This window comes from Psychrobacillus sp. Z16_25 (genome assembly GCF_056856695.1).
In genome coordinates this window covers 1-42,629 of sequence record NZ_JBXEOV010000020.1, presented here as the reverse complement: position 1 = coordinate 42,629, position 42,629 = coordinate 1, and the positions used below count along the sequence as shown (strand labels likewise).

General features: G+C 39.1%; 48 protein-coding genes and 1 pseudogene. 33 read left to right on the top strand and 16 right to left on the bottom strand.

The window, feature by feature from the left end; all coding sequences use genetic code 11:
- The first annotated feature begins 570 nt into the window (after positions 1-570).
- The 5 genes from AC1VU3_RS15580 (at position 571) to AC1VU3_RS15560 (ending at position 4,179) form a co-directional block, all read left to right on the top strand.
- The gene (locus AC1VU3_RS15580; protein ID WP_482983932.1) at positions 571-1,455 is read left to right on the top strand and encodes a helix-turn-helix transcriptional regulator; all 885 of its coding nucleotides are present in this window, start codon (positions 571-573) and stop codon (positions 1,453-1,455) included.
- A 97-nt stretch (positions 1,456-1,552) separates the two neighbouring features.
- The gene (locus AC1VU3_RS15575) at positions 1,553-1,930 is read left to right on the top strand and encodes a GntR family transcriptional regulator (RefSeq protein ID WP_482983933.1); all 378 of its coding nucleotides are present in this window, start codon (positions 1,553-1,555) and stop codon (positions 1,928-1,930) included.
- On the top strand, positions 1,930-2,817 hold the full coding sequence (locus AC1VU3_RS15570; RefSeq protein WP_482983931.1) for an ABC transporter ATP-binding protein: 888 nt from the start codon (positions 1,930-1,932) through the stop codon (positions 2,815-2,817). The genes AC1VU3_RS15575 and AC1VU3_RS15570 overlap by 1 nt, the downstream gene beginning before the upstream one ends.
- On the top strand, positions 2,798-3,514 hold the full coding sequence (locus tag AC1VU3_RS15565) for a hypothetical protein (protein WP_482983930.1): 717 nt from the start codon (positions 2,798-2,800) through the stop codon (positions 3,512-3,514). The genes AC1VU3_RS15570 and AC1VU3_RS15565 overlap by 20 nt, the downstream gene beginning before the upstream one ends.
- Positions 3,511-4,179 carry a hypothetical protein gene (locus AC1VU3_RS15560; RefSeq protein ID WP_482983929.1) on the top strand — a complete coding sequence of 223 codons (669 nt, stop codon included), beginning with the start codon at positions 3,511-3,513 and terminating at the stop codon, positions 4,177-4,179. Before AC1VU3_RS15565 ends, AC1VU3_RS15560 begins: the two co-directional genes overlap by 4 nt.
- Before the next feature lie 22 nt (positions 4,180-4,201).
- Here the strand turns inward: AC1VU3_RS15560 and AC1VU3_RS15555 are convergent, their stop codons facing one another.
- Entirely contained in the window at positions 4,202-4,429 is a 228-nt protein-coding gene (locus tag AC1VU3_RS15555) for a hypothetical protein (protein WP_482983928.1), read from the bottom strand.
- Positions 4,430-4,467: 38 nt separating this feature from the next.
- On the opposite strand from AC1VU3_RS15555, the gene AC1VU3_RS15550 reads away from it, so the two are divergent.
- Positions 4,468-5,445: a GNAT family N-acetyltransferase gene (locus AC1VU3_RS15550; RefSeq protein ID WP_482983927.1), complete on the top strand. Its 978-nt coding sequence runs from the start codon at positions 4,468-4,470 to the stop codon at positions 5,443-5,445.
- A gap of 21 nt (positions 5,446-5,466) precedes the next feature.
- Here the strand turns inward: AC1VU3_RS15550 and AC1VU3_RS15545 are convergent, their stop codons facing one another.
- On the bottom strand, positions 5,467-6,480 hold the full coding sequence (locus AC1VU3_RS15545) for a PQQ-dependent sugar dehydrogenase (RefSeq protein WP_482983926.1): 1,014 nt from the start codon (positions 6,478-6,480) through the stop codon (positions 5,467-5,469).
- Between the two features lie 159 nt (positions 6,481-6,639).
- Between AC1VU3_RS15545 and AC1VU3_RS15540 the strand changes: the two genes are divergently transcribed.
- Together AC1VU3_RS15540 and AC1VU3_RS15535 are read left to right on the top strand one after the other, a co-directional pair.
- Positions 6,640-7,374, top strand: coding sequence for a sulfite exporter TauE/SafE family protein (locus AC1VU3_RS15540; protein WP_480390618.1), 735 nt, complete (start codon positions 6,640-6,642; stop codon positions 7,372-7,374).
- A gap of 14 nt (positions 7,375-7,388) precedes the next feature.
- A complete protein-coding gene (locus AC1VU3_RS15535) occupies positions 7,389-8,339 on the top strand; it encodes a D-2-hydroxyacid dehydrogenase family protein (protein ID WP_480390619.1) in 951 nt (316 codons plus the stop codon).
- 141 nt (positions 8,340-8,480) lie between these two features.
- On the opposite strand, the gene AC1VU3_RS15530 is transcribed toward AC1VU3_RS15535, so the two are convergent.
- Entirely contained in the window at positions 8,481-10,628 is a 2,148-nt protein-coding gene (locus tag AC1VU3_RS15530; protein WP_480390620.1) for a M28 family peptidase, read from the bottom strand.
- Between the two features lie 123 nt (positions 10,629-10,751).
- Here AC1VU3_RS15530 and AC1VU3_RS15525 point away from each other — a divergent pair, with 123 nt between their 5' ends.
- Positions 10,752-11,366 (top strand): PH domain-containing protein, encoded by a 615-nt coding sequence (locus AC1VU3_RS15525; RefSeq protein ID WP_480390621.1) that lies wholly within the window; start codon positions 10,752-10,754, stop codon positions 11,364-11,366.
- Between the two features lie 132 nt (positions 11,367-11,498).
- Complete coding sequence (locus AC1VU3_RS15520; protein WP_482983925.1) at positions 11,499-12,317, top strand: VanW family protein; 819 nt, start codon at positions 11,499-11,501, stop codon at positions 12,315-12,317.
- A 12-nt stretch (positions 12,318-12,329) separates the two neighbouring features.
- Here AC1VU3_RS15520 and AC1VU3_RS15515 read toward each other — a convergent pair whose 3' ends face one another.
- Genes AC1VU3_RS15515 through AC1VU3_RS15505 form a run of 3 tightly spaced genes read right to left on the bottom strand, consistent with a single transcriptional unit; the run spans position 12,330 to position 13,650 of the window.
- Positions 12,330-12,770 carry a small multi-drug export protein gene (locus AC1VU3_RS15515; protein ID WP_480390623.1) on the bottom strand — a complete coding sequence of 147 codons (441 nt, stop codon included), beginning with the start codon at positions 12,768-12,770 and terminating at the stop codon, positions 12,330-12,332.
- Positions 12,767-13,195: a DUF3021 domain-containing protein gene (locus tag AC1VU3_RS15510; protein ID WP_480390624.1), complete on the bottom strand. Its 429-nt coding sequence runs from the start codon at positions 13,193-13,195 to the stop codon at positions 12,767-12,769. Before AC1VU3_RS15510 ends, AC1VU3_RS15515 begins: the two co-directional genes overlap by 4 nt.
- Before the next feature lie 2 nt (positions 13,196-13,197).
- On the bottom strand, positions 13,198-13,650 hold the full coding sequence (locus AC1VU3_RS15505; protein ID WP_482983924.1) for a LytTR family DNA-binding domain-containing protein: 453 nt from the start codon (positions 13,648-13,650) through the stop codon (positions 13,198-13,200).
- Positions 13,651-13,883: 233 nt separating this feature from the next.
- On the opposite strand from AC1VU3_RS15505, the gene AC1VU3_RS15500 reads away from it, so the two are divergent.
- The 7 genes from AC1VU3_RS15500 (at position 13,884) to AC1VU3_RS15470 (ending at position 22,355) form a co-directional block, all read left to right on the top strand.
- Complete coding sequence (locus AC1VU3_RS15500) at positions 13,884-14,813, top strand: AEC family transporter (protein WP_482983923.1); 930 nt, start codon at positions 13,884-13,886, stop codon at positions 14,811-14,813.
- A complete protein-coding gene (locus AC1VU3_RS15495) occupies positions 14,814-16,433 on the top strand; it encodes an ATP-binding protein (protein WP_480390627.1) in 1,620 nt (539 codons plus the stop codon).
- Positions 16,417-17,100 carry a response regulator gene (locus AC1VU3_RS15490; RefSeq protein ID WP_480390628.1) on the top strand — a complete coding sequence of 228 codons (684 nt, stop codon included), beginning with the start codon at positions 16,417-16,419 and terminating at the stop codon, positions 17,098-17,100. Before AC1VU3_RS15495 ends, AC1VU3_RS15490 begins: the two co-directional genes overlap by 17 nt.
- Positions 17,101-17,966: 866 nt before the next feature.
- Positions 17,967-18,965: a Bug family tripartite tricarboxylate transporter substrate binding protein gene (locus AC1VU3_RS15485; RefSeq protein ID WP_480390629.1), complete on the top strand. Its 999-nt coding sequence runs from the start codon at positions 17,967-17,969 to the stop codon at positions 18,963-18,965.
- Between the two features lie 53 nt (positions 18,966-19,018).
- On the top strand, positions 19,019-19,465 hold the full coding sequence (locus AC1VU3_RS15480; RefSeq protein ID WP_480390630.1) for a tripartite tricarboxylate transporter TctB family protein: 447 nt from the start codon (positions 19,019-19,021) through the stop codon (positions 19,463-19,465).
- Between the two features lie 19 nt (positions 19,466-19,484).
- The gene (locus AC1VU3_RS15475; protein WP_480390631.1) at positions 19,485-21,011 is read left to right on the top strand and encodes a tripartite tricarboxylate transporter permease; all 1,527 of its coding nucleotides are present in this window, start codon (positions 19,485-19,487) and stop codon (positions 21,009-21,011) included.
- Positions 21,012-21,551: 540 nt separating this feature from the next.
- Complete coding sequence (locus AC1VU3_RS15470; RefSeq protein ID WP_482983922.1) at positions 21,552-22,355, top strand: MBL fold metallo-hydrolase; 804 nt, start codon at positions 21,552-21,554, stop codon at positions 22,353-22,355.
- 71 nt (positions 22,356-22,426) lie between these two features.
- On the opposite strand, the gene AC1VU3_RS15465 is transcribed toward AC1VU3_RS15470, so the two are convergent.
- Both AC1VU3_RS15465 and AC1VU3_RS15460 read right to left on the bottom strand, forming a co-directional pair.
- Positions 22,427-22,627, bottom strand: coding sequence for a cold-shock protein (locus AC1VU3_RS15465; protein WP_480390633.1), 201 nt, complete (start codon positions 22,625-22,627; stop codon positions 22,427-22,429).
- A gap of 185 nt (positions 22,628-22,812) precedes the next feature.
- Positions 22,813-23,577, bottom strand: coding sequence for an NRDE family protein (locus tag AC1VU3_RS15460; RefSeq protein ID WP_482983921.1), 765 nt, complete (start codon positions 23,575-23,577; stop codon positions 22,813-22,815).
- Positions 23,578-23,689: 112 nt separating this feature from the next.
- Here AC1VU3_RS15460 and trhA point away from each other — a divergent pair, with 112 nt between their 5' ends.
- Both trhA and AC1VU3_RS15450 read left to right on the top strand, forming a co-directional pair.
- Positions 23,690-24,331, top strand: a complete 642-nt coding sequence (gene trhA / locus AC1VU3_RS15455) for a PAQR family membrane homeostasis protein TrhA (protein ID WP_480390635.1) — start codon at positions 23,690-23,692, stop codon at positions 24,329-24,331.
- Positions 24,332-24,346: 15 nt separating this feature from the next.
- A complete protein-coding gene (locus AC1VU3_RS15450) occupies positions 24,347-24,859 on the top strand; it encodes a hypothetical protein (protein ID WP_482983920.1) in 513 nt (170 codons plus the stop codon).
- Between the two features lie 13 nt (positions 24,860-24,872).
- Here AC1VU3_RS15450 and AC1VU3_RS15445 read toward each other — a convergent pair whose 3' ends face one another.
- Complete coding sequence (locus tag AC1VU3_RS15445) at positions 24,873-25,382, bottom strand: CarD family transcriptional regulator (protein WP_480390637.1); 510 nt, start codon at positions 25,380-25,382, stop codon at positions 24,873-24,875.
- Between the two features lie 143 nt (positions 25,383-25,525).
- Here AC1VU3_RS15445 and AC1VU3_RS15440 point away from each other — a divergent pair, with 143 nt between their 5' ends.
- The gene (locus tag AC1VU3_RS15440) at positions 25,526-25,963 is read left to right on the top strand and encodes a MarR family winged helix-turn-helix transcriptional regulator (protein WP_480390638.1); all 438 of its coding nucleotides are present in this window, start codon (positions 25,526-25,528) and stop codon (positions 25,961-25,963) included.
- Positions 25,964-26,018: 55 nt separating this feature from the next.
- Positions 26,019-27,167: a M20 metallopeptidase family protein gene (locus tag AC1VU3_RS15435; RefSeq protein WP_482983919.1), complete on the top strand. Its 1,149-nt coding sequence runs from the start codon at positions 26,019-26,021 to the stop codon at positions 27,165-27,167.
- On the opposite strand, the gene AC1VU3_RS15430 is transcribed toward AC1VU3_RS15435, so the two are convergent.
- Both AC1VU3_RS15430 and AC1VU3_RS15425 read right to left on the bottom strand, forming a co-directional pair.
- The gene (locus tag AC1VU3_RS15430) at positions 27,164-27,373 is read right to left on the bottom strand and encodes a hypothetical protein (RefSeq protein WP_480390640.1); all 210 of its coding nucleotides are present in this window, start codon (positions 27,371-27,373) and stop codon (positions 27,164-27,166) included. The two genes, AC1VU3_RS15435 and AC1VU3_RS15430, sit on opposite strands and share 4 nt — an antisense overlap.
- 63 nt (positions 27,374-27,436) lie before the next feature.
- Complete coding sequence (locus tag AC1VU3_RS15425; RefSeq protein ID WP_480390641.1) at positions 27,437-27,757, bottom strand: nucleoside triphosphate pyrophosphohydrolase; 321 nt, start codon at positions 27,755-27,757, stop codon at positions 27,437-27,439.
- Positions 27,758-27,817: 60 nt separating this feature from the next.
- Here AC1VU3_RS15425 and AC1VU3_RS15420 point away from each other — a divergent pair.
- A pseudogene (locus AC1VU3_RS15420) lies at positions 27,818-28,040 on the top strand (LexA family protein).
- A 98-nt stretch (positions 28,041-28,138) separates the two neighbouring features.
- Positions 28,139-28,753, top strand: coding sequence for an NUDIX hydrolase (locus AC1VU3_RS15415; protein WP_480390642.1), 615 nt, complete (start codon positions 28,139-28,141; stop codon positions 28,751-28,753).
- Between the two features lie 95 nt (positions 28,754-28,848).
- On the opposite strand, the gene AC1VU3_RS15410 is transcribed toward AC1VU3_RS15415, so the two are convergent.
- Positions 28,849-29,370, bottom strand: coding sequence for a cysteine hydrolase family protein (locus AC1VU3_RS15410; RefSeq protein WP_482983918.1), 522 nt, complete (start codon positions 29,368-29,370; stop codon positions 28,849-28,851).
- Between the two features lie 294 nt (positions 29,371-29,664).
- On the opposite strand from AC1VU3_RS15410, the gene AC1VU3_RS15405 reads away from it, so the two are divergent.
- A complete protein-coding gene (locus AC1VU3_RS15405) occupies positions 29,665-30,429 on the top strand; it encodes a 3D domain-containing protein (protein ID WP_480390644.1) in 765 nt (254 codons plus the stop codon).
- Between the two features lie 125 nt (positions 30,430-30,554).
- On the opposite strand, the gene AC1VU3_RS15400 is transcribed toward AC1VU3_RS15405, so the two are convergent.
- Complete coding sequence (locus tag AC1VU3_RS15400) at positions 30,555-31,613, bottom strand: acyltransferase family protein (RefSeq protein WP_482983917.1); 1,059 nt, start codon at positions 31,611-31,613, stop codon at positions 30,555-30,557.
- A 98-nt stretch (positions 31,614-31,711) separates the two neighbouring features.
- On the opposite strand from AC1VU3_RS15400, the gene AC1VU3_RS15395 reads away from it, so the two are divergent.
- From AC1VU3_RS15395 to tsaD, 6 genes are all read left to right on the top strand, one after another.
- Complete coding sequence (locus AC1VU3_RS15395) at positions 31,712-32,317, top strand: GDSL-type esterase/lipase family protein (protein ID WP_480390648.1); 606 nt, start codon at positions 31,712-31,714, stop codon at positions 32,315-32,317.
- Positions 32,318-32,428: 111 nt separating this feature from the next.
- Positions 32,429-32,839 carry a YugN family protein gene (locus tag AC1VU3_RS15390; protein ID WP_480390649.1) on the top strand — a complete coding sequence of 137 codons (411 nt, stop codon included), beginning with the start codon at positions 32,429-32,431 and terminating at the stop codon, positions 32,837-32,839.
- 304 nt (positions 32,840-33,143) lie between these two features.
- A complete protein-coding gene (gene tsaE, locus AC1VU3_RS15385; protein ID WP_480390657.1) occupies positions 33,144-33,593 on the top strand; it encodes a tRNA (adenosine(37)-N6)-threonylcarbamoyltransferase complex ATPase subunit type 1 TsaE in 450 nt (149 codons plus the stop codon).
- Positions 33,590-34,276 (top strand): tRNA (adenosine(37)-N6)-threonylcarbamoyltransferase complex dimerization subunit type 1 TsaB, encoded by a 687-nt coding sequence (tsaB, locus tag AC1VU3_RS15380; RefSeq protein WP_480390650.1) that lies wholly within the window; start codon positions 33,590-33,592, stop codon positions 34,274-34,276. The genes tsaE and tsaB overlap by 4 nt, the downstream gene beginning before the upstream one ends.
- Entirely contained in the window at positions 34,266-34,721 is a 456-nt protein-coding gene (rimI, locus tag AC1VU3_RS15375; protein ID WP_480390651.1) for a ribosomal protein S18-alanine N-acetyltransferase, read from the top strand. The genes tsaB and rimI overlap by 11 nt, the downstream gene beginning before the upstream one ends.
- Entirely contained in the window at positions 34,718-35,737 is a 1,020-nt protein-coding gene (gene tsaD / locus AC1VU3_RS15370; protein WP_480390652.1) for a tRNA (adenosine(37)-N6)-threonylcarbamoyltransferase complex transferase subunit TsaD, read from the top strand. The genes rimI and tsaD overlap by 4 nt, the downstream gene beginning before the upstream one ends.
- Before the next feature lie 73 nt (positions 35,738-35,810).
- Here the strand turns inward: tsaD and AC1VU3_RS15365 are convergent, their stop codons facing one another.
- A complete protein-coding gene (locus AC1VU3_RS15365) occupies positions 35,811-36,320 on the bottom strand; it encodes a hypothetical protein (RefSeq protein ID WP_480390653.1) in 510 nt (169 codons plus the stop codon).
- Positions 36,321-36,895: 575 nt separating this feature from the next.
- Positions 36,896-38,830 (bottom strand): ABC-F family ATP-binding cassette domain-containing protein, encoded by a 1,935-nt coding sequence (locus AC1VU3_RS15360; protein ID WP_480390288.1) that lies wholly within the window; start codon positions 38,828-38,830, stop codon positions 36,896-36,898.
- A 119-nt stretch (positions 38,831-38,949) separates the two neighbouring features.
- On the opposite strand from AC1VU3_RS15360, the gene AC1VU3_RS15355 reads away from it, so the two are divergent.
- Positions 38,950-39,591 (top strand): redox-sensing transcriptional repressor Rex, encoded by a 642-nt coding sequence (locus AC1VU3_RS15355; RefSeq protein WP_480390289.1) that lies wholly within the window; start codon positions 38,950-38,952, stop codon positions 39,589-39,591.
- 132 nt (positions 39,592-39,723) lie between these two features.
- On the opposite strand, the gene AC1VU3_RS15350 is transcribed toward AC1VU3_RS15355, so the two are convergent.
- Entirely contained in the window at positions 39,724-40,437 is a 714-nt protein-coding gene (locus tag AC1VU3_RS15350) for a CPBP family intramembrane glutamic endopeptidase (protein ID WP_480390290.1), read from the bottom strand.
- Positions 40,438-40,638: 201 nt separating this feature from the next.
- Between AC1VU3_RS15350 and groES the strand changes: the two genes are divergently transcribed.
- Together groES and groL are read left to right on the top strand one after the other, a co-directional pair.
- Positions 40,639-40,923, top strand: coding sequence for a co-chaperone GroES (groES, locus tag AC1VU3_RS15345; protein WP_480390291.1), 285 nt, complete (start codon positions 40,639-40,641; stop codon positions 40,921-40,923).
- A gap of 30 nt (positions 40,924-40,953) precedes the next feature.
- A complete protein-coding gene (gene groL, locus AC1VU3_RS15340; protein ID WP_480390292.1) occupies positions 40,954-42,579 on the top strand; it encodes a chaperonin GroEL in 1,626 nt (541 codons plus the stop codon).
- Positions 42,580-42,629 lie beyond the last annotated feature (50 nt).

Below are 42,629 nucleotides of genomic sequence, written 5' to 3'. Positions count from 1 at the left end.
CAGCGCCGATGGTAGTTGGGGGTCTCCCCCTGTGAGAGTAGGACGTCGCTAGGCAACAGCAAGGCCGTCACCGAGTCGAATCGGTGGCGGTCTTTTTCTATTGGCCAAAATATCTACGAGAAGGGGAGAAATTGCTGGACAATATCAGGGCAGATGGAATTACTCTCGTTCATAGGAGGAATACTCTCGGATAGGTGGAGCTTACTCTCATTCAGCAGGAATACAGGGAGCATTTACTCTCATTCGTGTCGGACTAAAAGGAGGGATATATTCCGAGACATTCTCCCACCAACAATTTTACCCTCTTGTTAAAGATGAAAAGTCTATCTCGGTCTCTTATTTTTAAAGAAAGCAACAATAAGTAATAAAAAATCTTTCTCTTTTTCTTAATGTCGAACTACCTTTCCCCTCCAAATGACATTTCCCAGGAAATATTACAGAAAAACAACATTTCTCTTCTCTTTCTTATTATTAATCTCCTATACTTGTCTAAAAGGAAACTAATAGCAAAAATTATCAAAACTTAATAATTTGTAGGTTATAAACTGTATATAAGGAGTGGAATGAGAGATGAGTTTAATCCATAAGACAATTACTTGGCTAGAAACAAAGCTGGAGGAATCCATTGATAAGGATGAGATAGTAAAAGTATCAGGGTATTCCTTTTATCATTTTCACCGATTGTTTCGTCAGAAAGTCGGTTTGTCTTTCTATGAATATCTGCGTAATAGGAGGTTAACAACTGCAGCTTTAAGACTTATTTACTCGAACGATCGAATTATAGATATTGCAGTACGCTATCAGTTTGAATCACAAGAAGCTTTTACCAGGGCATTTAGAAAGCTACATGGATTACCGCCAGGTAAATATCGTACTCTCATGAAATCCTTAATAAACCAAACTAAAAATAAGGAGGAAGTAAGCATGAAGGGATGGTTTTTAAGTGGGATGGCACCTCAAAAGTACAAGATAGGCAGAGATTTTAAGGAGGTGCACCAGGGAAATGCATCGGGCTATTTAAAATCTATAAAAGAAACCCTGGATAATGACTTTGGAACAATGATGCAACAGTTTCAGGCAGGAAATTGGAAAGGGAAAAGGATTAAGCTTTCTTGTTTTATCCAAACGAAAAATGTTAAAGGAATGGCTGCACTTTGGATGAGAATTGATTCAAATGATGGAGACACCCTGCAATTTGATAATATGAGTAATCGACCGATCAAAGGAACAACAGGCTGGAATTACTACACAGTAGTACTAGATGTATCTCCAGCAGCAGGTGGTATTTATTTTGGTGTAATCCTCCAAGGTGATGGAGAAGTTTGGATGGATGAATTTAAGATAGAAGAAGTAGATGAAAAAGTACCAATTACTAATCTTTTGGCTTCTGATGTCTTACCTATGGAGCCAGTAAACCTTAGCTTTGATGTAGATATAGTAGAAACCACTATTTAAATAATAGTGGTTTTTTTCTGACTTTAAAGTTACACTAAAACATAGTACATTACTGCACTAATGTACTCACTTCCCTTAGGAAAGGAGGATTCCTTATATCATGATTCAAATGGATAGCACAAAGCCAATATACATACAGATTGCAGAGTGGATTGAAAATGAAATAATAGCAGATCGTTTTATTCAAGACTGTAAAGTTTATTCCCAGTACCAGCTGGCAGAATTATTTAATATTAATCCTGCCACTGCAGCAAAGGGATTGACTTTGTTAGTAGAAGATAAAATTTTATACAAGAAAAGGGGATTAGGGATGTTCGTTACACCAGAGGCGAAAGCGATGATTCTGGATAAACGTAAAAATGAAACATTGACTAGCTTGGCTGAGGAGCTTGTTCGAGAAGCTAAGAGATTATTATTGTCGGAGGAACAATTAATTGAGCTTATTAGGGGATTGAATAAGGAGGGGGAAGAGTAATGGGCAACATCATTGAATGTAGAGGCTTAAAGAAAAAGTATAGAGGAGCTCATATTTTAGAAGATATCAGTTTTGCAATTAGGAATCCAAGTATTACCGGTGTAATTGGGCGAAACGGAGCCGGGAAAACTACGCTTCTGAAGATTTTATCAGGATATATGAAACCTACTTCCGGGGATGTTCAAGTTTTCTCAGAGAAGCCTTTTAATAGCTTACTTGTTTCTGCTAATAGTATTCTCATCGATGATGGGATGACGTTTCCTGATTCCATAAACTTAAAGCAGATTTTTGAGATTGCTCCTTCATTTTATAAGAAATGGGATAGTGAGCTTGCGAATAAGCTACTTGAGTATTTTCAATTGAATCCAAAGCAACGTCATTCTAAATTGTCTAAGGGGAATCGCGCTACCTTTAATATGATATTTGGTTTAGCGACTAGATGTGAGCTTACGATATTTGATGAACCGACGAATGGGATGGATGAAGCAGTTCGTGCTGATTTTTACAGGGCTCTGCTAAAGGATTATATAGCACTACCTCGTACTATATTAATTTCTAGTCATCATCTTGCGGAGATAGAGAACCTTTTAGAGGATATTCTGTTAATTGATAAAGGGAATGTCTATTTTCAGGAGTCCGTAGAAGATTTACGTGAATATGCTTTATCTGCAACGGGGCCTATTGAAGTAGTAAACAGTTGGATGAAGGATAAACAAGTAATTAATTCGAAAAAGGTGAACGAGCATTATCAATCTGTCATTGTGAAAGCTGAGTCGATTGATACAGTACCTTCTGAAATCACGATTAAGCCTGTGAGTGTTAGTAGCCTGTGCAGGTATGTGACAGAGGAAGCGAAGGGGGAAATAGATGATGTTTTTGATCAATAGTAATATGTGGTCGGTTGTAAAATCTCAAGTCTCTTTTAAATTACAGGTCTCTTTGTCTGCGGTAGTTTCGATGGTAGTTATACAAATCTTGGCGCTATTGCTTTCAAGTATGGGCACAGGAATGAGTAGTAATGGTTATGTAAATATCTACATCTACTCATTAGACTTAGTTCTCCTACTTATGGTTGTATGGTCCATTATTGTTGGCTACCTATTACCATCAAAAGGGTATAGGTTCGATGATGCAAGCTTTGTTGGAACTCCAAAAAGCGGTAACATAGCGAACGGTATCATGCTTTTTATTCTTAGTCTATTTGCAGGTGTGACAACTTATTTAACTTATTACCTTTTATTTATTGTCCTTCATTTTAGGGGAATGGAGGTTGTGAGGAGCACAACGAATTTTGATGAGCCGTTGCAGGCAATCCTAACAATCTTAGTATTTATCTTTTATATTTGGGTAGCTGGAGCAGTAGGCTATCTTGCAGGGACGCTAGTACAGTATTCTAAGCTGTTTAAGCTGGTTTTACCAATAGCGGCCTTGGCATTACTATTCACATTTACTGGGCAAGGAATTATACAGACCTTGTTAGTCGATTCCTCTAATTTAATCTTGATTTTAAAATTAATGGTGACTTCACTGGCGCTTATTTTCGTTGCAGGGATTGTATATAAAAGATTGGAGATAAGAACATGAGTATAGCAGCTATTTTACCTATCATTTTATTACTAACTTTTATTGTTTTATCGGGGATTATATTTCGAACGGTTAAAAGGCTGCCGAGACTAAGTATGAATGTTAGTAAGGGTTTTATCTTGTTGTATGTATTTGTTTTAGTTGGATCTGTTCTTATCTTTGTTGCAATGCCAAACAAGGGGGAAACAGCTCTTTCAGTGCAACAGATAGAGTCGCTTTATCAGGAGAATATGAAATTGGAGAAAGCTTTTCAAGAAAAGAATATGAATAACATAGACCATATGCTGGTGGATTCCTTTTCCTATGACGTAGCAGGTGACCAGGTCACGTTGGCTTCTGACATGCTGGTACAAACGAAGGTTTGGATTGATTGGATTGATTCTGAGGATTCCTTTGTAGAGGGGACCGTTTACCGGTCTAATAACGTTTATGATGGAATAAAAGCAGAGCCGAGTATTCTACAAATTAATTGGAATGAAGATGTTCTATCCATAATGCATGAACAAAAGGTAGAGAGGAATATACATCATGTAAAGCCAGCACTGGCTATTGAGGAATTTATGAACAATGAGGAGAAGATGTATTTCTGGGACACAATCTATATTCACTTAAAGGTTCCGAAGCATTTAGATGTGATAGATGAATCTGGTTTACAAGATTACTAAAAAAGTGCCTTGCCAGGCACTTTTAAATTAGATTTCTATTATCTCCTACTCCAATTTTCATTAATGCCTGCATTGCGTTAGAACCTACGCCTATACCAGCACCGACAGGTCGGAATCCGGTAGCTGCTTCGTAAACTTGTATCTCAAGTCCAAGTGCTTGTAGCGTAACGACTGCACAAAGGCCACCAATTCTCCACCTATTATGGCTATTTTCATCTTTTATTCCTCCTAGATAGCTATATTGTAGCAAGAATTTTGTGATATATTAAATAAATGGGAGGGATGGCAATGGTTACGCTTGAAAGCTATCATAAAAAGTATAGAGAGGCATTAAACTATCAGCTTTCTGAAGAACAATCGGTGTTTACAGGTTTTCCGGTTGAACTTTTAAAACGATGCCAGACGAATCCAGGATACAAGCCGATTGTCATTTTGTTTAATCAAGAGGTTGCTGGTTTTTTTGTATTGGATAGTGGAGAGGATAAGTTTCATTATACAGATCAGGAAAAGAGTTTATTGCTTAGGGGTTATTCCATACACCCAAATTTTCAGGGAAAAGGAATCGCAAAGGCATCACTAAGGCTATTGCCTGCATTCGTAAAACAGCTGGATTCGGATATTGAGCAGATTGTATTGGGTGTAAATGAGGCCAATAAACCTGCGCAGGGAGTGTATACAGCCACTGGATTTATAGATGAGGGTAGGCGCTACATGGGAACAAAAGGGGAGCAGGTTGCAATGGTCTTACATATAAGGGACATTATTATAAGAAAGGCTTTACCAGGTGACGAGCAAGGGATAGTAGACGTTTGTATAGCAGGTCAGTGGAATACATATAAGAATCTTTATTCAAAAGAGTACATAGAAAAAGTAATTGAAAAGTTTTACACCGTAGAACGAATTAAAAAAGAAATAGAAGAGACGAACAAGGATTGGAACGGTTATTTTGTTGCAGTGCTTGATAATCAGATTGTAGGTGCTATCGGGGGTGGGGTATACGACGAAAATATAGCGGAGGTTTATGTGCTGTATTTAGATCCGGAAAAACGCAATCTCGGTATTGGCACTAAGCTACTTCAATATTTAACAGACGTACAGAAAAATAAATACGGAGCAACAGAACAATGGGTGTCTGTGGCGAAGGATAATATGCTTGGTATACCTTTTTATGAAGCGAGAGGTTTTATTTATCAAGGGGAGCAGCAAGCCTATGAAAGTAATCAAGAGGACAATACCGTTTCTCTACGCTATAAAAGAAACATATAAAACTGATGTGGAATCTCCACATCAGTTTTTTTCCTTCAGACGGTACAGCTTATCATCCTCTTCTCCTGGATTTCCTCTGCCATCGGTGTTATTAGAAATAAAATAAATAGAATCTCCATCAGAGAAAACGTCCCTTATACGACCATAGCCAGAAATGGATTGTTCTACTTTTCTTGTTTCCAAATTTAGCACTTTAATTGCCTCACCTCGCAGAGTTGCTATATAAAGCTTTCCTTTGTGAAAGGCTACTCCAGATGGTGCCCATGTTTCCTCCTTACTGGTGGTATAGATTGGTGTAATAAGACCTTCCTTTGTTTCTTCCCCTTCGATAATTGGATAGCCATAATTGGAGCCTTCTTCTATCCTATTAATTTCATCATTTGCGGCTTGTCCATGCTCAGATTCATAGAGAGTTCCTTCTGTATCCCAGGCAAGGCCTTGTGGATTACGATGTCCGGAAGAATAGATTTCAAAGGAGCCCTCGTCTGTCAAAGAAAGAATTTTTCCGTTTAGTGAATCAGAATCCTGTGCTAAATCTGGGTTCCCTGCATCGCCTATCGTTGCAAATAAGGTTCCATCAGGGCTTATCTCTAATCTGCCCCCATGATGGATGCTACCAGTTTGCACATTATCTAAATGTATCTCTTGCTCAATCCAACTGCCTTGCTCTCTTTTAATAGAAACGATTCGATTATACGAGCTCCCATCCCTATCATAGGTGTAGTAAGCAAATGCTTCCTGTGTTTGTTCAAAATCAGGCTTAAGTACAAAACCAAGTAATCCTGCCTCTGGAGCGCTAGACAGCTCATCAGAAAAGCGTACTTCCTCGAAAGTGAGATGTTCCTCCTCTACGACTGCAATTCGTCCAATTCGTTCGGAAATGAAAAAGGTGTTTCCATGCTTGTTGATATCCCATGGAATGTTTAGGTTAGCAGCAACGATTTCCGCTCGTCCCTCTTCTCCTTCCACCTCTTTTTTCGTATCGGAGCAACCAGCTAATAGAAGTAAACATAAAAGAAATATTATTTTCTTCATTGGAAAACCTCCTTGCTGTGCTTACTTCTTCTAAGATTGCTTAATCTCCTGCCAATATTTATAAGTATTTCAAATGGAAAACCATAAATTGTATTGAATTTACTTATTATATTTTAAAGAGTATTCTAAATTTACAAGAAGAGGAAAGAAGGCATTGCCATGGAGTTTGTTATTTTTTTTATGATTGGGATTGTTGGGAATGTCATTGGAACCTTAGTTGGGGGTGGGGGGTTAATTAGCTTACCGATGATGCTGTTAATGGGCCTACCCGTGCATTCTGCTATAGGGGCTAATAAGGTGTCGAATACGGTAAGCTCATTATCTAGCTTTCTCGTTATTTTTTTGAAGAAGGAAGTCAGTGCTAAAGAAGCAGTCTCTGTATTGGTATTTTGCCTAGGCGGAGGGATCCTTGGTGGGCTTATTGCCTCTTTTTTATCAGGAGATACGCTAACCTTAGTAGCAATTATCCTATTAAGCTTTGCATTCATCAATTCCTTTATGGGAAAAGGGAATTTTGAGGGTACTGCTACTTTTCAATTAAACAAGAAAACGGTACCGTCTTTACTTGGAATCGGGATTTATGATGGGATGTTCGGTCCAGGTAGCAGTACATTGGCATTGTATCTCTATGCGAGTGAAAAAATTGCCTATATTCGTGCAGTAGGGCTAGCTAGGATTGGCGTTTTTGCAAGCTGTTTTGGGGCTTCCATTACGTACATATCAACGGGGAAAATAGTATGGCCACTCACTCTTGCTTTAATGGCTGGAGCGATTATCGGGGCACAGCTTGGGGTTAGGGTCGCAAGGAGGCTTCCAATAAAGCTTATTCAACCGCTTTTACGTGTAGTTACAGTGTTATTAATTCTACAAATTGTAATTGATTACCTTCAATAGGGGGAGATGGGAAGATGAAGTGTATCATTTTAGACGACTATCAACAGGTAGCTTTGTCCATGGCAGATTGGTCTATTTTAAGTGACAAGGTGGAGGTAGTCTCTCTTACTGAACATATAGAGGGACAAGAGCTAGTAGAAGCAATCAAGGAAGCTGAGATTATTGTAATAATGAGAGAGAGAACGCCCTTTGATGCTTTGTTATTGGAGCAGCTACCCAAGTTAAAGCTATTAGTAACATCAGGGATGAGAAATGCTAGTATCGATTTACAGGCTGCTAAAAAGCATGGAATAACCGTTAGTGGTACACAAAGTCATTCGGAGCCTCCAACTGAGCTTGCTTGGGCGCTGATTCTTGGATTGGCTAGAAATTTATCTTTAGAAAACAACAATTTTCAAAATGGTGGGCCTTGGCAAAGCACAATAGGTGCAGACTTATATGGAAAGCAGATAGGATTGCTTGGTCTAGGTAAAATAGGTACAAAAATGGCTACTATAGCCAAAGCATTTGGTATGAAGGTGGTTGCATGGAGTCAAAACCTTACGAAGGAGCAAACGGAGCAGCATGGGGTTGAGCTTGCTTCCTCTAAGGAGGAGCTACTACGAACGAGCGATTTTGTTTCCATTCATCTTGTCCTAAGTGATCGGACAAGAGGTCTTATTGGGGAGCAAGAGCTTCAATGGATGAAGCCAAGTGCTTATTTAATTAATACTTCCAGAGCACCGATTATAGATCAAGAAGCTTTAGTTTTTGCTCTAAAGAATAAGTGGATAGCTGGAGCAGGGGTAGATGTATTTGAGATGGAGCCTTTGTCTGTAGATCACCCCTTTCGAAAACTATCTAATCTGCTGGCAACACCGCACTTAGGATACGTTACGAAGCGGAATTATGAGGTCTATTTTCAAGGAGCAGTGGAGAATATTCAAATATACTTAGAAGGAAAAGTGATTAGAGAGCTTCTGTAATTTGAAGGTAGTGGGAGAAAGAGTCCAACGCTACGGAAAATAGGAGGTTCTATAACAAGAAAGCCCTTATGATTCTATCATTTGATAAGAATCATAAGGGCTTCTCATTTGGTTTGTCACAGTGTCTTCATATATTTAAGATTATTGATGTCTTTCTAGTAGCCTTGTTAGCTCTGCAATCCCTGCAACTTGTTTATCAACAGTAGATTTAAGCAAGGATTTTTGGTCTTCTAATACCTTTTGGAGCTGTGTTATTTCCTCTGTTACGTCTGCATTTTCTATCTCACGCTTGTCCTTCAAGGAATGAATGAGGTCATATAAATCTACGTGACCCACGATTCTTCCTTCCCCCCAAGTTAGCTTATCAGGAGAAGCTTCTAACACGTAGTCAGTAAAGTAATCGAATACTTCTTTTTCGAAGTCGTATGCATACCAGTTATTATCGATTAACCATAGATGTTCATCGAGAGGTGTCGCAATATCGCCTTTCTCTAACCCATCAATAGAAGCTTGGAGGTTTAAGATATTACCTTGAGCATGCTCATGAGGAAAGATGTTTCCGTCCTCCCATGTTAAACGAGTAAATTGATCCTCCGAGTGTTTGAATGCCTCGAGTAGGCCACTGTTTAGCTTACGACTTTCGTTATATAGCTTCTTAGCAGCTGCATAATCCTCTTCTTGAAGAGCAGCAAGGTAATCATCATTCATTTCCTTCACATGCTTATTTACTGTTTCTGCAGCTTGTATCGCTTTGTCTATTTCAGCAACTAACGTATCTGTAGGAAGATCTGCGATTTCAAATGCTTCCTCATCTATTTTTTCCTTCATTGCCTCAAGACGTGCAGTAAAATCTAGAGGAACAACTGCTGTACGGTCGTAATGCATCGTTAACATCCCATATTGATAAAGGTGGAATTTAAAAGCTTTTTCATTATAGACATCCTCATTATCAAATTGGGAGTGATAATGGGTACGCGAAAAATCGCTATCCTGGAAGTCATTGCGCAGTGCGGGAACACCAGCAATGCTAAATGAAAAATCATCAGACCATGTTCTGAGAGGTGATACTACTGAAACCCCGTCTTCATACACACCTTCAATTTTCGGTACTGATTTGGTAAAATCGGTAATGAATTTATTTAACTCGTAAACTGTTCGAATTTCATCCTGAGTCGTATGCTCGTATGCAGGCATTTCAAAGTTCATATTGGCAAATGCTTTTCCTACCCATTCTGGATGAATATTAAAGATTTGATTGTATGCGCCTGTAGACCAGTCATAACGTGAGTTTGAAACTCCCCATTCTTCGGCTGCTAATGCATTGAAGATAATTGTTTTTTCAGGCTGGTAGCCGCTATCGATTAATCCTTTGGCAACTCCCATTAGCATGCCGATTGCTGCATTATCATCCTGGAAGCCTTCAAAATAGGAATCGTAATGGGCTGATAAAATAATATAAGATTCCGGGTCTTTCCCTATTATCTTTCCATAATAGTTATAGCTTGTCCCATTCATTTCTACAGTAGACTTCGCATCGAATGTAACAGTCATTGTTCCATTTTCGCTTTTCTCTAATGCTGCCTTTAGCTTGTTTCCATCTGTCTGTGACATCGAAAAGGCAGGGGCATCATCTGGTCCACAAACATCTTGCGTGTTTAACGCATCAGGATCTACTTCACCATAGCCAGCTTCTTGCACAGCGATTACTCCAGCTGCACCTTTTAAATGAGCTTGGTAGGCAGGATAATTGATCCACCATTCTTCACGTTGATTTATATCAATCAAGACAAGTTTACCTTCTATGTCTAGCCCCTCAAGGTCCTCGGCCGTCGCTTTGCCACCATAGATGATGTCAAATTCCTTTTCACCACCGGTATCAAAGTTGACCTGATAGCCACCTAATACAGCAAGATGCTCTTCTCCATTTTCATTTGTAAAGGTTAAATCAGCCTTTTCAAATGTCCATGTATCCAAGGTGAATTCATCCTTTGTAACCTCTTCGAGACCAATGCGTTCCATTTCTTGTCCGATTTTTTCACCAGTTTTTATCTCTGCTTCTGATCCAGCAGTACGGTAGCCAAGCTTCTCGTTTGTTTTAAACTCACCTAAGCTCTTTGTAAATTCATAGGCATAGTCAACATCCACTGCAGAAAGATAAGCATCTGTTGCATCCTCTATTTTACCTTCTAGAACTGGCTCTTCTTTCTCTGCTGATTCCTCTGGGTTGCATGCTGTCATGGCGGATATCACCAACATAGACCATGCAAAACTATATACAATCCTTTTCATTTATCACATTCCTTTCCAAATATGTAGAGGTTTATCTTAACAAAATGTATATATTTTTACCACTTCCCTTATACCCATCCGATAATCTATATTAATAGTATGTTAGATTAAGGAGGAAAGACTATGTTAAAAAAGTTAGCATCCGATGCATTAGGGATTTCTGATATTGGAGTAGTAGTCCCTAAAACAGATTATGACAAGACAGAATCAGACGATTTCGTCATGCATGAAGCAGGGGAGGTTATTTACTTCCTTATTAAAACAAAAGCAGATGAGTACTGCTTTACAAACAAGGCATTAATTCATGTGGATGGAGAAAATGCAGTAAGTAAAAAACGTTTACTTCGTAGATATGATTATGCGTATTATCCAATTACAGAGGTAGCCTTAGAAACTGCTGGTACCATCGACTTAGACGTGGAGATTAAGTTTACTATTGGAAATGTTCCTCTTTCCATCGACATTCACAAGAAATTTACAAATGAAATTAAAGATTTATATAAAGTAATTCATGCCATTTCTTTAGAAATGAAGGAAAACAAAAAGAAATTTGAAATTGCTCAAAATAGCTTAGGGTATGCGGCTCAGTCAGTAGGGAAGATTGAAAGTAAGGATGTAACACCTGCTGCTTCCTTCGAATCTATTGCGAAATTTGCTACAGATTGGATGATTGAACAGCAAGATAAGTACGTGAAAAAGGATTTTGCAGACGTATTTGAGCTATATATTAACCAATAATCACAAAAAAAGCGAGTTAATGAACCGGACTTGGGTCATTACTCGCTTTTTTTATATGGAAGAAATAATTGCTACCAAAAAAGAAATAAAAATGTTAAATTTTACATATCAGTAAAATTAGGGGCGAGGGGGATGCGGATGGAATCGTTACAGCCAAAAAAGAGAAGTGATTTAAGAATATTTTTAGGTAAGAAATATTACCGTGCAAAGAGATATGTAGAGTGGTATGCAGGGAAGAAAAGATATGCAAAAAGGAAGGAGGCAGCTCCAAAGAAGGAGCTCATTTTTACACATAAAACGCTTCTGTTAAGAGAGCTGAAGGACGTAGATATGTGGCTCCAACATAACAAAATCCATAACTTGAAAATAGCCACTGGAAAAATTAATGGCATTGTCCTTCAGCCAGGGGAAACCTTTTCTTATTGGCGGCTGATCGGTAGTACTGGGAAGAGGAAGGGCTATGTGGAAGGAATGATCTTACATTATGGCAAAGTCACTACCGGAATAGGTGGAGGACTTTGTCAGCTATCAAACCTTATCTATTGGATGACCCTTCACACTCCACTAACAGTAACTGAGCGATATAGACATAGCTATGATGTATTTCCAGATTCCAACAGAAGTCAGCCATTTGGGAGCGGAGCAACCTGTGCATACAACTATCTAGACCTTCAGATTAAAAATGAAACAGCTCAGCCCTATCAACTGCTTCTCTATCTAACAGATACTCATCTAGTAGGAGAGTGGAGGGCGGACCTTCCTGCAACTCGAACCTACGAGGTTTATGAAAAGGATCATCTAATTTCCTTAGAATATTGGGGAGGATACGTTAGGCACAATAGTATCCACCGTAGAGTCTTTAATGTAAAGAATGAGCTGGTTGATGATGAATTCATTACCCATAATCATGCCATTATGATGTATGAGCCGATGATTACAACACAAAGTTAGGTAGATTAGGGTCTAACGGACAAAAAAATCAAACCCTAATGCTGTCACAATCCCAAAGGCAAGAGCCCAAGCGCCTATACTAATGGTAGACCATAATAATGTGCTTTTCTTTGTAGCTCCTAACGTCATCCCTATAAATGCTGCTATATGGGAGCCAATTAAAATGGGTCCAAGCATAATCATTCCTGGTAGTCCATATTTGTTCCATAACTCCTTTGCCCGTTCGCTTCGCTTCGATTCGGGCTTTTCTTTTCCTTCTCTTCTCTTGGCAAGCCAAAGCTTAAATTTGTCATAACCAACGATGAGCGCAACGACGGTTACCATATTCCCTACAAAGCCTGTAACTACAACCCAAAAAGGATTTAAGCCTCCAATAATTCCTACAGGTATAACTAATGCTAGCTCAAGCCAGGGAATGGCAGCTCCTAAAAACACCATAAAATAACCCATCATATCTCTCCTTTTGTTAATTTAAAACTACTTAATTCTTCATTAAGCTTTTTCATTTGATTTTTTGAATAGAAATAAAAAGCGAGCCAAATACATAGATAAACGAATACAAATAGAAGAAGTGAAATAGCGATTCCTATGACACTTAAGGGAACCCATCTAAACCAAAATACAAAAACGATATAGCCTATAAAGAGCGTTAGAAAGTGATAGATAGTTGCCTTCATTAAGGAAACTCTTAAATTTTCAAAATATAAAGGAGTTACCCAAAATAACCAGCCACAAAACATGGAGCCCAGGGAGTTTTTTATAAATAAGTGCCCATTTAACATCTCTTGTCCATTAAGGATGATAATACCTGTAATGATGATGGATACAAAGCATCCAAAAAACACCCCAACCATGCTTCTCCATAAAAAAGATTTCATGCTTATTTCCTCCTGTTCATTTGTAAAGCATCTTTTATTCTACGTACATAATTACGTGAGACATATTCCCTTGTGCCAGACTTAAAATACACACAAAGTGTCCCATTGAACATAGCTTCAAAGCTACTTAACTCATGTAAATTTGCTAGAACCGATTTAGAAAGCCGTATAAACTGATTGGAGGGTAAAATAGCCTCAAGCTCATATAGCTTTTCTTTCATTTTGTAGACACCAGCATCGTTTACAGCAAACACCGCATCTCCTTCTGAATAAAAATAGTGAATAGAAGAAGGCTTTAATATATGCTGTAAGTCCCCAAGCTTTCCAACAAGAAAATGATTTTCTTGGCTTTTTATATAGTCTAGTAGCTCTTGAATGGTATCATTCCACTCAGGTGCTTCAATTGTCAGTTTGGGTTCTTTTAGCTGGTCATCAATTGTTATAGATACCTTCAAGCAGTTGCCTCCTTTTTTTGTTAAATATACATACTATTTGAATTTATATAACTATTGTACACATAGATGCTTAGGGAGTCCCCTTATTTTCGGCAAGAGGGCTGTTCTGCTAGGTAAAAGGAGTGGATATAGGGGTAAATGGAGCAGAAAGATTTCTATAGCAGAAATGAAAAAGGAGTGAGATAATGATTGTAAAATTCAAATGATTCAAAAATTAAGGAGGAGGATATTCCTTGGAGTATTTGGGAATGGTGTTTTTTCAGGTTGTAGCTCCAATCCTGATTATGCTGATAATAGGAGCGGTATTACAAATAAAATTCTCCTTTAATTTGAAAGCTTTGTCTAACCTCATCACCTATTGCCTAATGCCCGCTGCTGTCTTTGTAAATATCTACGAGACGCAAGTAAATGCTAGTGTTTTAGGAGAAATCATTTTCTACTTAATTATTTTTAGTTTGGGATTAATGCTTATTAGTTGGGGAATGAGTAAGCTATTGCGACTGGAGAAGAGGGAAGCTGCATTATTTCAAAATAGCATTGTGCTTATTAATTCAGGAAACTATGGGATTCCAGTGAGTCAGATGCTGTTTTCGGCAAATCCAATAGGAACCTCTATTCAGATAATCATTGTTATTTTTCAAAACATTATTACCTATACATATGGTCTTTATAACCTGATTTCTTCCACAAAATCTGGTCTGGATATTTTAAAAAGTCTGCTTCGCCTACCACTTGTACATGCCTTGATTCTCGGGGCTATTATGAACTATTGGAATATTGGTTTACCTATTTCTTTAGAGATTCCACTAGGGTATCTAGCGAACGCTTTTATTTCTATTGCGTTAATAACGCTTGGCGCACAGCTTGCGCAAATAAATATAAAAACACTTTTTAGTCGTGTTATTTTGATGAGCTCATTTGGTAGGCTGCTCATTGGCCCCCTATTAGCTTTGGGTCTGATTTTTCTTATGGATATAGAAGGGGTAGTGGCACAATCGCTTTTTATCGCAAGTGCTTTTCCAACCTCACGTAATAGTGCGACACTTGCCTTAGAATATGATGTAGAACCAAACTTAGCAGCACAGATTGTTTTACTATGCACCATTCTCAGTTGCATAACGGTGACAATCGTAATTTATTTATCGAATGTGTGGTGGGGATAAATGAAGAAAAAGAAGAAGCGATCCCTTCAAACGAGAATCTTTTTTTATGGAGCATTATTTGTTTCATTTCTAGCAATAATCATTGGTCTGTCATTTTATATGGTAATTTCCCATGCGATAGAAGAGCAAATTGGGGAACGAGCATTAAGCATAGCTAAAACAACAGCTGAAAGACCCGACATTGTTGCTGGCTTCTCGGCAGATGATCCTGTAGCAGCCTTACAGCCTATAGCTACAGACATAGAGCGTTTGACAGGGGCAGAATATGTTGTCATTGGAAATGAACAGGGGATTCGCTACGCACATCCCGTAAAAGAAAGAATTGGACAGAAAATGGTGGGGGATGATAATGAACAGGCACTAAACTATGGACGATCCTATGTGTCCGAAGCGACCGGTACATTAGGGACGGCGCTTAGAGGAAAGGCCCCTGTTTTCAATGAGGATGGAGATATTATTGGTGTTATTTCTGTAGGATTCCTAAAGGAAGATATCTCCCATATATTCGCAGGCTATATCGACAATATAGGCTATATCGTATTGGTTGCAATCGTATTAGGGGTGGGAGGCTCTAGCTTACTTTCTCGTAATATAAAAAAAGAGCTTTTTAATCTGGAACCCTCCGAAATTGCTAATTTGTATACAGAACGCAATACATTGATCGAATCTGTGAGGGAAGGCATTATCATGGTAGATGCGACTGGCTCTATAACGATGATGAATCAAGCTGCATATGAAATGCTCTCACTTCCAGAGGAGGCGGACCTGATTGGGAAGAAGATATGGGAGGTTATCCCGAATACATACTTACCACAGGTGATGGAGTCTGGAGAAAAGCATTTGGATCGACCGATGGAGATTAGAGGGAAAAAATCCATTGTGAATAGAATACCGCTCCGAGTTGGCAATGAAATTGTCGGGGCAGTTTCAAGCTTCCGATTACAAGAGGATATCGACAGACTAGCCGAGGAACTATCCCAGGTGAAACGATATACCGAAGCGTTACGGGCACAAACGCATGAGTATAACAATTTCCTTTATACGATTTCAGGGTTGATACAATTAAACTCCTACGAGGAAGCTATTCATTTAATTCAGAGGGAAACAGCTGAGCATCAATCACTTATACAGTTCATGACTAAAAGGCTGCAGGATCCTTTTATAGGAGGGATAGTCATTGGGTTTTTTAATCGTGCAAAAGAATTAAAGGTTCGATTTATCTTAGACGAGGACAGCTATTTAGAGCAGCTTCCTGCTCATCTACAAAAGCATCTATTAGTGTCTGTTATTGGTAATTTAGTAACCAATGCATTTGAGGCCGTTGAAAAAAATCCTATGGATCAGCGCTTGGTGCGCATTTACTTATTTGATAATGGAGATGAGATTGTCATAGAAGTGGAGGATTCAGGACCTGGCATTTCTGATGAGTTGCTAGAAGATTTATTGACCAATCGAGTATCAACGAAAAATGCAGAAAACCGAGGCTTTGGACTTTTAAAGGTCAGACAAAATCTGGAGGAGATGGCAGGTAGAATTTCACTAGAAAAAGGAGATCTGGGTGGAGCCTTATTTATTGTTTCCATTCCAAAGGGAGGATATTTACATGACAAAAATCATTGAGATCCTCATTGTGGAGGATGATAAACGTATATCCAATATACATCGTAGATTTATTGAAAAGCTAGAAGGGTTCCGTGTGATAGGGGAAGCACATACAGGAGAGGAAGCGGAGGATTGGATCATCTCGTTTAAGCCGGACCTAATTCTATTAGATGTTTATTTGCCAGATACACTTGGTACAAAGCTGTTAAAAATGATTCAGGAGCATAGTCCAGAAACAGACGTCATTTTTATAACCGCCGCTGCAGAATCAGAGATTGTAAAAAAAGCATTTCGAAGCGGTGTGGCCGATTATATTTTAAAGCCTCTCACCTTTGAAAAATTTAAAGAAAGTCTGCTTGCCTATAAAGCGAAAAGGGACATTCTTGCTGGGGAAGGTCAGGTACAAGAGGACCTAATCAAATCATTGTGGAATAAGTCTAGTGTCTCCGGTAAAACAGAAGCTCTACCTCCGAAAGGAATAGATCCGATTACGAAAGAAAAAGTGGTTAGCCATATAACCCAGCTGGAGAATGGGATTACGGCAGAATCTCTCGGAAAAGAAATTGGGATTAGCAGATCTACTGCGAGACGCTATTTAGAGCATCTTGTATCAGAGCGTGTAGTTTATACGGAACTGATTTATGGAACAGTAGGTAGACCTGAGAGAAGATATTTTATTAAATAAACAAGAAGTATAAGGAAAGAGCCTGGGTCAAAACAATAAAACAGCACTAGTGATTTTATATGTTTGATGAAATCGCTAGTGCTCTCTTACTTTTAAAATGTGGTTCTTCACTTCGTCGGATGCTTTCCGCGGGCACGGCTCGAGCCTATAGTCTCTCCCTCGTGCGTTCCCGCAGGAGTCACCGACGCCGTTCCGAACCAATAGTGCTAACTTATAATAAAAAAATCTTGCTAAGAACCTTGGTAAATAGAATGAATAACAAATAATAAAAAAATGTCTTATACCATTTTCTTCCATTTAATGATTAAATGCAAAATTCAGAGTCTAATCACAAGATCCAAGCCCCTAATCATAGGGTTCCACTCCGAGAAAGATTCATCGCAAGATAGGACCCCGAAATCGCCAGATCCCGCTAGTTAATCACAAGATCCAAGCCCCGAATCACAAGGTTCCACTCCGAGAGAGATCCATCACAAGATAGGACCCCAAAATCGCAAGATTCACATGTATAATCACAAGATCCAAGCCCCTAATCGCAAGGTTTCACTCCGAGAAAGATTCATCGCAAGATAGGACCCCGAAATCGCCAGATCCAGATGTATAATCACAAGATCCAAGCCCCTAATCACAAGGTTCTACTCCGAGAGAGATTCATCGCAAGCTGGGACCCCCAAATCGCAAGATCTATTTTCAAACCTCTTCCAAAGGACAGTTCATCCATTCTTAACGCATGAACTTTATGAACAAAATAGACTTTATTTTCTTTATCTAACTTATCGACAGAAACATTGAAAATAACTAATATTTTGATAAATTAATAGAAAGCGTTTTGAAAACGCTATCATTTTATAAGGGGTTGTATGAATATGTGGAAGAAATTCACTTCAATTGCTGCTATTGCAACATTGTCGCTAGGGTTAGCAGCTTGTTCGTCTACACAGGCAGATGAGGAATACCCGACTAGTAATATCACAATCGTAGCTCCTTCAGGTGCAGGTGGAGGATGGGATTTAACAGCAAGAGCAATAGCAAAAACGATGAATGATACAAAAATTATTGAAAAGCCAATCACAGTGGAAAATAAGCCGGGTGGTGGTGGAGCAGTTTATATGGCGGAATTTGCTACAAAGGAAGCAAAAAATGATTATATGCTCATGGTGAAATCACCCCCTATCTTAATTAACAACAATAAGGCAGAAGGAAACAGTCCATATGGCTACAAGGATACTACCCCACTAGCACAGCTGACACGTGATTACGGGGCAATCGTTGTAAAAAGTGATTCTAAGTTCCAAACGCTTCAAGATGTGTTGGATGCTATTAAAGCAGACGCAAAGGCTGTGACGCTTGCGGGTGGGTCTGCTCCAGGGTCGATGGACCATTTGGTTGGAGTGCTTCCAGCTCATGAAGCGGGAATTGATCCAAAGTCTGTGAAATATGTTTCTTATGATGGAGGCGGAGAAGCAATTGCTGCTTTACTTGGGAATAATGCAGATGTAATCGCGACAGATGCTTCTACTATTGCAACATATGTAAAGTCTGGCGATGTCCGCGTACTAGCAGTTAGTTCTTCTGAAAGACTAGAAGGCGAGCTGGCAGAGGTGCCAACTTTTAAAGAGTCGGGAATCGATGCAGAGTTCACGATTTGGAGAGGTATTTTTGGACCGAAGGAAATGTCTGATAAGGCAAAAAGCTATTGGGAAGAAAAGCTAGAGAAATTAGTAGAATCTGAAGAGTGGCAAGCAGAGCTAGAAAGAAACGGATGGGCTAGCGAGTATAGAAACTCAGAGGAATTTACCAAATATCTAGAGGAGCAGGACAAAGTAATTGTAGAATTATTAACCGCTCTAGGAATGCAAAAATAATAGATAAAGGCGACCTCCGGAGTGTCGCCTTTTCTGTTTAGGAGGAGACAGTTTTGAACAAAAAATTTGATAGGATTGCGGGGATTTCCTTCTTATTAATCGGTATTTTATTTGTAGTAGAGAGTCAGCGCATTTCAGATAGTGCGTATGGGTCTGCAGTTGGTCCAAAAGTCTTTCCAATGTGGCTTGGAATCATTCTCATTTTATTAAGTGCCCGATTAATTTACGAAACATTTAAGTACAAATCGGAGAAGACAGGGAAAGAACAGCTCCAGTATAAAAAGTTTCTTATTATTTTTGTTAGTGCACTTCTTTATGCTTTCTTATTAGAAATAATCGGATATGTGCTTTCCACTTTCTTATTCTTATTAGTGGCGTTCCAAACGATGGAAAAAGGAAAGATTATGTATTCCCTGGCTATATCTGTTCTTTTTTCAGTGGGAATCTATTATCTGTTTTCGGAGCTCCTGGGCGGTTCACTTCCAGGGTTACCGTTTTAAGAAAGGGGAATAGAAAGCGATGGATACATTACAGTTTTTAGCAGATGGGTTTAGTGTTGCATTTCAATGGCATAACATATTATTCGCATTAGTAGGTGTGATCATAGGGACTGCTGTGGGGGTGTTACCAGGGATTGGTCCTATGAGTGGGGTAGCGCTGTTAATACCTGTGACAGCTACTATTACATCAGGAATGCCGACTGAGGCTGCCGCAGCAAGCTCTATTATTTTATTAGCTGGGGTATATTATGGTGCTATGTATGGTGGTTCTACTACTTCTATTCTATTAAATACACCAGGCGAGTCTTCATCTGTAGTGACTACACTAGATGGCTATCAGATGGCAAAGCAAGGCCGTGCTGGATCAGCTTTAGCAATTTCTGCAATCGGTTCGTTTGTTGCAGGAATTATCGCTTTAGTAGGATTGGTATTATTGGCAGAGCCACTGTCAAATGTAGCCATTAAATTTGGTCCAGCAGAATATTTTTCCTTAATGCTTTTAGGTCTTGCTGCAGTAAGTGGTCTAGCTGGTAAGTCGATGACCAAGGCTTTAATCATGACCGTTTTCGGGTTGATGCTTGGAACAATCGGGATTGATGCGGTTTCTGGTATTGCTAGATTTACATATGAACAACCAATCCTTTATTCTGGTCTAGAGTTTTTAACGATTGCTGTAGGTTTGTTTGCACTCGGTGAAGTATTCAAGACAATCCTAGAACGTGATCAGGATACTGGAACCATTGCAAAGATTAATCGCATTATGCCAACAAAACAAGAAATGAAGGAAAGCTCCGTACCGATTGTCCGTGGTTCCTTATTAGGCTTTTTCATAGGTGTGTTACCTGGAGCTGGAGCAACTTTAGCATCCTTTTTCTCCTATACAGCGGAAAAGAAGTTTAGTAAAAAACCAGAAACCTTTGGAAAAGGGAATATTGCTGGGGTAGCCGGACCGGAGTCTGCAAACAACGCTGCATCGGGTGGAGCAATGATTCCACTTTTAACACTAGGTATTCCTGGATCTGGAACAACGGCAATCCTGATGGGTGCACTAATCATGTATAACATTCAACCAGGCCCTTTATTATTTGATGAGCATCCTGAGGTTGCTTGGGGACTTATTGCAAGTATGTTCATAGGGAACCTAATGCTACTTTTATTAAACATGCCACTAGTTAGAGTGTTTGCCAAAATCATTCAGACACCGAAAAAGTATTTACTTCCGATTATCATTGCTATCTCCTTCTTTGGGGTATATGCAGTTCAGTACACAACCTTCGATTTGTTTTTATTACTAGGCTGTGGTATTTTGGGATACTTGCTTTCTAAGAATGACTTCCCGGTGGCGCCCCTAGTACTGGCACTCGTTTTAGGACCAATGATTGAAAACAATATGCGCCGTGCCTTGACTATATCTAATGGTGATTACAGTATATTTTTAACAAAGCCTCTGTCAGTTGTTTTCCTAATTGCTGCTGCAGCTTGGCTACTGATTCCGCTCATTTTAAAAATGAGAGGGAAACAAGTAATTGTGAATGAAGAGGAATAAGGAGGAGGGGTGTCCCATAAGTAAGGGACACCTTTTTCTTTGACCGATTTCTGCTATGTAGCATTGCTCTTGTAGTAGCAAATATAGATTCGCCAGTCTAATAGCTAGATTTACTTTCCAAATAGTATATAGATATAATGGATAAAAAAGGTTCTTAACCAAAAGTTGGGGATGACAGATAAGAAAAAGTTGATTGAAGTGTCGGCTGGCGACTCCTAGGGGATTAGCGAATTTATTTGCGACGAAAGCGAAGCGACAGGAGCAAATATCTTCTGCGACGAAAGCGAAGCGACAGGAGCAAATATCTTCTGCGACGAAAGCGAAGCGACAGGAGCACCCGTGCGGAAAATCCAATTGTTTCGGAAGCATCCGAAACAAGATGGAAAACTAAGAACGGCACATCGTGTGCCAACGTTTTCTTGAACAACATCCTGTTGTCCCGGAGCTGCGCCCCCAGGAAGCGTCCAGCCAAAACGGAAATCAACCCCAAGTTATAGTGAAGAACCATAAAAAAGGATTGGGGAAAGAGGAGGATATGTGGTGATATTTAAAAAGAGATTTGAGCAAAGTGAAAAGAGTGGAGTACGAATAGCGAATGGGTATATCTCTTTTCAGAAGGTGCGTATGAATGTGCACTGCTTTGTAATAGATGGTGTCCTCATTGATACAGGTGGGTTCTCCTTGAGAAAAGAGTTTAAGGAATTCCTGGATGCGAAGGATATTGAACAAGTTTTATTGACTCATCATCATGAGGATCATACCGGGAATGCAGCTTATATGCAGAAAAAAGGGCTTCCTCTATATATGGGGGAGGAAATGGCCTTGGCATGTATGAAAAAAGCCAATTATCCTCTCTATCGTAAGCTTTTTTGGGGAAAGCGTCGCCCCTTTCGTGCAGAGCCACTTGGAACCACCTTCGAATCTAAGCATGCAATTTGGGATGTAATCGACACTCCTGGTCATTCTGTAGATCACAAATCTTTCCTTAATAGAGAAACGGGACAGCTTTTTACAGGTGATTTATATTGTCTGGAAAGAACACGTGTCATACTTCGTGATGAGAGTATACCAACAATTATCACCTCGCTGGAGCAAGTACTTACATATGATTTTCAAGAGGTTATTTGCAGTCATGCAGGTTATTTGAACAACGGCAGGCAAAAGCTGACTAGAAAGCTAGAGTTTTTATGGGAGTTTCAAGAGCAGGTGAGGAAGCTGCATGCAGAAGGGAAAAGCTCCACAGAAATTAATCGAATGTTAAATCCGAAGAAATATCCCATATCTCGATTTTCTTTGGGAGAATGGGATTCAATTCATATGGTTACCTCCGTACTAGAGGGATGACTTGATCGGAGAAATATGTGGTAATAAAAAACGGAACATAAGGAATATCCTTATGTTCCGCTATCAGTCAATTATAGTTTTACGATATTAACTGCTTGTGGTCCACGGTTGCCTTCTTCGATATCGAATTCAACTTTTTGACCTTCTTCTAAAGATTTGAAGCCTTCTCCTTGAATAGCTGAGAAGTGAGCGAATACGTCGCTTCCGCCTTCAACCTCGATAAATCCAAATCCTTTTTCTGCGTTAAACCATTTTACTGTACCTTGTGTCATATAAAAAACCTCCAAAAATTTTAATAATAGAAACGTTCTAAAAGATAAAAAAATTCACGTATTAGAAAAAGTACCGATAAGACGCACGATCACCTTTTCGAATACGTGAGTTCATGTTTCTAGTGAAGCATTTAACTATTAACGTAAGTATAGACTATTAACTTGGCTATGTCCACCAAATACACTTATTTAATTTTAAATTGATATTTTCTTTCTGAATAAAATGCTCCATTATGGAAGGTTCTCTCGATAAAATCTACGTTTTTCTCCTGATCTATCAGCAATACTGTGGAAGAACGTGTACCATAATGGGGTAACTTTATAAACAAAGGAGAAAGAGAACGTTCCATTTCTATCCCAATACCAGTGATGGGGAGAGTATGGTCAGGTGCAACTTCTTCATTAGCTAACAGGCTGAAGAGGGCATCTGGATCGACTCGGTCAGGATGTTCTTCTACATATTGAGATAATACTCGTTTGCCATACTCTACTTTAGGCCATGAAGTATTGAGTGTATGGTTGCTTAAGCTATGCGTTCCTGGTATTATCTCATTTCTTTCGTCTAGCACATTATTATAATGAAGAAATTGCATATCATCGGCTAGTATAATATTAAAGCCTCCATAGCTGTCACGCTCCTTTGAAAGCTTGTCTATAAATTCACATGAGCTTTCATGAGAAATCAAAAAATCCTTTACGATAGTGCCACGTGACTGAGTGCCATCTTGCAGAGAAGGATCGCGAAAATTGGTCAAAGCGGCAAAACGGCCATTTTTAGATATGCCTAGCCAAGTGCCCAATTGTAATAAGTCCCTACCAGCTAATACAGTCGGGTGATCCTCCCAAAAATGAGAAGGAGCAGTTGGTCTCTCATAAAATTCATCTCTGTTTGCTGCCACAATCAAAGAATATATGAGATGTTGTTTATAATGAAAATTAACTAAGCACATGATTTGAAAACTCCTCTATGAAGCTGATTAAATATATTATAGCATCTGTTTTCTGAATTTATTTCTTTATAGTGATAGGATAGAGATAGTAAAAATATTGGAGCTGAGTGAAATGAGTAATACACATATATTTTCAAAGCGTGAAGAAATAGCAAATGCCATTATCCACGGCATTGGGGCTATGCTAAGCATAGCAGCACTGGTGATACTGGTAGTTTCAGCGGTTTCTAAGGGAACCGCATGGCATGTAGTGAGTTTTACTTTATTTGGAGCTACCATGGTCATTTTATATACTTCCTCGACCTTAGTCCATGCTTTTCCTGCTGGAAAGGCAAAGGATATTTTTGAAATCCTCGACCATTCCTCCATTTATTTCTTTATAGCAGGAAGCTATACACCGATTTTGTTTCTAGTTGTAAAGGGTCCTCTAGGCTGGACACTTTTTGGAATAGTATGGGGTTTAGCAATAGCAGGTACCGTATTTAAGGCTTACTTCGTGAAGAGATTCTTACATACTTCTACTATCCTGTATGTAGCGATGGGGTGGCTATTGATATTTGCATGGAAGCCGCTGCTTACCAACATGACCACGAATGGTTTAGTTTTCCTGGCAATCGGCGGATTACTTTATACTTTTGGGGCAATCTTTTATGTATGGAGAGGGTTTACTTATCATCATGCGGTTTGGCATGTTTTTGTATTGGCCGGATCCATTCTTCACTTTTTTGCCGTACTGACACTACTACCGTCTTAAGAAAGGGTGCTTCTTATGTATGATCCAACCATCTTTGAAAACTTAAAGGTAGCACTAGAGAATCAAATATACGATTTAGATAATATAGAGGGAAGAATAACTATCTTAAATCGTACAGATACATTGGACTTTGCAAGCATCAGTAGAGAGTTAACGCTTCAGTTTGCTTTGGTCAAACAGTCAGAGATATTTGCTCAGGTGGTATTACGTTCAGGGTTAGAAGACTTAGCGGGTGAAATATTAGAACTCGTCGGAAAAGATATAGGTTGTACGTTAATTTTACGTATATATATGAAAGTTCAAGATATTCCAGAGCAATGTAGCAAGGTAGAGCAAGCCTTAAACGGAATATGGGAAAACGATGTCCATATTACCCAAACGCTTAGCTTCCTTTATGGAGAGGAAAGCCTCTATATAAATACGATAGAAATAATATTTCAGCCAAAAATAAATGAAGATAACATGAATGAAATTCCAGATTTTCTAGAGAGTGTGATAGAAACGCTGGAAATAATAAAGGGTATATAAAAAGCCAGTTAGATTAAACTGGCTTTAAATTTGCTTCTATATTTCCCGTAATCATCTCTATAATAGATTGTTTAGGGATCTTGAGTGAATGAGAAAGCTCCCTATACAAAATATTTTGGAGGCTTAGTAGGATTTTCAAGTCTTGGGCTAAAAGTTTTTTATGATTAACCTCAGCTTCTAGCTGTTTACTCATCAATGTACAAAGAATCTTGGCAATCTCTAGCCGATTCCCTTTTTTAGTGATTTCCGCATATGTTTGCTGACGAAGCCTGTGGTTTTCAATCCACTCCATCCCTTCCTCTTGAAATGAATGAAGAACTTTTCTGGCTTCTTTTTCCTTCATTATATCCATATTTCTTGCTAAATCACTATTTATGGGAATGCTAATTGCAAGTTTTTCGTTATCAAGTGGATGAAGCTCATAATAATCTTTCGTCACTCCGTTAAAGGTTTTACTAGTGATATTATCTATATGACAAATTCCATGAGTAGAATACGTTATTAGTTCTCCGACTTTATGCATATCATCTCTCCTCTAGATAAATTTTGTCAACTTTGTTAACTAAAATAAGTATATACTTAATTGGTTTAAATGTCAACTTTGTTGACAAAATATGACCTTTTTTATATATTAGTATGGCAAATAAAAAGAATGGAGTGAAATCCATGGAGGAACGATTACAGGGTTTAGATTTAGTAGATCTATTAAGTGAAAGACATATATTGTTAAGAAAAATAATAGAAGATACATGGAACAGTAATCATGATATATATATTTCTAATTCAGAATGGTTTATCATGGCGAAAACTTACAAAAAACAGCCAACCATTGCTTCCATCTCCAAAAACGTGAATATAACCAGACAGGCGACTCATAAATTTGTAAAAAGTCTTGAACAAAAGGGGCTTGTAGAGGTTGGTCCAGTGGAAAATAACAAAAAAGAAAAGTGTCTCCGTCTAACCGAATTAGGAGAAAGATACCATGAGGAAAATGAAACAATTAGAACAGAGTTAGTACGTCAAATAGCTAACACCATTGGGGATGAAAAGGTAAAAGCTTTAGAGACCATTTTAAAGCTTGACTGGGGAGTAAAGCCAAATTAGCAAGCACCTTATTTTTATTCAGATAAAACATATATACTGTTAACTGAGGTGAAATATGACTAACTTAACGAATGTCCTATTAGAATGGGCGATTTATCATAGAAGATACTTACATGAGAACCCCGAGTTATCTGGAAGGGAATATAATACGTGTGCTTATATTAAAGGTGTATTAAAGGAGCTTGGACTTGAGTTACTTCCTTGCACAGAACCGAGTACGGTTGGTTATGTAAAAGGGACAAAAGGAGATAAAACGATTGCGTTACGTGCGGATATAGATGCTTTACCTATCCAAGAGGAGGGGCAGAAGCAATGTCTTTCGAAAGTTCCTGGCATCTCACATACTTGTGGTCATGATGGCCACACCGCAATCCTTCTCTCCGTAGCGAAATGGGTAATGGAAAATAGAGAGAAGGTGAAGCATAATATCGTCTTCATTTTTCAATCCTGTGAAGAAATTTCTCCTAGTGGAGCAGAGAAGCTTGTAAAAGAAGGAGTCTTGGAGCAGGTAGACGAGATATTTGGATTGCATCTGATGTCCGATGAGCCGAAAGGAAAAATCATCATGAAAACTGGAGAGTTTATGGGTTCCTCAGATGATTTTGTCATTACCGTTCAAGGAAAAGGAGGGCATGCAGCTTTTCCGCAGGATACAGTAGATCCAACTTATGTTGCTGCTCATATTATCATTGCTCTCCAGGCTATTGTAGGGAGAAGGATGAATCCAGTCGAATCATCCGTTATTTCAGTCGGACAGGTGATTGCAGGGACCAGCACAAATATTATCCCTAACAAAGCAACTATTACAGGGACCTTTCGAACATTCTCTCATGAGGTGAGAGAAAGATTGATGAACGAAATGAAGCGTTTAGTCGAGCAAATGAGCTTGACGTTTGGAGCAGTAGGGACCGTAGAGTTTATTATCGGGACACCTCCTGTCGTGAATGATGTAGATGTGACCAAAAAGTTAAGCCGACTATTTAAAGAGACTTATCCGAATCGTGTAATAGAAAAGGATAAGCCCATCATGGTTGCTGAGGATTTTGCGTATTATTTAGAAAAAATCCCAGGCAGCTATTATCATATTGGAATGAAAGGTGAAAAGAGTCAGTATCCTCACCATCATCCTAAATTTGATATAGATGAGGAAGAGCTGGGTACCGCTATTGACACGTTCTTAACGATTGTCACTAGTTATCATTAATCCTCTTTCTGCTCTTTGATATTTTCTACAATAACAAATGTACATACAATTACAGTGAAGATTAAAGAAAGAATGAGCGCATGGGTTAGTGCATGATAAGATCCTTCTGCTGATGAGTACCCCACCCAAGAGAGGAGGGGAGACAAAATTATGGCAGAAATAAAGTAAATGGCTATCGTCACAACAAAAGGGATGAATAATTTCATCACTGTTCACTCCTTTAAAATTTAATCTCCCTAAGCAGAGCATTATTTGTTGTGCTCAGGTTATTATTCCTTAACTTCTATTAAATAGACTCCTTTTTCAAATCCGCCTCGTTTTTCCTTCTTGCGTAGGCGTATTTCTTCTAATTGCTCATAAGTTGCTTCATAGAAAGGTAACGTTGCATGAATTAATTCCAAAACATCTGCCAGTTCTTCTAATGCCTCACTTCTACTAGTAGACTCATCAAATTCTCTGACCTCTTCATATAACTTTCTCTTCATTTCTTTTAGGTGCTCAGAATGATTTAGAATCCGCATGGAAACAGAACTCTGTTTATCTATTATTTCTGGGATAAGATCTCGAACTAACTTGTTATAAATCGTCATACTATTTTCTTCCTTTTTTATTCATTATAAGGAAAGTTAGGCTATTAGAACAGGGCTGAAATTGATAAAGGAGACATTGTAATTGTTAATCGCCAGCAAGCTGCTTCGAATGGTGACATTGTCATTGCTATTATAGAGGGAGGCCGCCATGAAAAAGTTTATGCCGATGGGAGACTCCATATTATTAATTTCAGAGAACGAAAAATATGAGACTATCCAAATGAAAAAAGAGGACGTTTTAATAAACGGAAAAGTTATTGGTATAGTAAAGAGCAAACCTTGAACCGGAGAGAAATCTTCGGTTTTTTATGGAAGACATGCAGCTCCAACTTTTCTCCCTTTTTATGGTACGATGAAAATAGAAATAGAGGGAGTGGTTTGATGTTTCTAGAGAAAGTGAAAAATGTTCTAGAGGATGGACAGCCATTATTTATAGGGGAGGAAACAGCTTATCGTTCAGCTATTCTGATACCTCTAGTGCAGATTGCAAACGAGTGGCACGTATTGTTTGAGGTACGTTCTCATAAGCTAAGAACACAGCCAGGAGACATTAGCTTTCCGGGAGGCAGAATTGATTCCACGGATGCATCGCCGCATGCTGCTGCCATTCGGGAAACGCATGAGGAGTTAGGAGTAGACCCTTCTAGCATCAACATTTTGGGTCAGATGAGTCCCTATATTGCGTCGCCTTCCTTTGTGGTCTATCCGTTTATCGGAGTTCTTCCCTATGACGAGGTTCATTCGTTTAATAAAGAGGAAGTAGAAGAAATCTTCACAATTCCTGTTTCTTGGCTCTTAGAGCACGAACCTTACATGCATACAGTAACTGTTCAGGCAAGACCGCTGGATGATTTTCCATTTGATAAAATTGTTAATGGGGAAAAGTATCAGTGGAGACCGCGCCCGATGGAAGAGTGGTTTTATGATTATGACAACTACACGATATGGGGACTGACAGCACGCATTTTAAAGCATTTTATAAGTATCATCAAATAAAAAACTTAGGTCTCCCATAATTAAAACGATGATCCCTTTATAGAGGTCATCGTTTTTATTGTTGGACGTCATCTATATGCCGATGGTGACAGTAACTATACAAAAATAATCTTCCTTGTTTCCTTTACATCTGCAAACCAGCGAAGCACCTGATTATGGTGGTTAATAATTTGCCTAGCACTTAATTCCTTACTATCCCATGTACTATGGGCATCCTCTGCCAATGTGAGCTCGTATCCCAAGCTATAGGCAGCTCTACAGGTAGTGTCTACGCAGATTTCGGTTTGAATCCCTGCTAAAACTAGATGAGTGATCTCTTCTTCTTGTAGAAGAGTATGTAATTCCGTCTGATAGAAAGAATCAGGGGTATTTTTTTGTAAAGTAAAATCATCTTCAGTTGGCTTGATCGATGGATGTATCTCCCAATGAGAAGAACCATTGACCAAAGTACCTTTCTCTTCATTGTGCTGGATATAAAAAATTGGTACATGATTGCGTCTTGCATTCTCTATCAGATTTTGTAGGTTTTCGAGTAAAGCTTCTGCTTGGTATACAGGACCAGATTCTAAAAACATCCCATTTTGAACGTCTATAATCACCAGTGCGCTTTTCTTCATAAATTCCCCTCCGTTTACTTTTATTATAATTACTTTTACTTACAAATTCCCAATATAGAATTGATTCAAACGAACAAACTATCAGGAAGTTATTTATACATAAAGCATTTTTTTATAAATAAAAGCAAAAATGTAAAAGTTTCCAGTCTAGTGAGAAGTTATGTCCTCCTATAATAGCTTTTTTCTAGTTGTTTTGAACGAAAACTTCTATTTTTTAAAACAGAAGGTTTGTTTTTTGAAGTTTTGGGGCAATACTCTAGAGAGTTTAAGTTAAGGTACTAAAGGAGGATATCTATGCGAAAAATTAATACATTCTTGTTCGTAATGCTCTTAGCATTTACGATGAATGGCTTAACCGTAGCTGCTAACTCGTTACCCTCAATAAGCTATGAAGAAGAAAGGTCACAGATAGAAAATATCGCCGAACTTTATGTAGCTTTTGAGAATCTACCAATTGCCAACGATGCCTATGAGATTTTATATGAAGACCCATTTAGTCCTGTATTTTTAGAAGAACCAGAACCGACAGTTTACGTAGTAGAGTCGGGAGATAATCTTTATCGAATTGCGTTACAACATGATATGTCACTAGACTCCCTAATGAGTCTCAATGACTTGAATGGTTACTTAATACATCCGGGAGACGAACTGCTCGTCAGTGATGAAGGACTATCAGATGGAAATTCAGATATGGTAGTAATGGAAGAACCTGAAGAGAAGGAAGAAGTAAAAGTCATGGGCACCTCTTCACCACCAGCTGGGGGGCAGGGGAAAGAGATGACCATGATAGCCACAGCCTACACCGCTTATTGTGAGGGATGCTCGGGTACCACTGCATATGGAATCGACCTTCGAGCAAACCCTGAAGAAAAGGTGATTGCTGTAGATCCTAGAGTAATCCCTCTTGGAACAAGAGTATGGGTAGAAGGCTATGGCGAAGCAATCGCTGGTGATACCGGCGGTGCTATCAAAGGTAACAAGATTGATGTATTTATTCCCTCGTATGATAATGCGATACAATGGGGAAGAAAAGAAGTTAAATTAATTATCTTAGATTAATGAATAAAAAGCTAGGTCGTTTTTAGAGACTTGGCTTTTTATTTTTAATTCCACCTAATCTCTTTACTTAAACCTATTATTTTCCAAGATATTTTAAAAAAAGAAAGCCACCATATTGGCAGCTTTCACGAAGTATATACATTTGTAAGTTTCTTTGGTTTTTTAGCACGTATATCGCCTAATAGGAATTTCCCGTAAGGGACGGCACGTTGAAGTGCTACAGAAATCATCATCGGGATAAAAATTCCTAATAAAGTATATCCAACTACTCCATATTCAAAGAAGTCATTAAAAATCATGTCTGTAAAGATATGAAGATACATAATCGCAATAGAATGCTTTTCAACTGTGACAAGCCAGTTAAGAGATACAACCTTTGTTATTCGTTGGAATAAACCCACAAGTACAATAATCGACGCTATTGGGATAATAAAATCCAGTACAAGATGGTCGTATCGTAAAAACTTCATACTAAGCTGATAGTTAATCATACCTGCTTGGTCTGCGAAAAAAGCGCCAACCATGAGTGCCAATGCTCCAAATAGCCATGGTTTTGTAACGTTCATCCATAAGGACTTACCATAATAGCCTAAGGAAAAATAGACGATAGCCATTAGTGTGACATCTAGATTCCATAGTATTGGGATAGATTGTGCAGCTTCAACAGTAGAACCATCTATTACTCTTTGAGCAAAGAAGCTTTCTAAATGTGCAATAAGATAAAAAGCTACCAATAAAATAATCTGCTTCGTCCTATTTAGATACTTTGTCATCCAAATGAATAGTAAGTAAGTAAAAAATAAAGTAGTCACAAACCAGAAGACGCCGTATGCACCACGAACAAAACGCCCTGCAACGATTAGTGTCCAAACATCTTGTATGTACCAAGATAAATCATGGTTACCTTGAATGATTTGCATACCATAACGAATAGTTGTAATGGTTATGAGAAAGAATAAATAAGGTACCATTAGCTGTAAGAAACGTTTTTTGACAGGCTTTTGTGGATCCTCATTTTCCTTTACTTCTTTAAAGAATATACCACTAAGTAAAAAGAAAGCTGGCATATGAAACCAGTAAATATATTTAGAGAGCCAAAAGTCACCAGGGAAATGACCTAAAACTACAAGTACCATCAGGAATCCCTTTGTGACATCAACCCATATTAATCGCTTGTTTTCCATAACTGTTCCTCCAAGGTGTTTGCTATACGTTTGTATAGCCTCAAAAATGTAAATATAAACTTATAAGGAAACTAATAATGAAACGGAGATGTTTTTCTATGATCAAGGTGGTTTGCTTCGGAGATAGCATTACAGCACGAAAGGAAGGTTACCCAGCTCCTATCCTTACTTATAAGCTATCAGCAAAATTACCGGGCTATCAGTTTATAAATGCAGGGGTATCTGGCAACACAACAGTCGAGGCAAAGGAGAGACTAGAACAGGATGTATTAAAAAAGAAACCTGATATTGTTACAGTCTTATTTGGTGCCAATGACTCTGCTGCTCATCGGTTGGTTGATATCAACGAGTTCAAGGAGAATCTTAGAAGCTTTGCAGAGCAAATCGGTCCGAGTAAGACGATATTCATCTCTCCAGCGCCAGTGGATGAATCCTTGCAGCCAAACCGTTCCAATGAAAGAATACAAGATTATGCAAGAGCCGTCGAGGTTATATCAAGAGAAACAGGAAGCCAATATATAGACTTCTTTACTGAATTTTACTCAAAAGAAAATTACAAGGCGTTGCTAAAAGGGAAGGATAATGATGGATTACACTTTGGGGAAGCTGGCTATAACCTATTATCAGGGTTAATTGCCCAAAAACTATTGGAACTAAAAGAAATAAAACCGTCCTTTTTTAAGCGAATTTTTAAGCGGTTTTAATTGTGCAATGCTCTGTTATGGTTGCGATGAAGGAAGTGCCATCTCCTTCTCGTATACTCTCTATTCGAATGGGACAGAATAGGTGAGAATATGGGAACAGGAGGAAGAGGTATGATTCAACTACAAACTGAATTAGAGGGAATGACCGCTTACTTTGGTGATTTAAAGTACCGCATTGCAAGCTTAGGTTATACGATTGGCAGTAATTGGGACTACGATAAAGGGAGCTTTGATCATATTCTTTCAAGGGAAGAAGGAGAAACTATTTACCTACGTATCCCATTTAGCATTACTGAAGGAATGCTAGATGAATATGAGGCACGTATACAGTTTCAAGCTCCTTATGTGATTAAGCATGTAGTAAACTTTGGACTAGACAAGGATGAAAACTCGCTACTAACTACTTCTGAGTTTGATCAATTTCAACATCCGCTTGACAAAGACGGAAACATCTTAAACAAGAATCGTTGGGAGCATGCTGGCGAGGAAGCGGTCGCAAAGGTTGTTCGGCTTGTTCAATAGACCTTATATTGCATGTAAATAGGAAAGCTGCTTCCAGGGAAGTGGCTTTTTATGTTGGGTGAAGTGGGTAGAAGTACTTACTTAAAGATATACTACTAACATGTGTGCTTGGTTTTGCAATACAATCTTGTATCCATACATACTAAACAGCATGGTTTTTCAATTAGCTATCAGACATAATTACGAGGAATTTCAATTAATATCAACTAGTATTAGTGAAATTAAACCACAAAAGTTACATTCCCAGCTTGTTTTCATTATAATAGAAGAAAATAGCGTTTGGATTGGAAGGTTAACGGTTGATATGTATGAACGAATAGTGGAGTCAGAACAGGAAACAATCGAGCTAGGGCAAAAGCTTGCAGATTTCCTTCAGCCAGCTGATGTGCTGACGCTTGAAGGGGATCTTGGAGCAGGAAAGACGACATTTACGAAAAGTATTGCAAAGGGACTAGGCATTACTCGAACTGTAAATAGTCCTACGTTTACAATATTAAAGCAATATGAGGGAAAATATCCCTTGAATCACTTGGATGTGTATCGCTTGGCTGATAGTGACGAGGATTTAGGATGGGACGAGCTATTTTACGGAGATGCGGTAAGTATTGTGGAATGGGCGCATTTAATCCAAGAGGATCTACCACCGGAAAGATTGGCTATTCAGATTCTTCGTCTGGAGGGCGACAAGCGTCATTTTATATTTGAACCAATCGGAAAACGATACGAACAATTATGTAAGGGGCTTTTTGAATGATATGGTTAGGAATTGATACATCTAATACACCATTAGCGGTTGCTATCGTGAAGGATGAACAAGTGCTTGCAGAATATAAATCCTCTATGAAGGTAACACATTCGATTGGAACAATGCCGGCAATAGAGGAGCTGATGGCAAAGGCAGGAATTCAGCCGAAGGAGCTAGATGCAATCGCTGTCTCACATGGACCTGGCTCTTATACAGGTGTGCGCATTGGTGTCACGATTGGAAAAACGCTTGCATGGACATTAAATAAGCCGATTGTGCAAGTATCCAGCTTAGAGGTGCTTGCTGGAAACGCACCTTATTTTCCAGGAGTAGTATGTGCAATCATGGATGCTCGTCGAGGCAATGTGTTTGCGGGAGTATATAGGAATGGGGAACAGGTGAAGGAATCCCATATGGCGATGACTGATTTACTTTCATTGCTAAAGGAAATGGATGAACAGGTTTTATTCGTAGGGATGGACGTAGAGTTACATTGGGAGCAAATAAAAACGGAGCTAGGCGAAAGAGTACAGAAGGCAAATCCTGCATTTTCATTGCCTAGTGCTGCAGTATTAATAGAGTTAGCTAAAAAGCGTGAACCAGTAGAAACACATACCATAGTTCCAGAATACCTCCGCGTGACGGAAGCAGAAGCCAATTGGATGAAAGAGCAGAAGAACAATGGAAACTAATATTACTTATCGAAAAATGACATTAGAGGATATTGATCAAGTCCTGAAGATTGAGGAAGAAGCGTTTACTGTCCCATGGACAAGAGAGGCCTTTGAGCATGAAATGACGACGAATCTCTATTCCTATTATATTGTTGCCGAGACAGATGAAAAAGAAATTGTAGGCTATTGCGGTATGTGGATTGTGTTAGATGAAAGCCACATTACGAATGTAGCGGTTTCTGAACGAATGCGCGGGCACAAGATTGGGGAAGGGCTCATGCGGGAGGCATTCCGAATTGTACAGGAGCAGGAGGTTGTATTAATGACCCTAGAGGTAAGAGTGTCCAATGATATTGCCAAAAATTTGTACTACAAGCTTGGCTTTCAAGACGGCGGAATACGCAAAAACTATTATACAGATACGCAGGAGGATGCTCTTGTGATGTGGGTGGAATTTACATGAAAAAAGATCAAATCATACTAGGAATTGAAACAAGCTGTGATGAAACAGCAGCTTCTATTGTGAAAAATGGCTCCGAAATATTATCAAACGTTGTGGCTTCACAAATCGAGAGTCATAAACGCTTTGGCGGAGTTGTACCTGAGATTGCTTCACGTCACCACGTAGAGCAAATTACACTAGTTATTGAGGAAGCGCTAAAGCAAGCAAATATGACACCAGAGGATTTGGATGCCGTAGCAGTAACAGAGGGACCGGGACTAGTAGGGGCACTTTTAATAGGAATTAATGCAGCGAAAGCTTTCGCCTTTGCAAATGGTCTGCCACTTGTCGGGGTCCATCATATTGCTGGTCATATATATGCAAACGTACTCGTACAGCCTATGGAATTCCCTTTATTGGCACTTGTGGTGTCTGGCGGACATACAGAGCTTGTGTTAATGAAGGAAGACGGCCAGTTTGAATTAATTGGAGAAACAAGAGATGATGCAGCTGGTGAAGCCTATGATAAAGTGGCTCGAGTATTGAATCTTCCATATCCAGGAGGTCCGCATATCGACCGTTTGGCAAATGAAAGTGATGGAGCTGTCCCATTTCCAAGAGCTTGGCTAGAAGAAGGCTCCTATGATTTTAGCTTTAGTGGCTTGAAATCTGCCGTCATTAATTATCAGCACAATGCGGAGCAACGTGGAGAGGAAATTAATCCAAACCACCTAGCTGCTGGATTCCAAGAAAGCGTAGTTGAAGTACTAACGTCTAAAACCGTAAGAGCTGCACGCGAGTTCCACGTAAAACAAGTAATTGCAGCGGGTGGTGTAGCAGCAAATAACGGATTACGGAAGTCATTAGAGGAAGCATTCGCGAAGGAGCAAATTCCATTTTACGTACCACCTATCAAGCTGTGCACAGACAATGCAGCGATGATAGCAGCGGCTGGAAGCTCCAAATTTGCTGCCGGCAAAATAGGTGACTTTGCTATGAACGGTCGCCCGGGACTAGAACTAAATAGCTGGAGATAAAAAGAAGGTCTGCCTTGTGCAGACCTTTTTATTGTAGTTTGACCCAAACAATGATTAGAGAAGGATTATATATTTATTCTTCACGTTCGTTAATGGTTTCGACGATAAAGTTAGTACTACTAATTTGGTCATCGTTCTCGATTGTAATTTTATAATCAATTGTTTGGTTTTTTTTCTCATCACGTAAGGTGATGAAGAAAAAATTCGTGTCCTCCTCATATTGTAGAGAATCTTCTACAAAGTCCAATCCTTGACCGATAGCAATACCTTTCGATGAACCTTCTTTAAATAATGCAATATTTACGTTATTTTCTGGGGTACTAAAGAAAGGGATTATTTCTAGGGTTTGATCATGATCAATATCTAACATGATGTAGTCATATAGAGTGGCACCAGGGAATTTTTCTAGTAGTTTATCTAACACCCATTGTTCTTCTGTAGGAATCCCTGGCGCTATGACAATTCCATCTACAGGTTCTAAATTTAACTCCTCGTTTGAATCTGCAACGACTTCCTCTTTGCAGCCATATAGAAAAATAGTGAGAGCAAACATAGTAATACCGAACATCGTCTTTGTTTTCATATAACAGCCCCTTATTGGAAAAAATGTACTTATCCAATATATTACCATTATCTATATGGTTATTTGATTGAAATATAATAATATTTTAATAATTTAATTCGACAAAATAAGAGGTATTTTTACCATGAGAATGAAAAGTTGTCAATAGGGAACATTCGTACTTATTCACAATTTGTGGATAAGATGTTAGTAAGTTGTGATGAATCTATATATTGTGTCTGTTTTTCACACAATTATGTGGAAAAACAACTTTATAAACTGTGGACAATGTGGATAAAGCTGTTGATAGATTGATATAACAGCATTTTGGGTGTGAATAAATTTGTGGAGAAAAAAAGGAACAAAATTGTGCTTGACCTACATCTATGGTCACATTTCGACAGATAAAGTGAAACTTTGATTGGTGGGGGTTTTCTTTCATCCCCCACCAATCATTAGTTGAACCAATCGGGCTTTTAGGGCCAGTTGATCTCCCACTTAGCTGTCTCCTTTCTTTTGCCATCTTGAAGTAGGAGTCTTACTGTCCCTTAATGCGGGATAAATTTGCTAAAAAGAAAAACCCCCAAATATGGGGGTTAGGATCCACTGATTTCTTCTAATTGTTCTTGAAGCTCCAGCCAGCTGTTAGAAAGATTGTCTTGTTCTTCTTTTAATTGTTCTAGCTCTGTTTGCAGCTTTTGTACGGCTTCATGATTTTGGAATATTTCTGGATCGCACAGCTTTTCTTCTATTAATACAATTGCTTGATCAATCTGTGGCATTTTGTCTTCTATTTCCTCCACTTGGCGACGAAGCTGACGTTCCTTCTTTTTAGCTTCCTTGTCAATGGTAGAAGTGTTGACCTTCGGTACGATGGTCTTCTCTGTCACGGCATTTTCCATAGCTATCTCTTCTAGTTCTTCCTTCTTCTCTAGGTAATAATCGTAATCACCAAGATATAGGGCAGCACCATCAGAGGATAGTTCAATTACCTTCGTGGCAATTCGATTGATAAAGTATCTGTCGTGAGATACAAAGACAATCGTTCCAGGGAAGTCAAGGAGAGCATTCTCTAAAACCTCTTTACTGTCTAAGTCAAGGTGGTTGGTAGGCTCATCGAGCACTAATGTATTGGCTTTAAGTAGCATCAGCTTAGCAAGGGCAAGTCGTGCCTTTTCTCCACCTGATAAGGTAGACACCGTCTTTGACACATCATCACCCGAGAATAGGAAGCGCCCAAGTACCGTTCGCACCTCTTTCTCATTCATAAGCGGCCATTCATCCCAAAGCTCCTTCAAAACGGTTTTATTGCCAGTGAGAGCTGCTTGCTCCTGATCATAATAGCCAAATTGGACATTTGTACCGTATTGAATGTTTCCGTTAGCAAGTGGCAGCTGCTTCATGATTGTCTTTAACAGTGTGGATTTGCCGACACCATTAGGGCCAACTAATGCGATACGATCCTGCTTATACACACTAAAGGAGATGTCGGAGGATACGGTTTTATTTGTATAGCCCACCGCCACACCTTCTAAGCGAAGCACATCATTCCCGCTCGGGCGGTCAATCGTAAAACCAAAGGAAGCAGATTTTTCGTCTCCATCAGGAGCATCCATCCAGTCTGTTTTCTCCAAAACCTTGCGGCGGGACTGAGCCATCTTCGTGGTAGAGGCACGTGCAAGATTTTTAGCCACAAACTCCTCTAGCTTTGCTTTTTCTTCTTGTTGTTTTTCGAATTTCTTTTTATCTAGCTCATAATTTTTTGCCTTTTGCTCTAGATACTTGCTATAATTTCCGACGTAGCGCGTGACGTTATGTCTAGAAACCTCATACACAAGTGTCACCACTTGATCTAAGAAATACCTATCATGTGATACGATCAAAATAGCTCCCTGATAATTCTTTAAATAGTTCTCGAGAAAGCTAAGTGTTTGGATATCTAAATGGTTCGTCGGCTCATCTAGTATTAAAAGATCTGGTTTACTGAGCAGCATCTTTGCTAATGCAAGCCTTGTTTTTTGTCCCCCGGATAGGGCTTGGACAGGCTTGTCATAATCCTCTGGATAGAACTGCATGCCATGTAAGATAGAACGGATATCAGATTCATATCGATAGCCCCCAGCCTCATTGAAAGCAAGCTGAAGCTCATCATAGGCAGCTGCCACTCGTGCATAGGCTTCTGGATTTTCATATACCACAGGATCGGCCATTTGTACTTCGAGCGAACGGAGCTCTTTTTCAGAATCAATTAAGTGAGAGAAGATAGATTTCATTTCTTCCCAAATGGATAGCTTTGATTCGAGGCCTGCATGCTGTTCTAGATATCCAAGTCGTATATTTTTAGGCATGATAATATCGCCTGAGTCATAAGACATCTCCCCAGCGATTATTTTAAGTAGCGTAGATTTCCCGGCACCGTTTCTTCCGACTAAGGCTACTCGGTCACGGTCCTGTACCTCTAGCTTTACATTCGTTAATATATCTTCACCGTTAAAGGATTTTGTTAGTTGATTCACTTGTAAAACAATCACGTTCTAGCACCTCAATTCTATCCTTAGTGTAATAGATAGGACTTGTCGTTGCAATGCTCTAGCCTTACAATGAAAGATAGGGAATTGAAAAAAATTGTATATAGAAGTGGAGGGTTACCATGAAACCTGACGTACCAAAAATACCTCAAGCGACTACGAAAAGGCTTCCTTTATATTATAGGTTTTTACAAAGCTTTCATAACGCTGGACATAAACGAGTATCCTCCCAGGAATTAAGTGAAGCAATGAAAATAGATTCCGCAACAATTAGACGAGACTTCTCTCACTTTGGAGCTCTAGGGAAGAAAGGTTATGGTTATGATGTTCCGAATCTTCTGGCATTCTTCCGCAAAACACTTGATCAGGACGAGGCTGCAAATGTTGCACTCATCGGTGTTGGAAGCTTGGGTACCGCATTTTTAAAATATAACTTTCAAAAGAACCATAACACCAAGATTGTCGTGGCATTTGATACAAAGGCACCTGTAGAAGGAACCATAATTAGTGACATTCCAGTGTTCCATTCTAGTGTAATGTTAGAAAAGCTAAAGGAGTTTGACATTGAACTTGTCATCTTCACGATCCCGAGTCGTGTGGCGCAGGGGGTAGCAGACGAGCTAGTAGGGTCAGGCATCAAGGGAATCTTGAACTTTACGCCCGTCAGGCTAACTACTCCTGATGAAATACGTGTACATACAATTGACCTCTCTGTAGAGCTTCAAACGCTTATCTATTTAATAAGAAATGAACATGTTGAGTAACAAATATCGCTCTTACATAGGAAAAGTGATTCCAAACATAACAGCACTTACGGACGTATAAGCCGTAAGTGCTGTTCGTTTAGCTTTATTCTAATTAGGGAATGGTTAGTATTCCGAGGCTTACACTGTTCTCTACTGAATCTCTACATATTTCTCTAAAAAGCGAACGATTTTATCATAATTCATGTTAACCACTACTACATATCCGTTCAAGAGCATATGAGCGATAATAGAGGTAAGGATTCGTTTTGTCTTGTAATAAAGAAAGGCGAATATGAACCCGGACGTAGCATATATTAGTATGTGTACAAACTCTAGGTGGATGACCGCAAAGGTTAATGAACTGACGAGTGCGGCTACAAAAAAATTCGTCTTTGGCAATAATGCACCAAATATAAGGCGGCGGAAAATGAGCTCTTCTAAGATGGGAGCAAACACTACGATTGAAAAAATAACCAGTGGAACCTCGGTTGCCAAGGTGATAAAGTCTGCTGTATTTTGAGAGCCTGGTTCAATTCCAAGTCTAATTTCAATGTTTGCTGCAAGCGTCTGGCCCAGAAAAACCATAAAGAAACCTATAATTCCCCAACCAATCACTGTGGGAGTATTTGCCGCTTGTCCCTTTAGCGGGCGTATAAAATGTCTATCCTTTCGAATAATAAGCAAAGTGATTATAGTGGCTAAGGCAAAGCTGATAAACATCCACCAGCCTGAGGCCAACATTTCTGCATTTTTCATCCCCATTCCTTTAAACAAAAGGAACAGAAGAGGTGCAAAAATGGCTCCAGAAAGCTGCATAAGCACGTAGATAATCAGTATATATAAGCCTGTTTGTCTTTGTTTCATGTATTACATAATCCTCTCTATAGAAATACCATTTCTTCTATTGTAATAGAAAATAGAAATAAAAGAAAAAATTTAAAAATAGATAAGGTTCATGCTTGCAAAATGTTTTGGGTTTCATTATTATAATAAGTGTGTTAGCACTCATAGGGTGTGAGTGCTAATAAAATCAATTATTTTACTATTTTAGGGAGGTAGTTTCACTTGTTAAGACCATTAGGTGATCGCATCATTATCGAATTAATCGAAGCTGAGGAAAAAACAGCATCTGGCATCGTACTTCCAGACTCTGCTAAAGAAAAACCATCAGAGGGGAAAGTAGTTGCTGTAGGTTCTGGGCGAGTACTTGATAACGGTAATCGCGTTGAGTTAGACGTGAAAGAAGGAGACCGTATCATCTTCTCTAAATACGCAGGGACAGAAGTAAAATATGAAGGAAATGAATATTTAATTTTACGCGAAAGCGATATTCTTGCTGTAATTGGCTAATAAATCGAAAATATAGGAGGTCTATAGAACATGGCGAAAGAAATCAAATTCAGTGAAGACGCACGTAGTGCAATGCTTCGTGGGGTAGATAAACTAGCAGATGCTGTTAAAGTAACGTTAGGACCAAAAGGACGTAACGTAGTACTTGAGAAAAAATTTGGTTCTCCATTAATCACAAATGATGGTGTTACAATTGCAAAAGACATCGAGCTAGAGGATTCCTTTGAAAACATGGGTGCTAAGCTTGTAGCAGAGGTTGCATCTAAAACAAACGATATCGCTGGTGACGGTACAACAACTGCAACCGTTCTAGCACAATCTATGATTCGTGAAGGACTGAAAAACGTTACTGCTGGTGCAAACCCAGTGGGAATTCGTAAAGGTATTGACCTAGCGGTAGCAGCTGCTATTACAGAGTTAAAAGATATCTCTAAACCAATCGAAGGAAAAGAATCAATTGCACAGGTTGCTGCTATTTCCTCTGGTGATACAGAAGTTGGAGAATTAATTGCAGAAGCTATGGAACGCGTAGGAAACGACGGTGTTATCACAATCGAAGAATCTCGCGGTTTCACTACTGAGCTTGACGTAGTAGAAGGTATGCAATTCGACCGTGGATATGCATCTCCGTATATGGTAACTGATTCTGATAAAATGGAAGCTGTTCTAGAAAACCCATATATCTTAATTACAGACAAAAAAATCTCTAGCATCCAAGAAATCCTTCCAGTGCTTGAGCAAGTGGTACAACAAGGAAAACCATTATTACTGATCTCTGAGGATGTAGAAGGGGAAGCTCTTGCAACACTAGTTGTGAACAAGCTTCGCGGAACATTCAATGCAGTAGCAGTAAAAGCTCCAGGATTCGGTGATCGTCGTAAAGCAATGCTTGAAGATATCGCTATCCTAACTGGTGGAGAAGTGATTACAGAAGATCTTGGCTTAGATTTAAAATCTACAAATATTACTCAGCTTGGACGCGCTTCTAAAGTTGTTGTTTCTAAAGACAACACAACAATCGTGGAAGGAAACGGTGATGCTGACCGCATCGCAGGTCGCGTAGCACAAATCCGTGCGCAAGTAGAAGAAACAACTTCTGAGTTTGATAAAGAAAAATTACAAGAGCGCTTAGCAAAACTTGCTGGCGGTGTAGCGGTAGTAAAAGTTGGAGCAGCTACTGAAACAGAACTAAAAGAACGTAAACTACGTATCGAGGATGCATTAAACGCAACTCGCGCTGCAGTAGAAGAAGGTATCGTATCTGGTGGTGGTACAGCCCTAGTAAACGTATACAAAAAAGTAGCGGAAGTAGCGGAAGCGAACGAAGGCGACGTAGCAACTGGAGTAAAAATTGTACTTCGTGCACTAGAAGAGCCAGTTCGTCAAATCGCAAACAACGCTGGTTTAGAAGGATCTATCGTAGTAGACCGTCTAAAACGCGAAGAAATCGGTATCGGTTTCAACGCTGCAACTGGCGAATGGGTAAACATGATCGAAGCTGGTATCGTGGACCCAACTAAAGTAACTCGCTCTGCATTACAAAACGCTGCATCTGTAGCTGCACTATTCTTAACAACAGAAGCAGTAGTAGCAGACATCCCAGAACCATCAGCACCAGGCATGCCTGACATGGGCGGCATGGGCGGTATGATGTAGTATAATGCTCATCAAACGTTGATATAACAAGGTTTTTATTTACTGAAAAA

Bases quoted from the DNA above. Each gene is read 5' to 3' on its own strand.
- AC1VU3_RS15440 (WP_480390638.1), top strand. From the start codon at position 25,526: ATGGAGGAACGATTACAGGGTTTAGATTTAGTAGATCTATTAAGTGAA.
- AC1VU3_RS15485 (WP_480390629.1), top strand. From the start codon at position 17,967: ATGTGGAAGAAATTCACTTCAATTGCTGCTATTGCAACATTGTCGCTA.
- AC1VU3_RS15355 (WP_480390289.1), top strand. From the start codon at position 38,950: ATGAAACCTGACGTACCAAAAATACCTCAAGCGACTACGAAAAGGCTT.
- rimI (WP_480390651.1), top strand. From the start codon at position 34,266: ATGGAAACTAATATTACTTATCGAAAAATGACATTAGAGGATATTGAT.
- AC1VU3_RS15530 (WP_480390620.1), bottom strand. From the start codon at position 10,628: ATGAAAAGGATTGTATATAGTTTTGCATGGTCTATGTTGGTGATATCC.
- AC1VU3_RS15545 (WP_482983926.1), bottom strand. From the start codon at position 6,480: ATGAAGAAAATAATATTTCTTTTATGTTTACTTCTATTAGCTGGTTGC.
- AC1VU3_RS15475 (WP_480390631.1), top strand. From the start codon at position 19,485: ATGGATACATTACAGTTTTTAGCAGATGGGTTTAGTGTTGCATTTCAA.
- AC1VU3_RS15395 (WP_480390648.1), top strand. From the start codon at position 31,712: ATGATCAAGGTGGTTTGCTTCGGAGATAGCATTACAGCACGAAAGGAA.
- AC1VU3_RS15495 (WP_480390627.1), top strand. From the start codon at position 14,814: ATGAAGAAAAAGAAGAAGCGATCCCTTCAAACGAGAATCTTTTTTTAT.
- AC1VU3_RS15510 (WP_480390624.1), bottom strand. From the start codon at position 13,195: ATGAAATCTTTTTTATGGAGAAGCATGGTTGGGGTGTTTTTTGGATGC.
- groL (WP_480390292.1), top strand. From the start codon at position 40,954: ATGGCGAAAGAAATCAAATTCAGTGAAGACGCACGTAGTGCAATGCTT.
- AC1VU3_RS15570 (WP_482983931.1), top strand. From the start codon at position 1,930: ATGGGCAACATCATTGAATGTAGAGGCTTAAAGAAAAAGTATAGAGGA.
- AC1VU3_RS15390 (WP_480390649.1), top strand. From the start codon at position 32,429: ATGATTCAACTACAAACTGAATTAGAGGGAATGACCGCTTACTTTGGT.
- AC1VU3_RS15400 (WP_482983917.1), bottom strand. From the start codon at position 31,613: ATGGAAAACAAGCGATTAATATGGGTTGATGTCACAAAGGGATTCCTG.
- AC1VU3_RS15540 (WP_480390618.1), top strand. From the start codon at position 6,640: ATGGAGTTTGTTATTTTTTTTATGATTGGGATTGTTGGGAATGTCATT.
- AC1VU3_RS15365 (WP_480390653.1), bottom strand. From the start codon at position 36,320: ATGAAAACAAAGACGATGTTCGGTATTACTATGTTTGCTCTCACTATT.
- AC1VU3_RS15405 (WP_480390644.1), top strand. From the start codon at position 29,665: ATGCGAAAAATTAATACATTCTTGTTCGTAATGCTCTTAGCATTTACG.
- AC1VU3_RS15580 (WP_482983932.1), top strand. From the start codon at position 571: ATGAGTTTAATCCATAAGACAATTACTTGGCTAGAAACAAAGCTGGAG.
- trhA (WP_480390635.1), top strand. From the start codon at position 23,690: ATGAGTAATACACATATATTTTCAAAGCGTGAAGAAATAGCAAATGCC.
- AC1VU3_RS15565 (WP_482983930.1), top strand. From the start codon at position 2,798: ATGATGTTTTTGATCAATAGTAATATGTGGTCGGTTGTAAAATCTCAA.
- tsaD (WP_480390652.1), top strand. From the start codon at position 34,718: ATGAAAAAAGATCAAATCATACTAGGAATTGAAACAAGCTGTGATGAA.
- AC1VU3_RS15450 (WP_482983920.1), top strand. From the start codon at position 24,347: ATGTATGATCCAACCATCTTTGAAAACTTAAAGGTAGCACTAGAGAAT.
- AC1VU3_RS15425 (WP_480390641.1), bottom strand. From the start codon at position 27,757: ATGACGATTTATAACAAGTTAGTTCGAGATCTTATCCCAGAAATAATA.
- AC1VU3_RS15525 (WP_480390621.1), top strand. From the start codon at position 10,752: ATGTTAAAAAAGTTAGCATCCGATGCATTAGGGATTTCTGATATTGGA.
- AC1VU3_RS15550 (WP_482983927.1), top strand. From the start codon at position 4,468: ATGGTTACGCTTGAAAGCTATCATAAAAAGTATAGAGAGGCATTAAAC.
- AC1VU3_RS15535 (WP_480390619.1), top strand. From the start codon at position 7,389: ATGAAGTGTATCATTTTAGACGACTATCAACAGGTAGCTTTGTCCATG.
- AC1VU3_RS15460 (WP_482983921.1), bottom strand. From the start codon at position 23,577: ATGTGCTTAGTTAATTTTCATTATAAACAACATCTCATATATTCTTTG.
- tsaB (WP_480390650.1), top strand. From the start codon at position 33,590: ATGATATGGTTAGGAATTGATACATCTAATACACCATTAGCGGTTGCT.
- AC1VU3_RS15410 (WP_482983918.1), bottom strand. From the start codon at position 29,370: ATGAAGAAAAGCGCACTGGTGATTATAGACGTTCAAAATGGGATGTTT.
- AC1VU3_RS15350 (WP_480390290.1), bottom strand. From the start codon at position 40,437: ATGAAACAAAGACAAACAGGCTTATATATACTGATTATCTACGTGCTT.
- AC1VU3_RS15465 (WP_480390633.1), bottom strand. From the start codon at position 22,627: ATGACACAAGGTACAGTAAAATGGTTTAACGCAGAAAAAGGATTTGGA.
- AC1VU3_RS15435 (WP_482983919.1), top strand. From the start codon at position 26,019: ATGACTAACTTAACGAATGTCCTATTAGAATGGGCGATTTATCATAGA.
- AC1VU3_RS15520 (WP_482983925.1), top strand. From the start codon at position 11,499: ATGCGGATGGAATCGTTACAGCCAAAAAAGAGAAGTGATTTAAGAATA.
- AC1VU3_RS15445 (WP_480390637.1), bottom strand. From the start codon at position 25,382: ATGCATAAAGTCGGAGAACTAATAACGTATTCTACTCATGGAATTTGT.
- AC1VU3_RS15515 (WP_480390623.1), bottom strand. From the start codon at position 12,770: ATGATGGGTTATTTTATGGTGTTTTTAGGAGCTGCCATTCCCTGGCTT.
- AC1VU3_RS15560 (WP_482983929.1), top strand. From the start codon at position 3,511: ATGAGTATAGCAGCTATTTTACCTATCATTTTATTACTAACTTTTATT.
- AC1VU3_RS15430 (WP_480390640.1), bottom strand. From the start codon at position 27,373: ATGAAATTATTCATCCCTTTTGTTGTGACGATAGCCATTTACTTTATT.
- AC1VU3_RS15490 (WP_480390628.1), top strand. From the start codon at position 16,417: ATGACAAAAATCATTGAGATCCTCATTGTGGAGGATGATAAACGTATA.
- AC1VU3_RS15415 (WP_480390642.1), top strand. From the start codon at position 28,139: ATGTTTCTAGAGAAAGTGAAAAATGTTCTAGAGGATGGACAGCCATTA.
- tsaE (WP_480390657.1), top strand. From the start codon at position 33,144: ATGTATGAACGAATAGTGGAGTCAGAACAGGAAACAATCGAGCTAGGG.